The organism is Burkholderia sp. B10 (genome assembly GCF_004368385.1).
In the GTDB taxonomy this organism is placed as follows: Bacteria; Pseudomonadota; Gammaproteobacteria; order Burkholderiales; family Burkholderiaceae; genus Burkholderia; species Burkholderia vietnamiensis.
Window position 1 is genome coordinate 1 of the sequence record NZ_PQMX01000019.1, and the last position, 56,841, is coordinate 56,841.

Consider the following 56,841-nt stretch of genomic DNA (forward strand, 5'->3'; position numbering starts at 1 on the left):
CGCGCCCACCCTGCGGCCGCCCGGCGCGCAACCGTCCACGCTCGACGCGCCGAACTCGCAATCGCCCGGCGCCCAGCTCCCCGGCGATACGCCGCAGCGCTCGCAAGGCCCCGACGTCGAGGCGCCGAACGCGCAGGCGCCGAACCTGCGAACCGCCGACGTCGCCACCGTGCGCAACGACGTATTCGGCCTCGCGGCGAGCGGCGGCGCGGTCAAGGCGCTCGAGGAAGCGAAGGCACGGCCCGACGCATTCTCGGCGGTCGACGTCGCGCAGCTGGAGGAACTGTCGATACGCCAGCAGGTACGCGGCGGCCGCGACAAGTCGCGCTCGATGACGAGCGCCGACCGCTTCGACGGGATCGACGACGCGCTGCGCGCCGCCGACGATCTCGACCAGCGGATGCCGCCGACCCCCGAGTATTCGCCGGTCCGCACCGCGCTCGCCGGCGACCGCACGATCGCGCATGCGGCACGCGGCGACATGAAAACGGCCGTCGCGACGTTCGAGACGATCCCGTCCAACGCGGAGATCTCGATCGACGCGCTCGCGGCCGTCGGCGATGCCTACCTGTACCTGAGCGAACCGGCCAAGGCGCACGCCGTATACGAGCGTGCGCTGAAACAGGCCACCGCATCGCCGACGGACCGCGCGACCCGCGGCTTCCAGTACGGCGCCCGCACGCGCGCGATCGAACTGCGCGAAGGGCTGTTCTGGTCGTACGTCGACCAGGGCCGCGCGGCCGACGCCGGAAAAGTGCTCGACGACATGCGCACGTCGCTGCCGCCCGCGAAGGAGGTACGCAACTACGGCCCGGAAGAAAGCGATTATTTGCGCTACTACCGGCTGCGCGCGCAATACCTGATCGTCACGGGGCACGTCGACGAAGGGATCGCCGCGCTCGAACAGCTCGAGAAGGAGGTGCCGTTCAATGCGGAAATCCGCGCGGCGCACGCCGACGCGGTGTCGGGCCAGTCGCATCCGCGCCAGGCGATCTCGATGTACCGCGCCTCGCTGACCGATCATCCGGACAGCGTCGAGATGCTCGCCGGTCTCGGCCGCGCGGCGCTCGCGGCCGACGACTACGCGAGCGCGAAATACGCCGATCAGACGCTCGGCAACACGTTCCCCGACAGCGGCGCCGTGCGCAGCTTCAAGCGCGACTACAACGCCTATCGCAGCCCCGTGTTCACGACGGAACTGAGCTACGAACACGGCAACAGCGCACTGGCCGACAACAGCTTCACGTCGGACAGCTATCTGTACTCACAGCCGTTCGGCGACAACTGGCGCGTGTTCTCGCATACGTTCTTCGGCTACGCGCAGACCGATGCCGGCAGGATCAGCCGCACGCGCACCGGCGTCGGCGGCGACTACCGGCACGGGCCGCTGACCGTGCAGGCGGAAGCCACGCGCTCGCTCGGCACCGATGGCCGAACCGGCGGCCGCGGCACGATCGCCTACGCGCTGAACGACTACTGGACCGTGAGCGGCGCGCTCGACAGCAACGACAACTCGCTCCCGTGGAAGGCCTATGCGGCGCACATCTGGGGCCGCTCCGCGAACGTCGCGGTCGTGTATCGCCAGAACGATCGCCGCGAGGTCCGGCTCAGCTACGGCGTGAACCGCTACAGCGACTCGAACCTGCATCAGGAGATCGCGGCGAGCGCGACGCAGCGCGTGTACACGTCGGCCAACCAGCTCGTCAACGTGTCGCTAGATCTCGGCACCGACAGCAACACGCGCCAGGACGCACCGTACTTCAGCCCAGGCCGCGACTATGCGGCTGCCGTCACCGTGATGCACCAGCTGATGCTGTGGAAGAAGGGCGACATGGGATTGCAGCAGCGCGTGTCGGTGTCGGGCGGCATGTACAACGAGCGCGGTTTCGGCACGAGCGCGCTGTGGAGTGCGCGCATCGAACACGCGTGGACCTTCAAGCGCGACATCACGCTCAGCTACGGCATCGAGGTGAGCAGCCACGCGTACGACGGCCAGCGCGAGCGCTCCGAAACCGGCTTCCTGTCGGTCAACCTGCCGTTCTAGCAAGGAGATCGGACAATGCAATCGAGACGGACCTTCATGTGCGGATGCGTCGGCACGTTTGCTGCCTGTTCGTTGTTCCCGGGCGTGACGGGGGCCAAGATGATCGACCTGCTGCCGCCGTCCGATCCGGCCGACGGCAAGACGTTTCGCGTGATCTGCCTGCATGACGTGCGCGACAACCTGATGGCGTCGTTCTCGTCCGCGTCGGCGATGGTCGACCCGTTCGCGGTCGACACCGGCACGCTGACGGCGATCTTCTCGTGGCTGCAGACCAACAACTATCACACCATCACGGTCCGCCAGATCGAGGAGTCGCGGCGCGGCGGCAAGCCGCTGCCGCCGCGTGCGGTGCTGCTCACGTTCGACGACGGCTACCGCAGCCACTACACCAAGGTGCTGCCGCTGCTCGAGCGCTTCCAATATCCGGCCGTGATGGGCATCGTCACCGCGTGGATCGACGCGCCGCCCGATCTGCCGATCCGCATCAGCGACAAGGTCCAGGTGCCGCGCGACTACTTCATGTCGTGGGACGAGGTGAAGCAGATCGGCCAGTCGCACCTCGTCGAGCTGGGCTGCCACACCCACAACCTTCATCACGGCGCGGTCGCGAACCCGCAAGGCAACGAGCTGCCGGCGACCACGTCGCATCTGTATCTCAAAGACGAGAAGCGCTATGAAACCGACGCCGAGTTCGAAGCACGCGTGCACGACGACCTGCAAACCTGCGTGCGGCAGATCCGCGAGCGCACCGGCATCGTCGCGCGCGCGATGGTGTGGCCGTACGGTGCGGAAAACCAGCCCGTGCGCAGGATTTCGACATCGCTCGGCATGGACATCCAGTTCAGCCTCGATGCCGGCCCGAACACGCCCGACGTGCCGTTGGACCGGCTGAGGCGGATCCTGATGATGTACGACGTCGACATCGGCGGGTTCGAGCGCTCGATGCGCGAGCCGGCGTCGAACCGCGGCGACGTCGACGTGCCCGAGCGCATCGTGCAGGTCGATCTCGATCAGGTCTACGATCCGGACCCGGCGCGCCAGGAAGCCAATCTCGGCAAGCTGATCGAGCGCATCTACCGGATGCAGCCGAAGTCGGTCTACCTGCAGGCCTATGCGGACCCGAAGGGCACGGGCGTCGCCGAAGCCGTGTATTTCCCGAACCGCCATCTGCCGATGCGCGCCGACCTGTTCTCGCGCGCCGCGTGGCAGCTCAACACGCGCTCGAACGTGCAGGTGTACGCGTGGATGCCGGTGATCGCGTTCCGGCCGCCGCCCGACAAGCTGCGCGGGCTCGCGGCCGTCACCGCATACGGCGGCGCGCCGGCGCGCGAGAACGGCACGCGCGTGTTCCGGCTGAGCCCGTTCGATCCGGATGCGCGACTGATGATCGAGCAGATCTACGAGGATCTCAGCAAGCACGCGTCGTTCAGCGGCATCCTGTTCAGCGACGACGCCGTGCTCGACGATTACGAGGACGCAGGCCGGCATGCGCTGCACACCTATTCGCTGTGGGGACTGCCGGCCGATGTCGGCAAGATCCGCGAGAGCCCCGACCTGATGAAGCGCTGGACCCGCCAGAAATCGCGCTACCTGATCGACCTGACGCGGCAGCTCGAACAGATCGTGCTGGCTTATCAGAACGTCGGCGACGTGCTGACCGCGCGCAACCTGTTCGCGCTGCCGGTGATCAAGCCCGAGTCCGAGGCGTGGTACGCGCAGAACTACGACGACTTCCTCGCGACCTACGACTACGTCGCGTTGATGGCGATGCCGTACATGGAGCAGGCGAGCGACCCGGAGCGCTGGCTGGACCAGCTCGTGCGCACGGTGCGCGCGAAGCAGCGCGGGCTGCAGCGCACCGTATTCGAACTGCAGTCGTACGACTGGCATGCGCGCAAGGAAGTGTCGGCCGGCACGCTGCTCGCGCAGATGCGCCGCTTGCGCAGCGAGGGCGCGGTGAACTTCGGCTACTACCCCGACAACTTCCTCAACGGCCAACCCGAGCTCGACGCAATGCGCGACGTGATGTCGCTGAAGTCGCGCCTCGACCCGACATCGATCAACGCGCTGATGCAGATGCAGAACGCGCAGGGGACCCGGACGCCATGACCAGCCACAGCCTCATCCAGCGCGTGCAGGACTTCGTGTTCTACTACCCTTTCTTCATGTCGTATCTGTGGATGATCGGCGGCGTCGTTCACTACTTCCTGCTCGAGGAAGGCCGCACGCTCGGCACGCGCGCGATCGCGGCGAGCGGCATTCCGAAGGTCTCGATCGTCGTGCCCTGCTTCAACGAGGCCGCGAACGCGCGCAGCGTGATCCGCCACCTCGATGCGATGGATTATCCGAACTACGACGTCATCGCGGTCAACGACGGCAGCAAGGACCGCACCGGCGAGATCCTCAACGAACTGGCCGTCGAGATTCCGCGCCTGCTCGTGATTCACCACGCGCGCAACGAAGGCAAGGCGGTCGGACTCACCACCGCCGCAGCGGTATCGAACGCCGAGTATCTGCTGTGCATCGACGGCGACGCGCTGCTCGCGCACGACGCGATCGGCTGGATGCTCGAGCATTTCGTGACCGATCCGGGCGTCGGCGCGGTCACCGGCAACCCGCGCATCCGCACGCGCACGTCGCTGCTCGGCCGCATGCAGGTCGGCGAATTCTCGTCGATCGTCGGGCTGATCAAGCGCACGCAGCAGGTGTACGGCCGCATCTTCACAGTGTCGGGCGTGATCACGATGTTCCGCAAGACCGCGCTCGCCGACGTCGGCTACTGGAGCTCGGACATGCTGACCGAGGACATCGACATCAGCTGGAAGCTGCAGTGCCGCGACTGGCGCGTGGTCTACGAGCCGCATGCGCTCAGCTGGATCCTGATGCCCGAGACGCTGAAAGGACTGTACCGACAGCGGCTGCGCTGGGCGAAGGGCGGCATCCAGGTGCTGCTCAAGTACGCGGGCACGCTCGCGCGGCCGACCCAGATGATGATGTGGCCGCTGTTCGCGGAGTATCTGATCGGCATCGCATGGGCGTACGCGATGTCGTTCATCCTGCTGCTCGCGCTGATCGACGTGGTGTACCCGCTCCCGGCGAACTGGCATGTGTCCGTGGTGCCGCACTGGCACGGGATGCTGCTGGTCGCAACCTGCATCCTGCAGCTGATCATCGGCAGCATGATCGATCGTCGTTACGACGAAAAACTCCTGATGTACTTCCTTGACACCATCTGGTACCCCGTGGCGTTCTGGCTGATCAGCATGATCACCACCGTCGTCGCGTTGCCCGCCGTCGTACTGCGGGGCCGCGGCAAGCGCGCCGTGTGGGTCAGTCCCGACCGAGGCATTCAACATGAAGAACGCGCCGATTATTGACCTTTCCCTGCGTGCGCCGCACGAGATGATCGCGGAGCGCGGCACGCTCGTCGGCCCCGTGCTGGTCGCATGGTTCCGCCTCGTGCGGCCCGCGCTGGTGGGCGGGGTCTGGGCATCGATCTGCATCTATACGTACCGCTATCTGCTGCCGTTCAACGAGGCCGAGATGCCGATCGAGCAGATCGTGTTCTATGTGACGAGCATCGCGCTGATCGCCGGCACCATCGTCACGTGGCTGATCGCAGGGCGCGTCGTGCACCCGCTCGCGTACCGGCTGCGCGTGTCGAAGATGCTGCGGCGCTCGGCCAGCGTGCAGGCGCGCGCGGTGCCCGCGCACGCGCTGGCCGGCGCACGCCGCTACGGCGCGCGGCGCACGACGCGCATTCTGGTCGCGTCGCACGACGCGAACGGCTCGATCGCCGGCATCGAATGGATCGCGCACGCGGGGCCGCAGCCCCGCGAGTAGGTCGGCGTGCGCGTCCGTCCGCGCGCGGCGCATCGTTCGCTTTGCGCCGCGCGCCGGGCGGCAACTTCCCGTTCTGTAGACGAGGTGAATCATGTGCGGAATCGTCGGAGCAAGCGGCCTGAACAATCAGGTGCCGCAACTGGTCAAGGCGCTGAGCCGGCTCGAGTATCGCGGCTACGATTCGTGCGGCATCGCCGTGCTGCGCGACGGCCGCCTGTGCAGCGAACGCACGCTGCGGCGCGTGGCCGACCTGCAGGACCGCGTGCTGACGCTCGGCCTCGAAGGGCAGACCGGCATCGCGCACACGCGCTGGGCGACGCATGGCGCGCCGTCGGAAATGAACGCGCACCCGATCATGTCGGGCGACACGATCGCGGTCGTACACAACGGCATCATCGAGAACCACGACACGCTGCGCGCCGAGCTTCGGCAGCGCGGCTACATGTTCCGCGGCGAGACCGACACCGAGGTGATCGCGCATCTGATCCACAGCGTGTATCGCGACGATCTGCTCGACGCGGTGAGGCGCGCGGTCAAGCGGCTGCACGGCGCCTATGCGATCGCGGTGCTGAGCGCCTGCGAGCCGCAGCGGCTGGTGGCCGCGCGCGCCGGCTCGCCGCTCGTGATCGGCATCGGCGCGGACCAGAACTATCTGGCATCCGACTGCGCGGCGCTCGGCGAGCTGACCGACCGCTTCGTCTACCTCGAAGACGGCGACGTCGCGCTGATCACGCCCGAGCGCATCGCCGTGGTCGATTCGATCGGCAGCGACGCGCAGCGTCCGCTGTGCGTGGTCCGGGCGCGCGACCACGACGCAGCGCTCGGACCGTATCGTCACTTCATGCAGAAGGAGATCTTCGAGCAGCCGAAGGCGATCGCCGCCACGCTCGACGGCGTCGACACCGTGTCGCCCGCGCTGTTCGGCGACGACGAAACCGCGCGCGCGCTGCTGTCGAAAACGCGCAGCGTGCTGCTGCTCGGCTGCGGCACGAGCTACTACGCGGGCCTCACCGCGAAGTACTGGCTGGAGAGCATCGCGGGCATCCGCGCGCAGGTCGAGATCGCCAGCGAGTACCGTTATCGCGAGACCGTGCCCGATCCGCACACGCTGGTCGTGGGCATTTCGCAGTCGGGCGAAACGGCAGACACGATCGGCGCGATCGAGTATGCACGCGCGATGGGCCAGCATCTGTCGATGGCGATCTGCAACGTCGCGACCAGCTCGATCGCGCGCACCGCCCCGCTCTGCTTCCTCACGCGCGCGGGCATCGAGCTCGGCGTCGCGTCGACCAAGGCGTTCACGACGCAACTCGTCGCGCTGTTCCTGCTGACGCTGACGCTCGCGCGGCAACGCGGCCGGCTCGACGACGCGCAGGTCGCGCTGCACCTGAACGGGCTGCGCGCGCTGCCGGCGCGCATCGGCCACGCGCTCGCGCTCGAAACGCAGATCATGGGCTGGGCCGCGAAGTTCGCGCGCGCCGACCACGCGCTGTTCCTCGGGCGCGGCATGCACTATCCGATCGCGCTCGAAGGCGCGCTGAAGCTGAAGGAGGTGTCGTACGTCCACGCTGAAGGCTATCCGGCCGGCGAGCTGAAGCACGGGCCGCTCGCCCTGGTGACGAGTGCGATGCCGGTCGTCACGATCGCGCCGGACGACCGCCTGTTCCAGAAGCTGAAATCGAACATGGCGGAGGTGCGCGCACGCGGCGGCCGGTTGTACGTGCTCGCCGGCCAGCATCTGGGGATCGACGCCGACCGCGACACGCACGTGATCCGCGTGCGCGAATCGGGCGATGCGCTGTCGCCGATCGTCAACGTGATCGCGCTGCAGCTGCTCGCGTACCACGTCGGCTGCGCGCGCGGCGCCGACGTCGACAAGCCGCGCAATCTCGCGAAATCGGTGACCGTCGAATGATGGGGCGGCTGGCCGTCGTCGCGCATGCGGGCCGGCGCGGCGCTCGCGCGCGGCTCGGGGCGGCGCTGTGCGGCGTCTGCTGGGCTGCCGTGGTCCCGTCGCTCGCGTGCGCTGGTACCTCGGCCATGCATACCGTCACCGTGCAGGAACGCGCCGCGCCGCAGGACGACGGCGACCCGCGGCGCTTCATGCACGGGATCGGCGTAGCCGACGCCGGCGGCGGGCGACGCTGGGTGTTCTTCAGCAGCTCGGGCATCGCGCCGCGCGGCGCACTGCGCAGCGGCAACTGGCCGCACGACGTGTACGTCGGCGAATGGCTTCCCGGCAAGCCGCGCATGCTGCGCGTCCATACGTTCATCAGCCGGCCGGAGGCGCAGGAGCCCGTGTCGATCGCGCAGAACCCGCGCGGCGACATCTTCGTCACGTTCGAGGACGGCTGGAATACGCCGCAGGTGGTCAGCCAGCGATACGGCATCTATCGGCGCGACCTGAAACCGGTCAAGCCCTATCCGAACGACGTCGAGTCGGGCGGACATTCGGGCCATGTCGCCGCGGTCGGCGAACGCTTCGTCGTGTTCTATTCCACCGATTGGATCGACGGCGGCGGCGTCGACAACCTCGGCACCGGCAACGGCGTCTATGTGAAAACCTACGATGCCGAAGGACGCGTGCTGAACCACGTGCCGGTCGCGCCGCATCGCCGCGAATGGTGGCCGCTGGTCGCGGGCTCGCCGCGCCGCGCGCTGCTGGTCTGGCAGAAGTACATCGCCGGCAGCACCGACGCGACGCTCGAATACGCGATGTTCGATCCGGTCACCGCGAAGCTCGACAAGCTCGGCACGCTGAGCGACGCGATCCAGTACTACGTGTACTCGTCGGCCTACGTGCCGGCGATCGACCGCTTCGTCGTCGTGACGACGACGGCCGACGAGCGCGGCGTCGCGATGCTGATCGATCCGGACGGGCGCCGCGTCGCGACGCTCGACTGTCTGCCGGCGTCGGTGCGGGAGTCGGGGATCGGCATCGACGGCGCACACGCGTACGTGCCGACCCGCGACGGCCGGCTGCTGACATTGGCGCTGTCGCCGACCGGCATGACCGTAAGCGGCGTGCAGCGCTCGCCGGTGCCGTGGGGGGCGACCGGCATCGTCGGATTCCCGGCGCGCGCCGCCGCGATGCATTTCGTGTCGCTGACACCGACCGGCGTACGCGAAGCCGACTTCGACACGGCGCGCGAGACGCCATTGCCGGACGCGGACGCGCAGTGTGCGCGCCGCTGACCATCAAGGTGCGGCGAGCGCCCGCGCGCACATCGTGGCTGCGCGTTCAGCGCTCGTTGCTCGTCACGGTTTCGAACTGCGAGCGATAGACGCCTTCGCGAACGATGCGCTCGAGCGTTGAGACGCCGTCCAGCAGCGTGTCCGGATGGAAATTCGGCATGACGGGAAATTCCGGGCCGACGCCAGTTGGCTGGCCACGATCGTCGGATATGGGCAAAGCGTACGGTCTGCGACAGTGTCCATGCCGATGGTCCGGTAGCGTCGGCGCGACCGACTGTATCGCGATGTCCGCGATGCCGTGAAGGAGGCAGCGCACCGCACCGCGCATGTTTCGGTACCCGATGCTATATCGCGCGCACGCTGCACGCCGCGCGTTCCGAAGTCGCCAACGCCGCGCGCACCGGCTAGACTGTCGCCCGATCCCATTCACCGGCCAGCGCCCCTGCAGTTTTCTCGCGGCCGGAACACCCTCGTACGGAGAACGAATGCTGAAGCGCCGGTGGTTTTCGCTGTTGTTGCTGCTCGCGTGCGCGCTCGCCACGCACGCATCCGCACAGTCCGCGCTCGAACTCGACACCGGCGGCGCGCCGCGCGTGCTGACGCGCGACGCCTTGCTCACACGCGCCGATGCGACCGAGCTGCACGTGCCGCACGACATCGCGTACGGGCGGCCGATGACGTTCCGTGCGGTGCCGTTCGCAGCGCTGCTGGGCGATGCGCCGCTGCCGGCGGACGGCGTGCTCGAAACGCGCGCGGCGGACGGCTTCGCCGCTCAGCTGCCGCTCGATCTGGTGCGCCGTCGTGCGCCGGCCGGCGCCGTTGCATGGCTCGCGATCGAGGACCCGGCGCGGCCGTGGCCGAAGCTGCCCGGCAAGCCGGTCAGCGCCGGCCCGTTCTATCTGGTGTGGTCGGGGCCGGACGCGGCGTCGGTGCGCGGCGAGCAGTGGCCGTATCAGATCGTGCGCATCACGATCCAGTCGTCGCCGCTCGCGCGCTGGCCGTCGCTCGCGGTCGATCCCGCATTGCCGGCGAACGCGCCGGCCCGCGCCGGGCAGCGGCTGTTCGTCACGCTGTGCCTCGCCTGCCACCGCATCGACGGCGCCGGCAGCAGCCAGGCCGGCCCCGATCTGAACACGCCGATGAATCCGGTCGACTACTTCCAGCCGGCCGCGCTGCGCCGCTACATCCGCGATCCGGCCTCGGTGCGCGACTGGCCGGGCCGCGTGATGCCGGCGTTCCCGCCCGAGCAGCTGAGCGACCGGGAACTCGACCAGATCGTCGCGTACCTGACGTACGTCGCGCGGCGCAAGCCCGGCAAATAAGCCGCGGCGCTCACGGGCGCTTCGCGGCACCGCTTGCAGCAGCACGTTGGCGCCGGCCGTCGACCATTCCGGCGTGATCGCGTCGGCCTCGTTGTGGCCGAGACCGTCGACGCACGGCACGCGCGGCATGGCACGCGTCGTGGCCCGCGCCCGACACGATGTCCAGGTGCGACAAGCCGAACGCCTGCGCCGCGTCGCGCACCGCGCCGATGTGGCGCGCATACGACATCGGGGCCTTCAGCACACGCAGATGTTGTCGTAGCGGCCGCGCGTCGGCGATGCCCCAGCTTGCGGACGTCACTCGATGTATATATGATACGCATATCATATATCGGAGAATGCCATGAGCCGCATCCTGATCGATCTGTCGAATGGCCAGCTCGACGAGCTGGCCGCCATCGTCGACACTGAGCAACGCCCTCGCGCCGCGATCATTCGCGATGCAATCGATGCGTATATCGCACAACACAAGCGATCGCATGCCGATATCGTGTTCGGCCTGTGGAAGGACCGCGCCGTCGACGGGCTCACCTATCAGGAGGCACTGCGTTCAGAATGGTAAAAGCGATCATCGACACCCGTTACGTCACCGCATGCCGGAGCCGCCGGCTTGCGGCCAACGCTCGTCCCGCACGGCTTCGGCCGCCGCATGCCGGCACCGTGTTCGGTCTCTGGAAAACGCGCGCGCTCGACGGGCTCGCGTATCAACAGGCGTTGCGCGCGGAATGGTGAATGCCCTCTTCGACACCAACATCCTGATCGACTATCTCGGCGGCGTGGAAGCCGCGCGCGAGGAACTCGCCCGCTACGAGTCGCGCGCGATCAGCGTGGTGACCTGGATGGAAGTCCTGGTCGGCGCAACGGCAAGCGACGACGCAGCGATCCGCACGTGGCTGTCGTCGTTCGACATCATTCCGCTCGACGGCGCGGTGGCGAATCGCGCGGTCGCGATTCGCCAGGCGCGCCGCATTCGGTTGCCCGATGCGATCGTGTGGGCTTCCGCGCAAGTGAACGGCCTGCTGCTCGTATCGCGCAACACGAAGGATTTTCCCGCCACCGAACCGGGCATCCGGGCGCCCTATCAGTTGTAGCGCAGGCGGCGGCGGGGCGAATGTCTGCCCCGTCCTGCCCTGCCAGTCGCTGCCCCCTGACGGCAGCCGCGCGACCGTATAGGCCAAGCGTCGCACGCCGGTCCGTGCGTGCCGACGTTCGACGTACTCGATACGCTTCATGCGCTCGACGACGCCCCGACACGCACAACACGCTCGAACTGACCGCCGCATCGCGCAACCGCGCCACCGCCCAACGGCACATGCAAAGCACCCGGCATTTCCATACATCACGTGGCCGCGGTGCCGATATCGCACCGGCCTCGTGCCCAGCGACCATCGACCGACCGCAGCGCCCCAGGCGATGCATCGAGCTTCCTCGCGTTCGGCCACGGCGCACGCGCCGCACGCAATGCCGCCCCTCCGAGCCTCACTCCGCCTCACGGATCCAAAGCCCCGCCCACGCCCGTTCGAAACCGCGCCGCAACCAGATAGAAATTCCCGATGCAGCGGATTAAAACAAGCAATTTCACAAGGCAAGGGTGAACCCCGATACTGAGCACACTTCATCAACACCACCGCAAAGGAACGCTCAAGATGCCGATCATCAACACCCAAATCAAACCGTTCAAGGCAACCGCATACCACAACGGCGATTTCGTGCCCGTGACCGAAGAGAACTTCAAGGGCAAGTGGTCCGTCGTCGTGTTCTACCCGGCCGACTTCACGTTCGTGTGCCCGACCGAACTGGGCGATCTGGCCGACCGCTACGCCGAATTCCAGAAACTGGGTGTCGAAATCTACGGCGTGTCGACCGATACGCACTTCACGCACAAGGCATGGCACGACACGTCGGAGACGATCGGCAAGATCAAGTACCCGATGATCGGCGACCCGACGCTCACGCTGTCGCGCAACTTCGACGTGCTGATCGAGGAAGAAGGGATGGCGCTGCGCGGCACGTTCGTGATCAACCCGGAAGGCGAGATCAAGCTGTGCGAAATCCATGACAACGGCATCGGCCGCGACGCCGGCGAACTGCTGCGCAAGGTGCAGGCCGCGCAATACATCGCCGCACATCCGGGCGAAGTGTGCCCGGCAAAGTGGACGCCGGGCGCGGAAACGCTGACCCCGTCGCTGGACCTGATCGGCAAGATCTGACGATCGCCCCGCGCGCGCCGCACGGCGCGCGCCACGCCACCGCGGGCCGGCCCTCGCCGCCCGCCCTCCTCCGGCACCCCGTGCCCGAGCAGCCACATCAATACGGAATTCAGAACGCCATGCTCGACGCCAATCTCAAGAATCAACTGAAAGCGTACCTCGAAAAGATCACCCGCCCGATCGAACTCGTCGCCTCGCTCGACGACGGTGCGAAATCTCAGGAACTGCTTGCGCTGCTGAACGAGATTGCGTCGCTGACGTCGCGCGTGACCGTCATCGAGCGCCGCGACGATGCCGAGCGCAAGCCGTCGTTCTCGATCGGCGAACCCGGCAAGCCGGCCGGCATCCGCTTCGCCGGCATTCCGATGGGCCACGAATTCACGTCGCTCGTCCTCGCGCTGCTGCAGACCGGCGGCCATCCGATCAAGCTCGACGACGACGTGATCGAACAGATTCGCGCGCTCGACGGCGACTTCGCGTTCGAAACGTATTTCTCGCTGTCATGCCAGAACTGCCCGGAAGTCGTGCAGGCGCTGAACGTGATGGCACTGATCAACCCGCGCATCCGCCACGTCGCGATCGACGGCGCGCTGTTCCAGGATGAAGTCGACGCACGCCAGATCATGGCCGTCCCGACGATGTTCCTGAACGGCGCAACGTTCGGCCAGGGCCGCAGCAGCGTGAAGGAAATCCTCGCGAAGCTCGACACCGGCGCGAGCGCACGCGCCGCGAAGTCGCTCGAAAACAAGCCGGTGTTCGATACGCTGATCGTCGGCGGCGGCCCGGCCGGCGCGGCCGCGGCGATCTACTCGGCGCGCAAGGGCATCGCGACGGGCGTCGTCGCCGAGCGCTTCGGCGGCCAGGTGCTCGACACGATGGCCATCGAAAACTTCGTGTCGGTGCAGGAAACCGAAGGGCCGAAGTTTGCGGCCGCACTCGAGCAGCACGTGAAGCAGTACGACGTCGACATCATGGACGTGCAGCGCGCCGAGGCGCTGATCCCCGGCGACGTGCATCAGATCCGCCTCGCGAACGGCGCCGTGCTGAAGGCGAAGACGATCGTTCTCGCGACCGGTGCGCGCTGGCGCGAAATCAACGTGCCGGGCGAGCGCGAGTACCGCAACCGCGGCGTCGCCTACTGCCCTCACTGCGACGGCCCGCTGTTCAAGGGCAAGCGTGTCGCGGTGGTCGGCGGCGGCAACTCCGGCGTCGAGGCGGCGATCGACCTCGCCGGCATCGTGAAGGAAGTCACGCTGCTCGAATACGGCGCACAACTGCGCGCCGACGAGGTGCTGCAGCGCAAGCTGCGCAGCCTGCCGAACGTCACGATCGTCACGCAAGCGCAGACGACCGAGCTGACCGGCGACGGCAACAAGCTGAACGCGCTCGTCTACAAGGATCTGCAGTCGGGCGAAACTAAACGTATCGCGCTCGAAGGCGTGTTCGTGCAGATCGGCCTCGTGCCGAACACCGAATGGCTGAAAGGGACGGTCGAGCTGTCGAAGCACGGCGAGATCGTCGTCGACGCCCGCGGGGGGACGTCGGTGCCCGGCGTGTTCGCCGCCGGCGACGTGACGACGGTTCCGTTCAAGCAGATCGTGATCGCAGTCGGCGAAGGTGCGAAGGCATCGCTCGGCGCGTTCGATCACCTGATTCGGCAGGACGCGACGCCGGTCACGACCGCCGCGCCGCAGCCCGCCGAAGCACTCGCCGCGTAACGCGTAACGCGCGACGCGCGCACCGATTCGTCTCTCTTGGCCCCGCATGCTCTGGTCGGCGTGCGGGCCCTTTTTTATCCGGCGTCGCGCCGCGCGAGCGCGCTGCCGCTCGTCACGGGGCGACAGGCGCGCCGTTCGTCGACGCGGGCGTCGTCCTGATGGTGCTCGATTGCCGCACCAACTGCTCGGTCATCGCGGCGGCAACCGGGTTCGAGCCGGCGGCCGCATGCGGTTGCGCGAGGCCCGGCGTCGCCACGTATTGCGGCGGCGGCAACGACGGATCGAGCTTGGCGGACTCGCGCACCAGCGCGGCGGTTTCAGGTGTTTCGGCGCGCTGCGCCGGCTGCGCCGTTGCCGCGTGGCGCTCGAGGCCGTCGCGGGTGCGTGCGGCATGGCGGGTCGGCTGCTTGCCGGACCGAGGCGCTTGCGCCGTGTCAACCGGTGCAGCGGGTTGCGCCGCGCGGGTCGGCTGAGCCGGTTGAATCGTCTGCGGCGCTGCCGGCGGCAACTGCGCGGGTTTCGCATTCGTGGGGGTCGAATCGGCCGGCTCGACCGCGACCACGTGGACGGCGGGCGGCGGTGCGGCCGGCTTCGGCGCGGGCACGGCAGCGACGGGCGCGGCCGGCGCAACTTGCGCGACCGCCGCGGACGCCGGCACCGAACGGTCACGTGCGGCCGCTTGTTGCGGCAGCGCCTCATCTACATGCGGGGAAGGAGCGGCATCGGGCGCGGGCGGCGCGATCGCGCCCTGCACGGTGCGGCCGTCGGCTGGGGCCGTAGCAGCCGGTGCGGCTGCGTCGCCGATGCCGGCCTCTGCGATCGCGCGGTGGTCCGCACGCAGCAGCATTACGTAGCCGGCGCCCGCGGCCGCGACCAGCAGCCCACCGGCGATCCACAATGTCTTTCGGGTACTCGTCATGCTTGCTCACCGATCGTGTCGACGTGAACAAGCCATGATACCCGCGCGTCGACGCGCGATCCCGTGCGAATACATTTGGTTGCATTGACGCGCAGCCGGCCCACCATGCAGCGCAGCCTCGCGATCGTCAGCCCGCCCGAACCGCCCCGCTGCCGCCCGTCATGCGATCAGACCCAGAATATCGCGACCGCGATCCCGCCGAACAGCGCCCACTTCACGATGTAGTACACGGTCCGGTTCCACGCCTTCAGCCGCTTGCCCAGGCGCCGAATCGCATACAGATACTTGAACGCGTGATTGAGGCCGCCGGTGCGGTCGCCGGTTTCGTTCGGCGACGCCGCCGCGCGCATCAGCAGCTGCCCGAACGCGTCGTTGACGCGCTGCGCCCAGCGGTATTTCATCGGCCGGTCGATGTCGCAGAACAGGATCACGCGATCGTGCTCGGTGCGGTTCTCGGCCCAATGCAGATAGGTTTCGTCGAACATCACGGCCTCGCCGTCGCGCCATGCATACGACTCGCCGTCGACGACGATCCGGCACGCCGCGTCGTTCGGCGTGTCGAGCCCGAGGTGATAGCGCAGCGACCCCGCATACGGATCGCGATGCAGGCCGAGCTTCCCGCCCGGCGGCAACTGCGCGAACATCGCGGCCTTGATCGACGGAATCCGCGACAGGATCTCGACCGTGCGCGGACACAACGCCTGCGCGGACGGATGCGGCGCGTCGTACCACTTCAGGTAGAAGCGTTTCCAGCCGTTGCGAAAGAACGAATTGAAGCCGATGTCGTTGTACTCGGCCGACGCCTTGATCCGGCTCGAATCGCGCAGCGCGAGCGCTTCGTCGCGGAAGGTGCGCCATTCGCGCTGCAGCACCGCGAGTTCAGGAAAGTGGCCGATGTCGATGAACGGCGTGGTCGGCACCGACGAGAACGCATACGAAAAGCAGTTCAGCGGCGCGGTGAAGGTCGAGTGATCGGATAGTTGCCTGAACAACCGATGCCGAACCTTGCCGCGCCGATGCGTATGGACCACACACGCAATGAACACGATCAACAGGACCCAGCGCATCGATATTTCCCCCGTAAATTCTTTGCAGAAATTTTAGGGAAGGGGAAAAATTCATGCACTGAAGCGCACGCGAAACGACGCGCGCAATCGACGCGCGAGCACGATGCCGGCCGCCCGCCCGCACATCGCCGAAAAGCCCGTGCCGACGGGCTTTTCGGCGCCATCGCAACGCATGCGCGCGATGCCGGCCGCACCGGCGCACGCGGCGATTATTCCGAAAACGGCAAATCAGTTTGTCCGTCTGCGCGCATACCGAACGTGTTGAGCGTCATCGCGACCAGCGCGTAATAGCCGAGCAGCGCGACCAGATTGACGACCGTCTCGTGGCCGAAGCGCGCGCGTGCGCGCGCGAACGTCGCGTCGCTCACGCGCTGCGTGTCGTAGAGCTCGGTCGCGAACGCATGGATCAGCGCATCGTCGTCCGATTCGAACGCCGGCTTCACGCCGCGCCGGATCGCGTCGGCCGTTGCGGCCGGCACGCCGGCTTCGAGCGCGATCGGATGATGGATGTGCCACTCGGCTTGCGAGCGCCAGCGCGCGGCGGTCACGAGGATCGCCAGCTCCGACAGCCGCAGCGGCAAGCCGGTGCGATAGCGGCAGAACGCGCCGAGCCGCTGCGCATGCTGCGCCAGCTCGGGGCTCGCGATCCAGCCGACGAACGGGCCGTTCAGGTTGCCGCGCGGACCGCTGAGGATTTCGGCCAGCACGGCCTTCTGCTCGTCGCTCGCCGATGCCGGATCGAACGGAGGCAATCTGTCTGTCATCGCAACCTCTCCAGGGGTTCGGGATTCACGCGCCGGCCGACGCGAGCGCCGCACCGATCGCGCCGGACAGCCGTTCGACGATCGTGTCGATCTGCTGCGCGGTGCAGATGAACGGCGGCGCGACGAGAATGTGATCGCCGTGCACGCCATCGATCGTACCGCCCATCGGATACACCATCAGCCCGCGCTGCATCGCCTCGCGCTTGACCGCCGCATGCAGCTTCAGCTTGGGATCGAACGGTGCCTTGCTGTCTCGATCGCGCACCAGCTCGACGCCGACGAACAGCCCGCGCCCGCGCACGTCGCCGACGTGCGGATGCGCAGCGTAGTGCTCGCGCAGCGACGCGCGCAGCTGCTCGCCGCGCGCCTTCACGTTGTCGAGCAGCTTCTCGTCGGCAATCACGCGCTGCACTTCGAGCGCGGCCGCGCACGCGGTGGCATGGCCGAGATACGTGTGACCGTGCTGGAAGAAGCCGGAGCCGTCGACGATCGTCCGATAGATGCGATCGCTCACCAGCGTCGCACCGATCGGCTGGTAGCCGGCGCCGAGCCCTTTCGCGATCGTCAGCAGGTCGGGCGCGACATCGTCTTCGTCGCACGCGAACAGGTAGCCGGTGCGGCCCATCCCCGACATGATTTCGTCGAGGATCAGCAGCACGCCGTACTTGTCGCAGACCGCGCGAATCTTCTTCAGGTAAGTGCGTACCGGCGGCACCGCGCCGGCGGTCGCGCCGACCACCGTTTCGGCAACGAACGCCGCGACGTTCTCCGCGCCGAGTGCGACGATCTTCTGCTCGAGCTCGTCGGCGAGGCGCTGCGCATACGCTTCGTCGGTCTCGCCCGCCGCCTGGTCGCGATACGCATAGCACGGGCTCACGTGATGCGCTTCGATCAACAGCGGCAGGAACGGCTCGCGCCGCCATGCGTTGCCGCCGATCGCGAGCGCGCCGAGCGTGTTGCCGTGATAGCTCTGGCGGCGCGCGATGAAGTGGCGGCGCTGCGGCTCGCCCTTCTCGACGAAATACTGGCGCGCGAGCTTCAGCGCGGCCTCGATCGCCTCGGAGCCGCCCGACACGAAATACACGTGCTCGAGCCCTGCCGGTGCGGCCTCGACGAGCCGGTCGGCCAGCTCCTCGGCCACGTCGGTCGTGAAGAACGACGTATGCGCGTACGGCAGCTGCTGCACCTGCCGCTTGATCGCGTCGATCACGCGCTGGTTGCTGTGGCCGAGACACGATACGGCCGCGCCGCCGCAGGCGTCGATATAGCGTTTGCCGGTCGAATCGATGATCTCGATGCCGTCGCCTGCGACGGCGACGGGCAAGGTGGCGCGCGGAGCGCGATGGAAAACGGTCGTCATGCGTTGCCTCATGGATCAGGACGCGCGGGGCGCGTGCCCGGACGGCACGATGCGCGTCGCGAAGCGCTGCGTGCCGTGTCGATGGATCGTGAAGTCGATCGCGGTGTCGCGGATCTCGAACACCGCGGTCGCCAGCGTGTTTTCGTCGTCCGGGTCGGCCGGATCGTCGCGATAGATCGGCAGCCCTTCCGGTGCGCGGTCGCCGAGCACACGCAGCAGCGCGGCTTCGTCAGGCACGTCGATGCCCGGCAGCAGCGCATCGACGCGCCGCCGACGGTCGCCGGACGATCTCGTGCGTGACGACGATCATCGTCATCCCTTCGGTCGCGAGATCCTGCATCGCCTTCAGCACTTCATGGCGCAATTCCGGATCGAGCACTGACGTCGGCTCGTCGAACCGCATCAGCCGCTGCCGCGGCCGGATCGCCAGCGCCCGCGCGATCGCGACGCGCTGCTGCTGGCCGCCCGACAGCTCCGACGGATAGTGATTCGCGCGCGATGCGCCGCGCACCTGGATCGGCCCGAACATCACGTTCTCGAGCGCGGTCATTTGCGGAAACAGGTTGAACTGCTGGAACACCATGCCGCCTTCGAGCCGGATGTCGCGGATCGTCGTCGCGTTGCCGCGCACGCTCTGGCCGTCGACCAGCAGCTCGCCGCCGGTGATCTTCTCGAGCGCGTTGATACAGCGCAGCATCGTCGACTTGCCGGAGCCCGACGGGCCGACCACGACGACCACCTCGCCTGCGTCGATCTTCAGGTCGATGTTCTTCAGCACCGGCACGTGGCCGAAGCTCTTCGACACGTTCTGGAATTCGATCATGCTCATAAGATTTTCATCCGCTTTTCGACGAGCCGAAGCGCCAGCGTCATCACGCCGGTCAGTATCAGATAGATGACGGCCACCGCGAGCCCCGCTTCGGTCAACCCCTTCGGGATCGACAGCAGCGCGCCTCGCACCACTTCCGCGAGATACGCGCCCGAATTCACCGTGATCGCGGCCGTCAGGCCGTCGATGCGGATATGCGCGAGCAGCGGCAACGCGAAGTACAGGAACATCACCTGTACGACGATCGGCGTGCCGCGGATCAGTTCAATATCAATCTGGGCGAGCATGTTCATCGCCTTCGGTCCGTATGCGCGGAACATGCTCGCAATCATCCCGACGACGAAACCGCCCACCAGCCCCACCAGTGCGATGAACACCGTCAACCGGACCCCGTCCATCAGGTCCGGCAGCGCCGCCCAGATCGCCGGCCAATCGAAATTCACGTGTCGCTCCCCGTTCGATTCAAGACCGGCGCGGCCACCCCGGCCGCGCCATCGTGTGGCGTCACGCTCACATCTTCGGCGGCTCGGCGCCGAACCACTTCTTGTAGATCTGCGCGTAGCGGCCGTCGGCCTTGATCTTCACGAGCGACGCGTTGACCTTCGGCACCAGCGCGCTGCCCTTCGGGAAGCCGATCCCGTACTGGTCGCCGCTGACGGGCTGGCCCGCGACCTTCACTTTGCCCTTGCCTTCGTTGTTCACGAAGAACAGCACGTTCGGCGTGTCGTGCATCGCCGCGTCGACGCGGCCTGCCTCGAGCGCGAGGTACGCCTGGTCGATGTTCGGGAACTGGCGGATTTCCTTCGGCTTCAGGTGTGCCTCGATCCAGTCGATCGTCGCGGTGCCCGTTTTCGCGGCGATCACCTTGCCGTTCAGGTCGTCGATCGACTTGATCGACGTATTGCCGGTCTGCACCATCGCCGCGAGCCCGCTGTCGTAGTACGGCGCGGAGAAGTCGATCGCCTTCTTGCGCTCCTCCTTGATGGTCATCCCCGACAGCGCGACGTCGATGTTCTGCGTCTGCAGCGCCGGAATCAGGCCCGCGAAATCCATCGGCTGGATCGTGTACTTCCAGCCCGGGTCCTTCGCGATCTCGGCCCACAGGTCGAGATCGAAGCCGACGTACTTGTCGCCCTGCTTGAACTCGAACGGCATGAACGACGTATCGGTACCGACGACGAGCGTCTTGGTGTCCGCGCGGGCGATGCTGGCGCCGAGCGCGGCAGCGACCGCACGGCTTTCAGGAAGGAACGGCGACTCATGACTTTTCTTCGCATGGTTGAGCGAGGTAACCGGCCGGCTGGCCGGGGAATGACGACATCAAGCCGCACCGCAACATGCGATGTTGAATTATACATTAGAGCAACATGTGTTGTCAGTGTGGATACTACGACAACAAAAAAACGCGCAACGGAAAAATGTATCGAGACAAACCCGAGCCGGGGCAAGCGGGTTTGATCTGAGGAAAGGGGCGTCAGGGGTGCGGGGCGGGAGCGACCGGTCGGTCGGTGGCAATGGCGCGCCGTTGCGGAGCGTGGAAGTGCGAAAGTGCCGACGAGGCGATGTGGGCGAGCGCCGTTGCGGCGAACTCGTGTGTTGCCGTGGCGATCCGGGAATGGAGTGGACGACTGCGCATCCCGCGGAAGGAGCGAGCGAGGGACGCTGCCGCGGGCAGCGGGGCCGGACGCTTGGTGCGAAGCATCCCCTCTCACGCTGGGCCGGCGCGCGCCGGTCGCCGTCGACCGCGTTCGTGCCCAGCGAAGCCGGCGCGCCGCCGCTCAAGCGCGCGAAGGCCGTAGCGCCCGCATCCACAACGCATCCCATGACGCTCACGCGCGCGGCGCGGGTGGTGCCAGGCGAGCCCACGCACACAGCGGCGCGGGCATCGCCGGCTCGTTACCTCATCGTCGTCACGGCGCGGCGAAGAACAGCGCGACGACGCAGGCCATCCCGGCGAACCACACGAGCGAGCGCAGCGCCGCCCAGTCCAGCACGTACATCAGCGCATACACGATGCGGATCGCGACGAACGCGATCGCGAGCTGGTCGACGTGATGCGCATTCGCGCCGTTGTGCCACGCGACGACGAGCCCGGCCGTAAACAGCGCGAGCGCTTCCCACGCGTTCTGGTGCGCGGCCTGCGCCCGCGCGCGCCAGCCTTCGAGCCGCGCGAGATACGCGCGCGGCGCATGGTTGTCGTAGCCCTTGCGGGCCTTCGCGAGAAAAGTCATGGGGAACGGCAACAGCGCCACGATGAACAGGCACAGCTGGGACGTCGTCATCAAAGTCTCCTCCTTTATGATTACATCGATCAATGACACGGTCTCGCAGAGCTTAGCATCGCGACACCCCGTTCGCGCACCGGTTTTCTAGACGGCGGACTCGGCAAGGCCGGCTGCGCGAAGTCGCGACGACCCGCCCGCGAGATCGAACATTCCACCAAATCAACGCTAAATACGTTAATTAAAACTGGTCCAACATACATAAGATAGCGATCGAAACTGGCTTGGCACGTCGCCACGCCACCCTGCCGACCCCGCGCTGCACCGTCGTGCGCGCGCCGAACGACCTTCGATCCGAACCGACCATGCCCCGTCCCATCGTCGCCCATATCCGTCCCGACGCCGTCCGCCACAACCTCGACTTCATCCGCCGCACCGCCGCGCGCTCGCGCGTGTGGGCCGTGATCAAGGCCAATGCATATGGTCACGGGATCGAGCGGATCTATCCGGGCCTCGCGGCCGCCGACGGCATCGCGCTGCTCGATCTCGACGAAGCCGTGCGCGTGCGCGAGCTCGGCTGGGACAAGCCGGTGCTGCTGCTCGAAGGGATCTTCGAGCCGGTCGACGTCGAACTCGCCGACCGCCACCGGCTCACGGTGGCCGTGCACTGCGACGAGCAGCTCGATCTGCTGATCGCCGCGCAGCCGCAACGACCGATCGACATCCAGCTGAAGATGAACTCGGGGATGAACCGGCTCGGCTACCGTCCGCACCTGTTCCGCGCCGCGTGGGAACGCGCGGCGGCTGCACCGTCGATCGGCAACATCACGCTGATGATGCACTTCGCGAACGCCGACGAAGGCGAAGTCGCCTGGCAGCTCGACCAGTTCGATGCAGCCACGGCCGGGATCCCGGGCGAGCGTTCGACGTCGAATTCGGCCGCCGTGCTGTGGCATCCGCAGGCGCATCGCGACTGGGTGCGGCCCGGCACGATCCTGTACGGCGCATCGCCGACCGGCGCGTCGCGGCACATCGCCGATACGCCGCTGATGGCGGCGATGACGCTCACCAGCAAGATCATCGGCGTACAGACGCTCGCGCCGCAGGAAACGGTCGGCTACGGCCGCCGCTTCACGGCCGAGCAGCCGATGCGGATCGGCGTCGTCGCATGCGGCTATGCGGACGGCTATCCGCGCCACGCCCCGACCGGCACGCCGATCGCCGTCGACGGCGTGATGACGCGCGTGATCGGCCGCGTATCGATGGACATGCTGACCGTCGATCTGACGCCGTGCCCGAACGCCGGCATCGGCTCGAGCGTCGAGCTGTGGGGCGATCAGGTGAAGGTGGACGACGTCGCGGAAGCGAGCGGCACGATCGGCTACGAGCTGATGTGCGCACTCGCACGCCGCGTGCCGGTGGTGGTCGTGCCGCCCGGCGCGTCGGCAGCGGAGCCGGCGCTGCGCACCGGCAGCTACGGACGTTGACGAGCGCGGCGGCGGCGCGTTGCAGGTGCCGTCAGCGCGCCGCATACGGTTGCGGGCCGCATTGCACGCGGCGCGTGCGCGCAGCCGCCGCGTAGAGGCGCCGCGCATCGGCGAAGGCAACGCTGGCCCCGCACCGCGCCGCTCCCCTGCCCGCTACGAACGCCAGATCGGCTCGCGCTTCTCCAGGAACGCGTCGATTCCCTCGCCCGCATCTTCTTCCATCATGTTGCGGGCCATCACGTCGCCCGCATACGCGTATGCATCGTCGAGCGGCAGCTCGCGCTGCCGGTAGAACATCTGCTTGCCGTAGCGCACCGCCGCCGGGCTCTTCGCGACGATCTCCGCGACCTTGCGCGCGACGGCCGCGTCGAGCGCATCCTCCGGCACGGCCTCGTTGACGAGCCCCCACGCGGCGGCCGTCGCCGCATCGACGAAGCGGCCGGTGACCAGCATGTCGAACGCGCGCTTGGCGCCCACGTTGCGGCTCAGCGCGACGGCCGGCGTCGAACAGAACAGCCCGACGTTGATCCCCGACACCGCGAAACGCGCGGTATCGGCCGCGATCGCGAGATCGCATGCGGCAACCAGCTGGCAGCCGGCCGCCGTCGCGATCCCCTGCACGCGCGCGATCACCGGCACCGGCAACGCGCGCATCGCGAGCATCACGCGGCTGCATTGCGCGAACAGCGCACGGTAGTAATCGAGTTCCGGCTTGCCGCGCATCTGCCGCAGGTCGTGGCCCGCGCAGAATGCGCGGCCTTCGGCGGCGAGCACCACGCAGCGCGCCTGCGGGTCGGCGGCGATCGAATCGAATGCCGCCTGCAGGCTCGCGAGCAGTTCCTCGGACAACGCGTTGAACTGCTGCGGACGGTTCAGCCGCAGCGTGACGACGCCGTCACGCACGTCGTGCAACAGGATGGGTGCTGCCGAAGCGCAATTCGTATCCATGACGTCCCCGGTTGAAATGATGTCGATGCGATCACGCATCAATATAGTCCAACGGGGAAGCCCACGCCGCGCGGTCAGCCCGCGAGTTTCTTCAGCGCGTCGAGCACCGCGTCGCCCTTGAACGGCTTGACGATCCAGCCCTTCACGCCGGCAGCCTTGCCGCGCTCCTTCATCGCCGGGCTGCTTTCGGTCGTCAGCATCACGACGTTGACCGACGTGTTCGCCAGTTCGCCGCGGATTTTCTCGACCATCGTCAGGCCGTCCATGTTCGGCATGTTGACGTCGCTGATCACGAGGCGCACGCCGGGCGTCGCCTTGAGCTTCGCGAGCCCGTCCTTGCCGTCCACTGCCGTCGCGACGTCGAGCCCGTGATTGCGCAGGAAGCCCGCGACTTCGTCGCGCACCGTGCCCGAATCGTCGACCACCAGAATCTTTGCCATGCTTTCTTCCCCTTTTGCGTCGTTGCCGACTTCAATGTTCAAAACAGTTCGAGCTCGCCCGACTCGACCATCGGCCCGACGTCGTGCACCGTTTCGCGGAAATCCTCCGGCGACCAGCTCAAGCTGAACACGAAGCGCTGATCGAGCTGCACCGCGCGGCCCGACGCGCGATCGGTCACGCGATACTTGAAGCAGAGCTGCGGGCAGTCGCCGCCGAACGAGATGAACTTCTGCTTGTGATTGACGACGAGCGGCACCTGCACCGGATGGCGCGCGAGCGCGTCGGCGTCGCCGAGATAGCGGTCCTTGAACGCGCCCCACACGAGATTCGTCAATTCGCCGAGCACGCTGTTGACGTCGCGAAAATCGGGTGCGCGGCCGTCGTCGCGCGTGCCGCCGATCATGTCGAGCAGCGGCTGCTCGCTCGTCTGCAGCAGCATGTAGCCGCGGCACCACGCGCTTTCGAGCGCGATCAGGCTGAACACTTCGCCGAAGATGATCTGGTCGCGCACGATGCACGGCGTGTCGCATTCGATCGCCATCCCCGGAAACAGGCCGTCGAGGCGCGCCTCGGTGATCTCCGCGATGCCGCGCACGAGCGCGTTCGGGTAATCGCGGCCGAACAGGTATTCGTCGACGGCGCGCTTGAGCGGCGTCAGGTCATCGGCGACGTAGGCCGCGCACGCGACGCGCGCGAGCGCATCGGGCAGCCCGTCGCGCGACGCATCCGCCGCGCGGCGCAGGATGATCGGCAACTCGGGGCGCAGCGCGTCGATCTGCGTCGCGACGATCGCGCTCTCGGCCGGCGAGCCGCCGTAGTCTTCGGCGAGCAGGATCGCGCCGAGATCGATGTTCGAGCGCAGCACCTGCAACAGGCGGTTGCGGCGCACGGTCAGGCCCACGAGGTTGTGCTCGTCGCAAAAGCGCTTGATCGTCGCGGCATGCGCGCGGCTGTCGTCCAGCACGAGCACCTTGCTGACGGGTTGGTCCACGGTCATCTCGGATAATCCTCGGATTCGGTCAAAACAGTTCGAGCTCGCCGCCCGTGTCCACCGCAGCCGCTTCCGGCACGTGGAAATCCACCGGCGCGTTCGCGCACACGCAGAGCGTCGCGCCGATCCGCACGTCGCCGTCGAGCGTCACGTCGTACGCGGCCGTGTGAGCGGGATGCAGCGCGGCCAGGTAATCGACGCTCTCGCCGCTCAGCAGATAAGGCGTCGACATCCCGAGATCGGGAAATGGCGCGGTGAGCGCCTGGTTGATCGCGCCGCAGCACAGGTTCGCGACTTCCATGAACGCTTCGGCCAGCGGCCGCTGCGTGCTCGCTCCGGGCGTCGTCGCGGCGAAATGACGTTGCGTCGGCGCATCGTCGCGAAAGCGCAGCGCGAGCAGCAGACGGAAATGCAAGGCCGAGATCGTCAGCACGACGACCTGCTCGCGCGCATCGGGCTTGGCGCGCCGCTGGGTGCGCGACGGATCGTCCGGTGCGCGCCCGGCATCGTGCGCGACCGGCCGGATCTCGCATGGGCCGCCGCCCGCGAGCCGCGTGCGCGCCGCATCGAAGAAGATCCGCTCGAAGCCGGCACGCGCCTGCGCACTGATCACGCCGCCGCTCCTTCGAGCCGCGCGTGCAGTTGCGCCGCGAGCGTCTCGACGGTTGCCAGCGCGGCGGTGATCATCTTGCCGCCGGCCTGGATGTCCTGGAACGTCGCGGCCGTCACGAGGTCGTTGCGGTTCAGGCTGTCGCGATAGCTGTTCGACAATTGCTGCGAGCGCGCCGCCAGCCCGCGCACCTCGCTCGCGACGATCGAGAAGCCGCGCCCGGCCGCGCCGGCGCGCGCCGCTTCGATCGACGCGTTCAACGACACGATCGACACGTGCGCGACGATCGCCGACAGCTCCTGGTTCTTCGCGCGCATGTCCTGGTTCTGCGTGGTGAGCGAGATCATCTGCTCGTGCCAGCGCTCGAACGTGCCGGCCAGCCCGCGCAGCCGCGCGGCTTCGTCGGCGAGCTTCGTCGCGTGCTGCGACAGCGCCGCGCGCTCGGCCGCGAGCGCCTGCAGCGCGTCGCGCCGCTCGTCGGCGCCGGCCGTCTCGCGCGCCAGCGCCTGTTCGAGCTCCGCTTCCCGCTGCGTCCAGGCCTGCGCCGCCTGCGCATGCGCGGCGACGGCCGCGTCGGCACGCGCGTCGGCGGCGTTCAGCGCGTCGCGCAATGCGTGCGTTTCGCTCGCGATCGCGGCTGCGGAACGCGCGCGCAACACCCGCGCGACGATGAAGGCGATCAACGCGGCCGCCACGCCGCCGCTCAGAGCGGCGCCGACCGGAATCATCCACGCCTGCACGTTCACTCCGCTGCGTCGACGTTCGCGATGCCGGCGCGCGCGTGCGCCTCGACGTCCCGGCCGTCGCCCTCGGCCGCGAAACGCGCCGGCAGCGACACGATCGTCTCGAACGCGCGATACGACGCGCCGGCGCGATCGTCGGTGAAGCGCAGCGCGATGTCGCCGCCGTCGCGTTTCAGGAAATTGCGCACCGCGTCCATCCCGACGCCGCGCCCCGACACTTCGGTCACCGCGCGCGCGGTCGAGAAGCCCGGCCGGAAGATCAGCTCGGCCACGGCTTCATCGGTCATCGCCGCTTCGTTGCCGGCGTCGATCCAGCCGCGCTCGCGCGCGATCGCGCGGATGCGGGCGAGCGCAAGACCGCGGCCGTCGTCGCGCAGCACGAAGCGCAGCGCGTCGCCGTCGGCGGCAACCGCGATGTCGATGGTGCCGGCCACCGGCTTGCCGGCCGCGCGCCGCTCGTCGGACGTTTCGATCCCGTGGTCGAGCGCGTTGCGCAGCAGATGCATGAACACGTTCTTCAGCGTCGCGCCGATCTCGCTGCGCACGCGCTGCCCGTTGCTGTCGATATGCACGACCGGCGCGGGCTTGCCGAGCTCGGCCGCGAGCGACGGCAGCGATTCGATCACGCCGGCCAGCGCATCGCCGATCCGCTGCGTGCCGAACTGGCTCAGCAGGCGGCGCACCGAATCGCGCGCGGCGAGCCAGTCGCTCGCGTTCGCGGGATCGGCGCCGTCGAGCATGCGCAGGCTCTCGCTGATATGCGCGCGCTCAACCATCAGGTAGTCGGCGCCGTCACGCGGCACCGGCTCGCCGTCGCGGCCGAGCGTCACCGCGTTGATCGTCGCGTAATGGTCGACCGCGTCGCGCACGCGGGCCAGGTCTTCCATCAACGCATCGCGGTTCCATTCGGGGCCGCCGTCCGCGCGGCGCAGCGATTCGTACGCCTGCTCCGCCTCGTGCACGATGTTGGTCAGGTGCTGCAGGCTGTACGTGCGCGCATTGCCCTTGATCGTGTGCATGTTGCGGAACAGCGCGGCGACGATCGAATGATCGGCGCGCTCGTGCTGGCGGATCATCCGCTCGTTTTCGCTGAGGAAGCCCTTCGCGCTGTGCACGAAGTCGTGGAACTTGTCCTGGCTGATCGACAGGATCTCGCCGATCATCTCGAGCCGGCGCTGTTGTTCGCCCGCTTGCGCGGTCAGCTCGCGAATCTCGGTCACGTCACGCACGCACAGCATCAGCCGCACGACCGTGTCGGTGTCGTCGGTGATCGCCGACCAGCTCAGGTCGAGCCATTTCTCGCGGCCGTCCGGCATCCGCTTCGCGACTTCGTTGACGAGCAGGTGCTCGTTGAACGCGAAGTTCATGCTGTCCTCGCCGAGACACGCGTGCACGGCCGCTTCGACCTGCGAGCGCGCGTCGGCGCCGATGCTCGAATCGTCGAACACGAGCGCCATCAGGTCGCGGCCCGCGATGTCGTCGGTCTCGAAGATGGTTTCCAGATACGCCGAATACTCGCCGTGCACGCGCGCGCCTTCGACGACGGTCAGGATCCCCTGCTGCATGTTCTGCAGCATCGCCTGGATGTCGGCCGTCTTCTGCTTCAGCTGCGCGGCGTTCTGCTGGATCTTCTCGATCATCCCGTTGAACGCGACGATCGAGTGACCGATCTCGTCCATCCGGCCGACCGGCACGCGCCGCGTGAAGTCCTGGCTCGTCGCGATCTCGCTCATCATGGTCTGCATCCGGCTCAGCGGGCGCGTGATCTGGCGGTACAGCACGAAGCCGAGCGCCGTCAGCAGCACGACGACCGTGCCCGCGACGCCCGCGATCGCGGTCGCCGTGGTCGCCAGCATGCCGTTCAGCGCGCTGATCGCGTCGTCCTTCTGGCGGTTCTTCTCGATGCGCAGCGTGTCGACGATCCCTTCGAGTTCGTCGCGATACTGCGCGACGTTCGCGAACAGGTACGCCTGCGCCATCTCCGCCTTGCCGTCGGCCTTCATCTTGACGGTGTCGTCGATCGCGGCGAAGTAGTTCGCGGCGCTGTCGCGCGCTTGCGCGACGAGCCCTTGCTGCGCCTGGCCGACCGCCGACTTCGCCTGTGCGTCGAGCGCGGCGCGCAGCGCCGCCTGCTTCGCCTTCAGCTCGTCGCGCGCCTGCGAGGCGGTTTGCGGGTCCGGTGCGTACACCAGCGTCATCGTCGCGATCTGGATGTTCTTCACGTCGGCGACGAGATCCGCCGACGCGAGCGCGCTCGGCACGATTCCCTGGGTAACCTGACGGACCTCGGCGGCGCTCTTGCGCGTCTGGTACACGGCGTACGCGCCGATCGAGGACAGCGCGATGAACGTCAGGACGACTAGCAGCGTAATGCGATGACGAATGGTCATGAGTACAGCTCCCCGCAGCGATCCGGCTTCAATCGCCCTCTGGTCTATTGAAAGAATATGAGCGGCGAATTATCGGGGATGGTGTATGACGGTCCGATGACCGGAAATCAATGGATCGTTGATGAAATTGCAATGATTAATTGCGCAGCCGAATTCCTAAAGTTCCGACGGAATCGGCCGTTAATCGTTGTCCGGCAAGGGTTCGCCATCTCCTTTCAGCGCGGCGACGGACGAATTCGGATATGCGCTTTCCATTCGTAATCCGGCGATTGAAATGGTGTCGATTCCGGCAGAACGCCTGCAAATCGTCGAGGTCGGCTGGCTGCCGGCCGGACATTTGGCGGCAGTTTTCCGGTGGCTGATTCGCAATACGCGCGACGCAGCGCCGGCCGCGATGCCGGACGGCATTCATTCCTGTCGGGAAAGGATCAATCACCATCCGGCGGTTCACTCTGCCGGCTGCGCGGCATAGACTGTCGGATCGTTTCGCTACCGGACCCACGCGATGACCGACGTTGCCCAGCTGACCACCGACCCCGAATCGGGCCTCCACTACCGGCTGCGCGCGGCCGTCGGCCGCCCGGCGGGCCGCCTGTTGCTGCTGCACGGCGTCGGCGGCAACGAAACCAATCTGCTGAACCTGGCCGATACGATCGACCCGCGCATCGAAATCGCGTTCCTGCGCGCGCCGCTGGCGTTCGGGCCAGGCCAGCATGCATGGTTTCCGGTGCGCTTCGGCCCGAACGGCCCGGAAATCGACGCGGCCCGCGCCGATGCGAGCCGCCTGAAGCTGATCGCGCTGCTGCGCGCGCTACGCGCGCGCGACGCCGCGCAGCAAGCCGCCGCGTTGCCCGTCGCGATCGCCGGCTTCAGCCAGGGCGGCATCATGAGCGCGAGCGTCGCGCTCACGTCGCCGGCCGACGTCGCCGCGTTCGCGGTGCTGTGCGGGCGCATCCTGCCGGAAATCGATCCGCTGATCGCACCGCGCGACGCGTTGAAGCCGCTGCACGCGCTGGTGATGCACGGCCGCTTCGACGACAAGCTGCCGCTCGCATGGGCCGACACGGCCGACGCGAAGCTGACGGCGCTCGGCGTCGCGCACGACACGTGGCGCTACGACGCCGGCCACGAACTCACCGCGCAGATGGCGGCCGATTTCAGCCAATGGATCGGTGCGCGGTTCGGCTTGAACTGAGCGCGGTGGGCCGGCCGGGCGCCGGCGCGCGCGGCCGGCATCGTCAGACGCTGCCCGCGGGATCGGCGGCGATCGGCGAGGCAGCCTGGGCCGCGGCCGCAGCAGCGGCATCGCGCGCCGCGCCGCGCTTCGCGAGCTTCCAGCCGACCACCAGCGCGAGTACGACGACCGGAATCATCGCGACGGTCCACGTGCCGCCGGGATAGTCGAACGCCATCAGCACCAGCACGCTGACCAGGAATCCGAGCGTGAGCCACGACGTGAACGGCGCGCCGGGCATCCGGAACGACACCGGGCTCAGCTCGCCGCGATCGACCGCGCGGCGGAACAGGATCTGGCACATCACGATGAAGCCCCAGGTCGTGATGATGCCGAGCGACGCCATGTTCAGCACGATCTCGAACGCCTGCGCCGGCACGATGTAGTTCAGCGGCACGCCGAGCGCGTTGACCGCGACCGTGACGAGGATGCCGCCGTACGGCACGCCGCGCGCATTCATCCGCGACACGAAACGCGGCGCCGAGCCGCCCATCGCGAGCGAGCGCAGCACGCGCCCGGTCGAATACAGGCCCGAGTTCAGGCTCGACAGCGCGGCGGTGAGCACGACCACGTTCATCACCGTGCCGACGTACGGCACGCCGAGCTTGCTGAAGAACGTCACGAACGGGCTTTCGTGGGCGCTGTACGCGGTCCACGGCAGCAGCATCGTCAGCAGCACGACGGAGCCGACGTAGAACAGCGCGATGCGCCACATCACGCTGTTGATCGCCTTCGGCAGCACCTTGCGCGCGTCGGCGGTCTCGCCCGCGGCGACGCCGACGAGCTCGATGCTCGCATACGCGAACACGACGCCCTGCACGATCAGCACGGCCGGCAGGATGCCGTGCGGAAAGATCCCGCCGTGATCGGCGACCAGATGCAGGCCCGGCATCTGCCCGGCGACCGGATGGCCGCTCGCGAGAAACACCGCGCCGACCGCGAGGAACAGCGCGAGCGTCCCGACCTTGACGATCGAGAACCAGAATTCCATTTCGCCGAACACCTTCACGCCGATCATGTTCATCACCGACACGATGCCCAGCGCGCCGAGCGCGAACACCCATTGCGGCACGTCGGTGAACACCGCCCAGTACTTCATGTAGATCGCGACGGCGGTGATGTCGACGATGCCGGTGGTCGCCCAGTTCAGGTAGTACATCCAGCCCGCGACGAACGACGCGCGCTCGCCCATGAACTCGCGCGCGTACGACACGAACGAGCCGCTGGTCGGCCGGTGCATCACGAGCTCGCCGAGCGCGCGCATGATCAGGAACGCGAACGCGCCGCACACCAGGTAGACGAGCGCGAGCGCGGGCCCCGCGCTCTGCAGGCGCCCGCCCGCGCCGAGAAAGAGGCCGGTGCCGATCGCACCGCCCATCGCGATCATCTGCACGTGGCGCGGCTTGAGCTTCTGTTCATAGCCGGCCTCGTGCGACGCGAACATCGCGTCGCGCTCGGCATCGCGGGGTTGCGCGCCGCCGGTCTTGGCCGGCGCGCGCTCGCTGACGTGCTTCATGGTGTGTCTCCGTTTCTTGATGTGTCGCGCCGCCGACGCGGCGCCGCGGGAACGGCGCGCGGGCGGCCGGCGGCAGGCGCCGGCGCCGCGTGGCCGAAATCAGTAAGCGCGCGGGCGGATCAGCGCTTCGGGTTGCAGCGCGTCGTCGAGTTGCGCATCGGTCATCAGCCGGTGTTCCAGCACGACCTCGCGAATCGACTTGCCGCTCTCGTGCGCCTCCTTGGCGACGGCAGTGGCGCGCTTGTAGCCGATGTACGGGTTCAGCGCGGTGGCGAGCGCGACCGAGCGCTCCATCGTGTCGCGCAGCCGCTCGGGGTTCGCGGTGATGCCGCTCACGCAGCGATCGGCGAGCGTCGTGCAGGCCGCGCTCAGATGGCCGAAGCTGCGGAACAGCGCGCTGGCGATCACCGGCTCGAACGCGTTGAGCTGCAGCTGGCCGGCCTCGGCGGCGAACGTCACGGTCAGGTCGTTGCCGAACACCTCGAATGCGACCTGGTTCACGACCTCCGGAATCACCGGGTTCACCTTGCCCGGCATGATCGACGAGCCGGCCTGCACCGGCGGCAGATTGATCTCGCCGAAGCCGGCGCGCGGGCCGCTCGACAGCAGCCGCAGGTCGTTGCAGATCTTCGACAGCTTGACGGCGATCCGCTTCAGCACGCCCGACATCTGCACGAACGCGCCGCAATCCTGCGTCGCCTCGATCAGGTTCGGCGCGGTGCTCAGGTCGAGGCCGGTGATGCGCCGCAGTGCGGCCAGCGCCTTCGCCGCATAGTCGGGATGCGCGGTGATGCCGGTGCCGATCGCGGTCGCGCCGAGGTTGATCTCGCGCATCAGCCAGCCGGCCTCCTGCAGGCGCGCGATGTCTTCGCTCACCATCACCGCATAGGTCGAGAACTCCTGGCCGAGCGTCATCGGCACCGCGTCCTGCAACTGCGTGCGGCCGAGCTTGAGCAGATCGGCGAATGCGTCGGCCTTCTGCGCGAACGCGTCGCGCAGGTGCGCCATCGCCTCGAGCAGTTGCTCGACCGCGAAGCAGGTCGCGATGCGGATCGCGGTCGGGTAGACGTCGTTGGTGCTCTGTGCGAGGTTGACGTGCTCGTTCGGATGCAGATGTTCGTACTGGCCGCGTGCATGCCCCATGATTTCGAGCGCGCGGTTGCAGATCACCTCGTTCGCGTTCATGTTGGTCGACGTGCCCGCCCCGCCCTGGATGACGTCGACCACGAACTGGTCGTGCAGGCGGCCGTCGCGGATTTCGGCGCAGGCGGCGGCGATCGCGTCGCGATACGCACGCGGCAGCAGCCCGAGCTCGCAGTTGGCGTCGGCGGCCGCTTCCTTGACCGCCGCCAGCGCGACGACGAGGTACGGCAGCGACGCGATCGTGCGCCCGGAGATGTCGAAGTTCTCCTGCGCGCGCAGCGTATGGACGCCGTAGTACGCCGAGTCGGGCACGTTTCGCTGCCCTAATAGATCCGCTTCGACGCGAAAGCCGCGTTCCGTCATGGTGTCCCTCCTGTTGTCTCGTTGCGCTGCCGAAAACGGCGGCGTGCACCGCTGTCCGACGCGCGGGATCGCATTCTATGCCTTTGCAGAGTGATGCTCGTTTCTGTATTATCGAAAGCGGTTTTGCGTGGAACGCAACAGCAGGAGACGGATGAACACCATGGCGAGAGACACCGGCATCGATCACCTCGGCGCGATGCGCGCGTTCGTGCGGGTCGTCGAAATGGGGAGCTTTTCCGCGGTGGCAAAGGAGATGCGCGTGTCGACGTCGACGGTCGCGCGCAAGATCACCGCGATCGAGGACGCGCTCGGCGTCGCGCTGCTGCATCGTTCGACGCACAGCGTGACGCTGACCGAGGCCGGCCACATCTACCTGGAGCGCGCGGTCACGCTGATCGCCGATCTCGACGACACGCTGCGCGTCGTCGCCGAGCTGAACGCGCAGCCGAGCGGGCCGCTGAAGCTCACCGCGCCGGTCGCGTTCGGCCGCCGCCATCTCGCGCCGCTGATCGCGCCGTTTCTCGCGCGCTACCCGACGATCCAGCTCGACGTGCGGCTCACCGACAACCACAACGATCTGGTCGCCGGCGGCTTCGATCTCGACATCCACGAGGGCGAGAACTATCTGGACAATCTCGTCGTCCACCGGCTGTCGCGCAACGACAGCGTGCTGTGCGCGACGCCCGGCTATCTCGACCGTTGCGGGCGACCGGCGACGCCGCAGGATCTGCAGCAGCACAATTGCCTGCGCTACGTGCATCCGGACGGCGATCCGCGCTGGGAACTGGTGCGCGGCGACGAGCGGCACAGCGTGCTGCCGGCCGGCAACCTCGTCACCGATCACTCGGAGCTGCTGCTCGACGCGACCTGCGCGGGGCTCGGCATCGCCGAGTTCGAGATCTGGCTGGTGCGCGACCTGCTCGCGAGCGGCCGGCTCGAGGCCGTGCTGCCGCGCTACCGGCTGCACAACAAGCTGACCGGCGACTACATCTACATCGCGTATCTCGCGAACCGGCGCAGCTCGGCGAAGCTGCGCGTGCTGAAGGACTTTCTGGCCGAACATCTCGCGCACATCGGCGAGCTGTCGGAGGTCGAGCTGATGAAGATTCGCGACGCGCTCGCGTAACCGGCGCGGCGGCGGCCGTGCAATCGCATGGCCGGCGTCGCGCCGGGCATGCGCGCGTCAGGGTCAGCGGCAGCGACATCGCCATGGTCCGTTCGGATACCGGGCTCCACGGCGTGTGCAGCGGCCGAGCGCTTTCCGCGCCCGGCGCGGCGGTTCGCGTCAGGCCGGTTGCAGCTCGAACGGGAAGCGCGCGTGCCCGATCTCGACACCCTGCGTGTTCAGCATGCGCGGCCGATGGAACGCGGCGAGCTGCGCACGCTGCGCGTCGGTGCCGATCCCCAGCCGCTCGAGCAACTCGCTGACGACCATGTACAGCACGTCGATGTTGCCGTCGCCGATCTTGACCGAGATGCCGAGCGCGCCCTGCGCGCCGAGTTCGCGCGTGCGTGCGCAGGCGCGCACGCCGATCCCGTAGCATGCATCGGCGCCGAGCTTGCCGACCACCTGCCCTTCGAACGCGTTCATCAGCACCGTGCAGTAGCGGCCATCTCCGGCGACCAGCTCCGGATGCGCCGTCATCGCCCGATGGATGCGCGCGAGCGCGCGCACGCGATCGGTGGTCGCGACGCTGCCGGCTTCGACCGCATCCGCGCTGTCGGCGAGCGACGCGTAGAGACGCGCGAGCCGGTCGAGCGGGAATGCCGGGGTCGGCAGATTGCAGCCGTCGATCGCCCAGTCGACCTCGTCTTCGCGCAGCCCGCACGCGTCGGCGAGCACCTGCTTGACGCGCAGCTGCATCGGATGCTCGGGCAGATGGTAGTCGGCGATCGCGGCGCCGAGCACGCGCGCGCCGGCCAGCATGCCGACGTGCTTGCCCGAACAGTTGCTGCACACGCCGGTGGGCGTGTAGTCGCGCTTGATCCACGAGCGGTACACCTCATCCGACAGCGGCGCATGGCCGCCGCAGCGCAGGTCCGACTCGTGCGCATCGACCTTCGCCAGCATCGCGCGCGTGCGCGCGATGTGCCGCTCCTCGCTGCTGTGCGATGCGCACATCAGCGCGATGTCGGCGTCGTCGAAACCGAAGCGCTCGGGCGCGCCCGTCTCGATCACGGACAACGCCTGCGCCGGCTTCGCCGCCGAACGCGCGAGCGTCACCCGGAACGGATCGCCGAACCGGAACAACAACTTGCCGTGCGCATCCACCACCGCGATATCGGCGACGTGCGTGTTCTCGATCGCATTGCCGCGGTACGTGACGACCGCTGCGCGTTGGGTGTCCATCTTCTACTGTCTCCTTCGTCGGGGCCTGATTCGCCGGGGCCCGTGCAACCGGTACGGCAGTGTATCGACTCGCCGTTCGAGCGCAGCGCCCACCGATGGAAAGCGGCTTTGCGCGATGCGCAAAGCCGTCGCCGCGCTCCGCGCCGTGAGTATGACGATTTCGTTGCGGAACAATACGATTGTTTACATATTTCCTACCGCTCCGTACAATCGCAATCGCTAATGCGAATCATACGCATTTGTATTGACGTTTTCCGACACGACGGCCGCGGCCGGCCGTGTCGCGACGACGCGTCCGATTCACGCTACTTTCGCTGCCTTTCGCCATGTCCGTCCCGTTCAAGACGCGGCCTCGTGCCGTCGTGTCCGCACTCGCCTGCTCCGTGTTCCTGACGCCGCTGCTCGCGCGCGCGGAAACCGCCGCCGCTTCGGCTCCGTCCACTGCTTCGACCGATTCCTCCGGTTCCGCAGCGCCCGCGCCGTCGGCGACGCTGCCGGCCATCGCGGTGCAGTCGTCCGCGCTGTCGGACATGCAGGTGAAGCGTTCGCCGTCGTACAAGTTCACCGCGCCGCTGCTCGACACGCCGCGCTCGGTCACGGTGATTCCCGAGCAGCTGATCAAGGAGAAGAACGTCACCTCGTTCGCGGACGCGCTGCGCTCGGTGCCGGGCATCACGTTCCTCGGCGGCGACGCGGCCGCGAACCCGTCGGCCGACCGTCCGGTGATCCGCGGCTTCGAATCGCGCAACTCGATCTTCGTCGACGGGATGCGCGATTCGGGCGTGCAGAACCGCGAGACGTTCGCGGTCGAGCAGATCAGCGTGATCAAGGGTCCGGACTCCGTGTACGCGGGCCGCGGCTCGGTGGGCGGCAGCATCGACATCGTCACGAAGACGCCGCAGAACGACAACTTCGTCAACGGCAGCATCGGCTTCGGCACCGACGGCTACAAGCGGGCGACGCTCGACGCGAACCGCAAGATCGGCGACACGACGGCCGTGCGGCTGAACGTGATGGGCCACGACGCGAACCAGCCCGGCCGCAACGACGTGTACAACAAGCGCTGGGGCGTCGCGCCGTCGGTCGTGTTCGGGCTGAACACGCCGACTACCGTCACGGTCAGCTACTACCACATGAACTCGTACGACATGCCCGACTTCAGCGTGCCGTTCCGCGCGTCGGGTGGCACGCCGGTGCCGACCGATCGCGGCCGGTTCTTCGGGCTGAACACGCGCGACTACCGCTACGGCCAGACCGACACCGGCGAAGTGCGCGTCGAGCACCGCCTCAACGACGCGTGGAAGCTGAAGAACACGACGATGTTCGGGCGCTCGACGCTCGACTACGTCGCGACGAACCCGCAGATCCTCGCGTCGAACCCGAACCTGATCGCGTTGCAGGCGAAGAGCGGCAAGTACGCGCTGAACAGCATCGCGAACCAGACCGAAGTGACCGGCAGCGCGCAACTGTTCGGAATGAAGCACACGATGACGGCCGGCGTCGAGTTCAGCCATGAGCAGTCGCGCTACGAGGGCTATCTGGTGTCCGATGCCGCCGGCCACAACATCCGCACCGGCGGCCCGTGCTCGGTGGCCGGCAACTGCACGCCGCTCGCGGGCGGCTGGAACCCGAACATGCCGTGGACCGGCAGCATCGTGCTGAACGGCGACAAGGGCTTCCCCGGCGCGACGACGAACACGCGCACCGACACCGTGTCGGCGTACATCTTCGATACGGTCAGGCTGTCCGAGCGCTGGCAGTTCAACACCGGGCTGCGCTTCGACCGCTACGACACGACCGGCAAGCAGGCCGGCGTCGCCGACCTGTCGAATACGTCGAACCTGTTCAGCTACCAGTTCGGCCTCGTGTTCAAGCCGGTGACGAACGTGAGCCTGTACGCGTCGTACGGCACGTCGTCGAACCCGCCGGGCTCGAACGCGGGCCTCGGCGGCGGCTCGGACCAGATCACCGCGACGAACCAGGATCTCGCACCCGAGCGCTCGCGCAACATCGAGGTCGGCGCGAAGTGGGACGTGCTGCAGGATCAGCTGTCGCTGACGTCGGCGCTGTTTCAGACCGACAAGACCAATGCGCGCGTGAGCGACGGGCTCGGCCATACGGTCAACGCGGGCAGCCAGCGCGTGCGCGGCGTCGAGCTCGGCTTCGCGGGCAATCTGACGCGCAAGTGGCGCGTGTTCGGCGGCTACTCGTACCTGAACGCGATCACGACCGATGCGGGCCCCGGCAGCCCCGGCGCGTCGGGCCTGCCGATGGTGATGGTGCCGAAGCACAACTTCACGCTGTGGACGAGCTACGACGTGCTGCCGCAGCTGACGCTCGGCGCCGGCGCGACGGTGATGAGCAAGACCTACGCCTCGGTATCGTCGGCCGTGAAGAAGTGGACGCCCGGCTACGCGCGCTTCGACGCCGCGGCAACGTGGCGCGTGAACAAGACGATGGATGTGCAGCTGAACGTGCAGAACCTGTTCGACAAGCAGTATTACGCGAGCGCGTATCCGATCTACGCGACGTGGGCGCCGGGCCGCTCGGCAATGGTCACGCTCAACTTCTATCAGTAAGCGCGAGCGGCGGGCGATGGCGCGGGGCGGCTTGCGGGCCGCCCTGCTCACCGCTCACCGCGATGGAGATTACGCTTCGATCGCGAGCAACGCGAACGTCGCGAGCCAATGTTCGCCCATGTAGTCACCGGCCACGTGCGCGAGCGCGCTGGACAGATGGCGCTCCGCCGCATCGAGCAGTTTCGCGCGCCGCACGTCGTGTTCCGGCAGCGCGCGCGCCAGTGACCGCTGGCACCACGCGCGGCTCAGGTTCAAGCCGTCCAGATGCGCGATCTTGCCGTCGCTGCGGTCGCTGACCGTCGCCGGCACGAACAGCGTCGCCGGTTCGCCGCGCGCGAGATCCGGCAGGAAGCGTGCGAACCAGCCGTCGAAGTCGGCGGCCGGCAGCACGCGCCGCATCAGCTCCGCCTCCATCAGCGCGGGCGACAGGAACTCGTCGCCCGAGGGCTCCCACGCCTGGCACGCGACGTCGTTCAGATGCCAGCGCTTCGCGGTATCGGCGATCAGCGCGGCGAGCCCGTCGCGCCGCGTGGCGCGCGCGAAATCATGCGCGAGCGCGAGCGCGAACGCGGTGTTGAAGTGCGTGCCGACGCGCAGCGGATAGGTCGCTTTCGGCAGGAACGTCTCGAAGCGCGACACGAACAAGTCGGCGAGCGGCGCCATCGTCTTCGCCCAGCGCGCCGCCTGCGGCACCGCGCCGCTCAGCGCGAGCCGCTCCAGTTGTCCGGACAGCGCGAGCAGCCACGCCCAACCATAGGGCCGCTCGAAACCTCTGTTGTGCGGCAGCGCGAGATACGCGCGTTCGCCGGCGACGTTCGCGTCGGTGAAATGCGCATCGACGACGGCGACGATCTGCGCGGCCTGCGGCAGCGCCGGATAGCGCTCGAGCACGCGCAGCACGAGCCAGTAGCCGTGCACGCAGGAATGCCAGTCGTAGCTGCCGTAGAAGATCGGGTGCAGCGCACGCGGCCCCTGCACGTCGTGCGGGCCGGCGAGCTCGTGCGTGAGCTTGTTCGGATATTCGCGGGTCAGGTGCGCGAGCGCGAGCGACGCGAATTTCGCGGCCAGCTCGGCAGTCAGTCGGTCGGTCATGGGGTCTCGTCAGTAGCGGAATACGAACGCGTACATCAGCAGCGTATTGACGGCCAGCAGCAGCACGGCGGTCGGCCACTGCGCCTTGATCACGCCGTTCTTGTCCTTCAGTTCCAGCAGCGCGGCCGGCACGATGTTGAAGTTCGCGGCCATCGGCGTCATCAGCGTACCGCAGAAGCCGCTCAGCATCCCGATCGCCCCGAGGATCGCCGGGTTGCCGTGAAATTGATGGACGATCAGCGGCAGGCCGATGCCGGCCGTCATCACCGGGAACGCCGCGAACCCGTTGCCCATGATCATCGTGAACAGCGCCATCCCGACCGTGTATGCGGCAACGACCGCGAACGGCGAATCGACCGGCACCCAGTCGCGCACGAGCCCCGACACCACGCCGCCGACGCCCGCGAGCGCGAACAGCGCGCCGAGCGCCGCGAGCATCTGCGGCAGGATCGCGGCCCAGCCGACGGCGTCCATCGTGTGACGCGCCTCTTTCAGCGCATGAACGGGCGAATCGCGCAGCATCGCGAGCGCGACGGCGAACGCGACGAGCGTGCCGAGCACGAGCGAAATCAGCGTCACGCTCTTCGGTTCGACGAACGGCACGAGCCTGAGCACGAACGTGCCGATCAGCGTGACGACGGGAATCAGCAGCGCGGGCAGGAACAGCCGGTTGCCGAAGCGCAGCGCGTTCGCCGCGCGCCGCGCGGCCGCCGCCTCGCCGGCTTCGTCGGACTTGCCGCGGCCGAGCTTGCCCGAGCCGGCGATCAGCGCCAGCGCGATCGCGAGACAGCCCGTCACGAAGTGCGGCAGCAGCGCGCCGAACAGGAACGTCAGCGCATAGATGGCCCAGAACGCGAAATTGACGACGCGGCGCGGGTTCGTGCGATCCATCAGGTTGAAGCACGCGAACGCGGCGAACATCGCGCCGGCCACCGAGTACAGCGGTTCGAGACCGATCATCCCGCGCCCTCCCGCGCGAACGCGCCGAAGCCGCGCGACAGCCGCCGGTCGAGCAGCGCGAGCCGCGCGCAATGGATCAGCAGCGCGGCGAGCGCGGTCGGAATCGCCCACACCGACAGCTGCAGCGGCTCGATCGAGATGCCGTTCTGTTCGAGAAAGCCCTTGATCAGCAGGATCGACTGGATCGCGATGAAGATGTCTTCGCCGAAGAACACGGCGACGTTGTCGGCCGCCGAGGCGTGCGCGCGGATCTGCTGGCGCACCGACTCCGGCAGCTCGCCGTGGCGGCCGACCGCCGCGGCCTCGGCCATCGGCGCGATCAGCGGCCGCACCATCTGCGCGTGGCCGCCGAGCGACGTGAGGCCGAGCGCGGCGCTCACCTGGCGCAGCACGAAGTACAGCATCAGCACGCGCCCGGTCGTCGCCGCGTGCACGCGCGAGATCATCCGCTTCGCCTGCTCCTTCAGTCCGTTGCGCTCGAGCAGCGCGATCACCGGCAGCGTCAGCCAGATGAGGCCCATGTAGCGGTTCTCGGCGAACGCCTTGCCGAACGCGCTCACGATGCCGACGATGTCCATCCCGCCCGCCAGCCCCGTCGCGAGCCCGGCGATCGTCACGACCAGCAGCGCGTTGAAGCGCAGCGCGAAACCGATCACGACGATCGGCACCCCAATCAGCACCAGCATTGCCGCTCCTTCCGTTGGATGCGCGGCGCCGTCCCGGCACGCCGCAGGCCCGGTTTCGACCGGGTTCAGGCGGCAAAATCTAACACGAGAATTTATCGATAAAAAGTCGATGATTTGCGGCTTCGGGTAAACGTTGAAGCGTGCCGGCACGCGGCGGCGGCGCGCCGTCGGCAGGCTGCGGCGGCCGCATGGCGCCGGTGCGCGGCGCGTCGCGCCGGCACGGGCGCACGCCGGGCCGCGTGGCGCGGCACCGGTGCGGCGACCAGGGCATGTTCACGCTGATAACGGGCTTGCGAACGAGCCTTTGCGCCCGCCGGGCAAAAAGAGAGGGCGCGATAGCCGTAGTAGCTATTGCAACGACGAACGACGACGCCCTGCGCGCGCAAAGGCTCGTTCCCTGTTTGGAAAAGTTCGTTCGTGGGGCTGGCCCGTTATTAGCGCGAACATGCCCTAGACTGGAAAGCATACGCAACGTATGGGAGAGCCGCCATGATCGACGTATTTCAGACCATCGGCAGCCGCGCGTTCTCCGCTCATCTGGCGAAGGACGGGATGGTGACGTTGATGGAGCAGCGCCACGAGGTCGACCGCGTGACGCTCGCCACCGCGTACGCCGCGCTCGTCGAGGCATCCGAGCAGGAGGCCGATCTGCGCGACGCGACCGTCGAAGGGATGATGCGCGCGCTGATCCAGGGGTACGCGCGCAGCCATTGACCCGAGCCGCGCCGCCGAGGCGGCGCGTCGGCCGGCAACCCCGACCCGCGTGCGACATCGCGTCGTGCCTGCGCGGGCATCCGGCACGTTCCCGCATCCGGCGCGATAATGGCGCGCTGCGCGGCCCGCCTGCCGCTGCGTTCGGCGGTCTCGCGCGCAACCGTTGGCGCGCCGCGCCGGCATGCAGGCGCGAGCGCCGGCCGACCGGCCGCGTTCGCGCGGATCCGATCCCGATGAAACGCCGCCACACTCCCTCAGCCATCGCGCAATCCGGCATCGATCATGACCAGTGACTTCACCCGCCCGCCCGGCGGCTCGCATGCGGCGCTCGACAGCGCGCGCGGGCCGCGCACGCCGACCGCCGACACCCCGGCGATGGTTCTGCTGGTCGACGACCAGACGATCGTCGCCGAGGCGATCCGGCGCGCACTCGTCGACGAGGAAGGGATCGACTTCCACTACTGCCCGCGCTCGGACGACGCACTGGCCGTCGCGATCGACACGCGCCCGACGGTGATCCTGCAGGATCTCGTGATGCCCGGCGCGGACGGGCTGAGCCTCGTGAGCGCGTACCGCGCGAACCCGGCGACGCGCGACGTGCCGATCATCGTGCTGTCGACCCAGGAAGACCCGGCGATCAAGAGCACGGCGTTCGCGTGCGGCGCGAACGACTACCTCGTCAAACTGCCGGACCGCATCGAGCTGGTCGCGCGGATCCGCTATCACTCGCGCTCGTACATGAACCTGCTGCAGCGCGACGAGGCCTATCGCGCGTTGCGGCAGTCGCAGCAGCAACTGCTCGAGGCCAATCTGGAACTGCGGCGCCTCACGCACTCGGACGGCCTCACCGGGCTGTCGAACCGCCGCTACCTCGACGAATATCTGGCCGCCGAATGGCGCCGCGGCGCGCGCGAGCGCAGCGAGCTGTCGCTGCTGATGATCGACGTCGACAACTTCAAGCTGTACAACGACACGTACGGGCACGTGTCGGGCGACGGCGTGCTCAGGCAGGTAGCCGCGACGATCGAGCGCTGTCTCGCGCAGTCGGGCGATTTCGCCGCGCGTTTCGGCGGCGAGGAGTTCGCGGTCGTGATGCCGGCCACGACGCCGGGCGCCGCGCGGCTGCTCGGCGAGAAGATCCGCCTCGCGGTGGAGGCGCTGCGGCTTGAGCACACGCATTCGTCGACGGGACGCTACGTGACGATCAGCATCGGCGGCGCGAGCATCGTGCCCGCGCCGGGCGTGCCGGCCACCTTGCTGATCGAAGCGGCCGATCGCGCGCTGTATCGCGCGAAGCACGGCGGCAAGAATCGCGTCGACGTGGATGCGCAACCCACGCCGGCGCCGCCGGCGCCGCGGGCGCCGTCGGCGCCCGGCAGCGATCCCGACCGCTCGCCTACGCGGTGACGAGGCGGCGCGCGTAGTCGGCCGCTTCGAGCGGCCGGTCGAACAGGTAGCCCTGTTGCATGTCGCAACCGATCTGCTGCAGGAACCGCGACTGCGCTTGCGTCTCGACGCCTTCCGCGGTCACCTTCATGCCGAGCGAGTGCGCCATCGCGACGACGGCCTGCGTGATCGCCACCGAGTCGCGATGATCGGGCACGCCCGACACGAACGAACGGTCGACCTTCAGGTTGTGCAGCGGGAAGCGCTTCAGGTAAGCGAGCGATGAATAGCCGGTGCCGAAGTCGTCGACGGAGATCCGCACGTTCAGGTCCGCGAGCGCTTCGAGCATCGGCAGCACGGTTTCCGTGTCGTTCATCAGCACGCCCTCGGTGATTTCGAGCTGGAGCGCGCGCGGGTCGAGCTTCGTCAGCGCGAGACAGCGGTAGACCGATTCGACGAGGCCCTCGTGGAACTGCCGCGGCGACAGGTTGACGGACAGCATCATGTCGGGCGCGATCGTGCGGCGCCATTCGGCGGCCTGCCGGCAGGCCGTTTCGAGCACCCATTGGCCGATCGCGACGATCAGGCCCGTGTCTTCCGCGACCGGGATGAACTCCGCCGGCGACAGCGGCCCGAGCTCCGGACTGGTCCAGCGCAACAGCGCCTCCGCGCCGACCGTGCGGCCGCTGCGCGCGTCGACGACCGGTTGATACGCGAGCCGCAGCGCATCCGACGAGATCGCGCGGCGCAGCGACTGCTCGATCGCGAAGCGGCGCTGCAGCCGCAGGTTCAGCTGCGCGGTGAAGAACGTGAAGTGGTTGCGACCGCGCTGCTTCGCGTCGTACATCGCGGAATCGGCGTTGCGCATCAGCGTGGCCGCGTCGTCGCCGTCGCGCGGCGCGACGCTGATGCCGATCGACACGCCGAGCCAGTACTCGTTGTTCGCGATCTCGAACGGCTTCGCGATCGCGTCGATCACCTCGCGCGCGAGCGCGGCCAGCGCGTCGGGATCGTCGCAGTCCTCGACGAGGATCACGAACTCGTCGCCGCCGACGCGCGTGAGCGCATGGCGGCCGCTGCCGCATACGACGAGCCGCGCCGCGACGCTGCGCAGCAGCGCGTCGCCGGCGTCGTGGCCGGCCGTATCGTTGACCTTCTTGAAGCCGTCCAGATCGATGAACAGGACCGCGACGCGCGCGGGTCCGGCAACCGGGTCGCGCTTGCCGAACAGCTCGCGCATCCGCTCGGACAGCCAGCGCCGGTTGTACAGACCGGTCAGCGCATCGCGCGTCGCCAGATAGCGCAGCTGCTGCTGCGCCTCGCGCACGGGTCCGATGTCGTGGAACGACAACAGCACCGATTCCGGCTGCGTGGCGCCCGGCTTGACGATCGGCACCGCGTTGCCGCGCACCCAGATGATGTCGCCGTCCGCGAGCCCGAAGCCCGCCGCATAGTCGAGCTGCGAGGCGCCCGTGACGAGCGCGCGTCGGCTCGGCCAGTCGTCCGGCGCGATCGACGTGCCGTCCTCGTGCACCTTGTAGAGAATCACCGTCGACAGCCGGCGCCCGACCAGATCGCCCTTCACGCGCATCATCCGGTGCGCGCTCGGATTGCACGCGGTCACCACGCCGTCGCGCGACACGACCAGGATGCCTTCGTTCAAGCTGTTGACCACCAGCCGATGATGTTCCTCGCTGCGCACCAGTTGCCGAGCGATCGAATCCTGGTGCACCGCGAGGCCGACGCTATTGCCGATATCGCGCAGCAGGTCGGTTTCGGTGTCGGTCGGACACCGCGGCTCGTGATGGTAGACGGCGAACGCGCCGAGCACGGTGCCCGCGTCGTCGAGAAACGGCACCGACCAGCACGCGCGCAGGCCGAACGACAGCGCGAGCGCACGATAGTCGGCCCAGAGCGGATCGGTTTCGATGTCCTCGACGGCGACCATCCGGCGTTCGTGCATCGCCGTGCCGCACGAACCGACGGCCGGCCCGATCGGCAGGCCTTCGATCGCGGCGCTGTACTGTTCAGGCAGCGACGGCGCCGCGCCGACGTGCATGTGGATGCGATCCGCATCGAGCAGCAGGATCGAGCAGGCCGCCCCGTCGCCGAGCAACGCCTCGGCACGCCGGCATACCTCGAGGAGCAACTCGGGCAGCGGCGTGTTGCGCGTGATCAGCCGCAGCACACTCTGCTCGGACGCGAGTACTTCCGCTGCGAGCCCGGCGCTGTAGCGAGAACTTTGCGGTTCGGTATTCAATATGAATGCTGCCGTCAGTTCGACCGGGCTATTGCGCCCGATTCGTTGGTTTTATGTGCACTCTTTATCGCCCCGCGTCGACAGGCCCCGCGGTGCGTCCCCTTTCGTGCCCGCCCCGAGCGCGCACGCCCTTACATTTAACACCAATCCATACAAAACAGTACTCTCGCTCGCATCGGGGCTTACGCTCAGTCAATCCACGCGGCCCCAACGGCGCCCCGATTTATCCGACGATTCACGCGCGCGCACGCCCATGGCGCCTGCCTGTGGAACCGTTTCCCGACGCTGCGCCGTCGCGCGCGGGCATGCGCCGCGCCGGCCGCCCGGCACCGCGTCACGGCGGATCGCCGACGAAGCGCAACTGCGCCGACTCCCCCATCAGCAACGCGCGATTGAGCTCGGCGGCCGCGCGCAGGTAATCCCACAAGGCGGTTACGCGCCGCAGCTTGCGCAGATCTTCGCGACAGGTCAGCCAGAAACAGCGCGTGACCACCACGTCGTGCGGCAACACCGGCACCAGCGCCGGCTGCGTGGCGGCCATGAAGCACGGCAGGATCGCGAGCGCGCCGCCCTGCAGCGCCGCGAACACCTGTGCGATCACGCTCGTGGTGCGCAGCCCGGCCGTCGCGCCCGGCACCGCGCGCTCCAGGTACAGCAATTCGCTGCTGAACGCGAGATCGTCGACGTAGCTGATGAACGCATGCTGCGCGAGGTCGTCGGTGCTCGCGATCGGCGGATGGCTCGCGAGATAGTCGCGCGTCGCATAGAGCCGCAGCTGATAGTCACATAGCTTCGTGACGACGTAAGGGCCGCGCTCCGGCCGCTCGAGCGTGATCGCCAGATCGGCTTCGCGCTTGGGCAGGTTGACGAAGTGCGGGACGGGCAGCAGATCGACCGTCACGTGCGGATGCGCGACGCGGAACTGCGCAAGCTGCGGCGCGAGGAAAAAGCAGCCGAATCCTTCGGTCGAGCCGATCCGCACATGGCCCGACAGCGCGTGGCCGGTATTGGCGAGCTGATCGCAGGCGGATTGCACGGTCGTCTCCATCGCGTCCGCATACGCGACGAGCCGCAGCCCCTCGGCCGTCAGCGTGAAGCCGCCCGAGCGCGACTTGTCGAACAGCAGCGTGCCCATCGCGGTTTCGAGCGCGCGAATGCGGCGCGCCACGGTCGTGTAGTCGACGCCCAGCCGCTTGGCCGCCCCGCTCGCGCGCTGCGTGCGCGCGACTTCGAGGAAAAAGCGCAGGTCGTCCCAGTTCAGGCTGCCGGAAGCCGGCTCGGTGGATGGTCGCATCGGTGCGAAAGGCAGGGAAAGGCGGGTGTCTCCGGGCCGGCCGTCGATATGCAGAAATGCATAACCAACCGGATTTCTTGTCGGTACATCATGGATCTGCGCATAACTATACTCGACCGTGACCTGCGGACCATGAGCCGCGGGCAACAAAATCAGGAGACACCATGCAGACCCGATCCACCCTCGATGAGCACGCGGCCGTCGCGGCGCCGGCGCCCGCCCGCACCGCGAAGCACTATCTGCTGGCCGGTTGGGCCAGCATGGCCGGCACCACGATCGAGTGGTACGACTTCTTCCTGTACGGCACCGCCGCCGCGCTCGTGTTCAACCGCATCTTCTTCCCGTCGCTCGATCCGGTCGTCGGCACGCTCGCCGCATTCGGCACGTTCGCGGTCGGCTTCATCGGCCGGCCGATGGGAGGCATCGTGTTCGGCCACTTCGGCGATCGCATCGGCCGCAAGTCGATGCTGATGATCACGCTGCTGCTGATGGGCGTGCCGAGCATGATCATCGGGCTGATCCCGTCGTACGAGCACATCGGCTACTGGGCCGCCGCGCTGCTGATCGCCATGCGCTTCCTGCAAGGGATGGCCGTCGGCGGCGAATGGGGTGGCGCGGTGCTGATGGCCGTCGAGCACGCACCGAAGGGCCGCAAGGGGCTGTTCGGCAGCCTGCCGCAGACCGGCGTCGGGCTCGGACTGATCCTGTCGTCTGTCGCGATGGCCGCGGTAGCCGCGCTGCCCGAAGCCGACATGCTGTCGTGGGGCTGGCGCGTGCCGTTCCTCGCGAGCATCGCGCTGGTCGGCCTCGGCTGGTTCATCCGTGCGAAGGTGCCGGAGTCGCCCGACTTCGAGAACGTGCGGCGTCAGGGCAAGGCCGAGAAGTCGCCGGTGACGGCCGCGCTGCGCCGCCATCCGCGCGAGGTGCTGACGATCGTCGGCGCGCGTGCGGCCGAAAACACGTGGTTCTACATGGTCGTCACGTTCTCGCTCGCCTATGCGACGCAGCAGCTGCACCTGCCGAAGGCCGAGATGCTGCACGCGATCACGGCAGGCGCCGCGCTGTCGCTCGTCACGATGCCGTTGTGCGGCCATCTCGGCGACCGCATCGGCCAGCGCCGGATGTTCGCGCTCGGCCTCGTGCTGATGTGCGCGTTCGCCGCGCCGTTCTTCATGCTGCTCGGCACGCAGCAGACCTCGTATGCGTGGTGGGCGATCGTGCTCGGCCTCGGCGTCGTGTTCCCGATTCTGTATGCGCCCGAGTCGCTGCTGTTCGCGCAGCAGTTTCCCGCGGAAATCCGCTACAGCGGCATTTCGCTGTCGGTGCAGCTGGCCGGCGTGATCGGCGGCGGCTTCGCGCCGATGATCGCGACGTCGCTGCTCAAGGCCGGCGGCGGCCAGCCGCACTACGTGATCGCGTATCTCGTCGGCTTCGGCGCGTTCGCGCTGCTGTGCACCGCGCTCATGCGTCCGGCCCGGGCGTAAGCCGCGCCGCCCAACGCTGCACCGCAATCCCTTTTTCCGTTCGACCTCACGTTCGCCGCCGCTGCATGCGCGGCGGACGCGGGGCGACCATTTTTCCCGCACCCACACCGTTTCTCCGGAGAGTGACATGAACGCAGCAGTTCCCCAGACCACCCTCGCGCTGCCCACCGCCAAGCTGCTGATCGACGGCGCCTTCGTCGAATCGCGCAGCGCCGAATGGGGCGACATCGTGAACCCCGCCACGCAGCAAACGATCGGCCGCGTGCCGTACGCGACGCCCGACGAGGTCGATGCCGCGATCGCCGCCGCGCAGCGCGCGTTTCAGACGTGGAAGACGACGTCGATCGGCACGCGCCTGCGCATCATGCTGAAGTTCCAGGAGCTCGTGCGCCGCAATCTCGAGCGGATCGCGCACACGCTGACCGCCGAGCAGGGCAAGACGCTGCCCGACGCGCAAGGCGACATCTTCCGCGGCCTCGAAGTGGTCGAGCATGCCTGCTCGATCGGCACGCTGCAGCTCGGCGAATTCGCCGAGAACGTCGCCGGCGGCGTCGATACCTATACGCTGCGTCAGCCGATCGGCGTCTGCGCCGGCATCACGCCGTTCAACTTCCCGGCGATGATCCCGCTGTGGATGTTCCCGATGGCGATCGTGTGCGGCAACACGTTCGTGCTGAAGCCGTCCGAACAGGACCCGCTGTCGACGATGGAACTGGTCGAGCTGGCGATCGAGGCCGGCGTGCCGAAGGGCGTGCTCAACGTCGTGCACGGCGGCAAGGACGTGGTCGACCGGCTCTGCACGCATCCCGACATCAAGGCGATCTCGTTCGTCGGCTCGACGCGCGTCGGCACGCACGTGTACAACCTCGGCAGCCAGCACGGCAAACGTGTGCAGTCGATGATGGGCGCGAAGAACCACGCAGTCGTGCTGCCCGATGCGCATCGCGAGCAAACGATCAACGCGCTGGTCGGCGCGGGCTTCGGCGCGGCCGGCCAGCGCTGCATGGCGACGTCGGTGGTCGTGCTGGTCGGCAGCGCGCGCGACTGGCTGCCCGAGCTGGTGGAAAAGGCGAAGACGCTGAAGGTCAACGCGGGCTCGGAGGCAGGCACCGACGTCGGACCGGTGGTGTCGCGCAGCGCGAAGGCGCGCATCCTGTCGCTGATCGACGCGGGCGTCAAGGAAGGCGCGAAGCTCGAGCTCGACGGCCGCGACGTGACGGTGCGCGGCTACGAGCAGGGCAACTTCGTCGGCCCGACGTTGTTCTCGGGCGTAACGACCGACATGACGATCTACCGCGAAGAAATCTTCGGCCCGGTGGTGGTCGTGATGGAAGTCGACACGCTCGACGAAGCCATCGCGCTCGTCAACGCGAACCCGATGGGCAACGGCGTGGGCCTCTTCACGCAAAGCGGCGCGGCCGCGCGCAAGTTCCAGAGCGAGATCGACGTCGGCCAGGTCGGCATCAACATCCCGATCCCGGTGCCGGTGCCCTACTTCAGCTTCACCGGCTCGCGCGGCTCGAAGCTCGGCGATCTCGGCCCGTACGGCAAGCAGGTCGTGCAGTTCTACACGCAGACCAAGACGGTCACCGCGCGCTGGTTCGACGACGACGCGACGGCCGGCGGCGTGAACACCACGATCGCATTGCGCTGAACGGGAGCATGACCATGGATATCGCATTCATCGGGCTCGGCAACATGGGCGGCCCGATGGCCGCCAACCTGCTCGCCGCCGGCCATGCGCTGACGGTGTTCGACCTGGACGCGCACGCGCTCGACGCGGCAGTGCGCGCCGGCGCGACGGTGGCCGGGTCGCCGCGCGACGCGGCCGCGCGCGCGTCGCTGGTCGTCACGATGCTGCCGGCCGCGCAGCATGTGCGCGCCGTCTATCTCGGCGATGACGGCGTGCTGGCCGGCGCTCGCGCCGGCGCGACCTTCGTCGACTGCAGCACGATCGACCCGGACACCGTGCGCGCCATCGCCGACGCGGCCGCGCAGCGCAACTTCGCGTTCGCCGATGCGCCGGTATCGGGCGGCACGGGCGGCGCGCAGGCCGGCACGCTGACCTTCATGGTCGGCGCGGAGGCGGCGCTGTTCGCGCGTATTCGTCCGTTGCTGCTCGACATGGGCAAGAACGTCGTGCATTGCGGCGGCACGGGCACCGGCCAGATCGCGAAGATCTGCAACAACCTGCTGCTCGGAATCTCGATGATGGGCGTGTCGGAAGCGATGGCGCTCGGCGCAGCGCTCGGCATCGATCCGGTCGTGCTGGCCGGCATCATCAACACGTCGACCGGCCGCTGCTGGAGTTCGGAAACCTGCAACCCCTACCCCGGCGTGAACGACGCGGCGCCCGCCGCGCGCGGCTATGCGGGCGGCTTTGCCGCGAACCTGATGCTCAAGGACCTCGGCCTCGCGACCGAAGCCGCGCGCCATGCGCGCCAGCCGGTGTGGATGGGCGCGCTCGCGCAGCAGCTGTATCAGTCGATGAGCCAGCACGGGCTCGGCACGCTCGACTTCTCCGCTTGCGTGAAGCTGTACGACGCGCAGCCGGCGTGACGCGCCAGATGCGCGCGACACGGCCCGCGCCGCCGGTAGACGGCGGCGCGGGCCGGTAGCGCGGATTGCACGGCGGATCGCCGCAGTCGTGCGGGTGACGCGATGCTCAGCTGCGCGGGTTCGACGCCGTCTCGAAGGTCGGATGACACTCGAACGCCAGCTCCGAGCGCGCGTCGACGCGGCGGCCGCCGGTCAGCGACTCCTGCTTCAGGCTCGCGCGCATACCGCGCTGCGTGCAGTAGCTGGTCGCTTCGCTGACGGCTTTTTCATGGGCGTCGGCCCACGTCGTCGACACGCCGAGCGTGCGCGTCGTCACGGTGAAGACGTTCGGGTTCGACGTCGTGGTCACGTCGGAGGCGGTCGAGCACGCGGCGAGCAAGCATGCAGCCGCCGCGATGGTCAACCATCGCAGGGATGGAAACAGTACTGGGATGGACATGAGGACAAGCGCGCGTCGATTCGACGGCATCGGACAACATGGGCGACAGTATGCCTGCATGATCGCCGAAGATCATGCCCTTTTCAGTGAACAGATTGTTTCGGCTGGTTAAACGATCGCTGGGCGCTCGGCGGGTGGCGCCGCCCGGGACGCGCTGTGTCGTTGCCGTGGCGCGTGGTGTTTGTGCGAGTCGACGGTTGCTTGCGGAGTCGTCGGCGCGCGGCGCATGGCGACCTGAAACTGTGCGCGCTGCTCGATGCACTGCCGATCGCTCGGCAGGACATGCATAGGTTCATGCATGGAGCACGATGCTCCGATGCGCGGGTATTCGGTCGGAGGTGCAGCGCCCCGAGCGTGTTCAGCATGTCGAGCGCCGCTGAGGTCGCCCGCATGTCACGCGTGCGTCGGCGGATGCGCATCGAACTCCCGTGTCCAGCGGACTGCTCATCATCAATGGTTTGCTCCAATCAGATCGATGCGCACGCAACCAACAAGAAGTAGCCATCGACTACGTCCACGCGCATTGCTCTCATGAATCGCGTTGCGTTTTAAACGCTTTTCCTGCATGTGCGGATCCGGCAGCGATGCGAGCCTCATCTCGTGGCGCGCCCAATCGCTCCTTTTTACAAACGTGTGCCGCGAATCGCGCGCTCGCGCATCACGCGCATCGCGCGTCGTGCGCAACGCTCCCACCGTCGGCGCGATCGCGCGCATCTCGCCGTGCGGGCACGCGCGTTGCGGCATCCATGCGCCGCCGCTCTGGCGGACAGCAATCATTCTTCAATCCAGGCGCTGCGTCCCGCGCGATGCTCCGCGCGGCGACACCGCATCGCCAGCAGGTAACTCCTGAACGAGAGGACGACATGAAATCCATTCGAACGATAGTGGCGCTGTGCTCGGTCATCACCATGCTCACGGCATGCGGTGGAGACGGCAACGACGTCGGCACCGTGCTCGGCATCTCGAAGCCGCAGGCACGCTTCATCAACGCGGTGCCGGCCGGCCCGAACCTCGACTACTACCTGAACGCGAAAGTCGATGCGTCCGGCGTCGCGTACAAGGGCGTGACCCGTTATCACGACATCGACTCGGGCACGCAGAACGCCAGTTACGACATTTCGGGCACCAACGCCACCGTCGCGTCGCAATCGTTCAGCGCGGCCAACGGCCACCACTACACGACCGTCGCGCTGCCCAGCACGTCGTCGCCGATCTCGGTGATCGACGATCCGTATGACAAGGGCCTGCTGTCGGACAAGGCGCGCGTACGCGCCTTCAATGCGTCGCCGAACGCGCAGAACGTCGACGTCTACGTCGTGCCGCCGGGGACGGACATCAACACGCAGAGCCCGACGCTCTCCGGCGCGGCGTACCAGAACGCGGCGCCTGCCACGGGCCAGGACTCGATCTATCTGAACGGAGGCAGCTATCAGGTGATCGTCACGACTGCCGGCAGCAAATCGCCGATCCTGACGACTCCGCCGGTGACGATCCACAACAACGCCGACTGGCTGCTCGTGACGATCCCGTCGGGCGGTATCGGTGACGTAACGCCGAACGACATCCACGTGCTCGTCGCCCAGGGCAACGATGCGGACACGTCGGCGCAGGAACTCGGCCCGCAGTAAATGATGGCGGCGGATCGCCGTTCGGCGATCCGCCGCGTGACGGGCGCGCCGTCAGTTGCTGGTGCGCTCGAAACGAATCACATGCTCGACGCGTGCGCCGGCGCCATGCTCGGTCACGACGTCGACGTCGCCGACGTACGTGACCTGCCAGCCGGGCCGCGCGGCGATCAGCGGCATGTTGCCGCCCGGACGGCTTTCGAAGCCGCCGAGGCCGTCGGCCGGCGTGTTCACCGCGTTGTCGAGCGACGCGTTCGAATAGATCACGTTGTCGTGCCATTCATCGGCGCCGGTGCGCGCCTCCATGCCCTTGCCGTCGACGTCGACCGTGTTGTCGGTGGCCGCCATGTTCGCGTTGTCGATCGTCACGATCCGGCTGGCCGCGCGGCGCACCGGGTCGCCGCTGTCGACCGCATGCGCGTCGACGTCGATGTCCGGCAGGCCGGTCGGCGTTTTGCCCGCGACCGATTCGGGCGTTTGCGGCCGTTTGGCCACTTCGGCAGCCTGGGTCGCCGCATCCGGCATGTCGCCACCGGCCGCGGGCGTCTTCACCGGGCTCTGCTTGATCTGTTCCCGCTGCTGTTGCGGGGTTGGGTTCGATTCCGCGTTCTGCATCGCACCTCCTTGTTCGGGACCTTGCAGCGCGGTCCGGACGGGCCGCCGCCGTCGTCAGCCGGCGGCTGCGATCGGCCGCGTGACGAGCGCCATCGGCGCCGGGAATCGCTACAACGGTCCTTGCAAATCTTTCACACACGCGTAGCGCGGCCGCGCGCCCGAGAGCGCGCGTGCCGCCTGGCTCCGCCATTGCGGCGGCGCAGCGCGGGCGGTGCTGCACGTGCCGCCCGGCGCCGCCCCGCGAGGCGCGATCAGCCGCCGCTCGCGCCCGTCGTCCCCGACGCCGCGCCCGGCATGCTGGCCGCGCCGCCGGTGGTGCCGGCCGTGCCGCTGTCGGCGCCCGCCGCGCCGCTGCTCGGCGTGCCCGACGGTGCGGTCGATGGCGCGGGCGACATGCCGCCCACGGCGCTCGCGTCCGAAGTGGCGCCGGCGCCCGTGTCGGTTTCGCTCTTCTTCTGACAGCCTGCCCCCGCCGCCAGGCCGGCGATCAGGATGCCGGCGAAGACGGCCCGCGATACGTGACGAATGGAATATCGCTGCATGACACCTCCGCTTGATGTCGATGAATGGATGGAACTCACCCGTTCGCAATTCGCGTGCCGTCACCGCTGCGCGCCATTCGTTTTTTGAATGGCGGCCTGCCGAATATTTAATTTCCCATCGCGGCGACGGCCGCCCATACTCGCGGACGAATGGGACATATGACGTCCACGGCGGTCCGCCCGCGCTGCATGCACGGCGCACGCCGCGGCCATGGAAGGAGACAACGCGTGCGACCGCAAACCCGCGTCGAAGCGATCGAACGCCGCGCCAGGCTTGCGGCGACGCGCGAACATGCGCATGCGGTTTGCCGCGGCGGACCCGCCTCGTGCATGCGCAGAAAAACCGACGCCGACAGCGAACCGGCCGCCGAATGGCCGAACGCAGATGCGGGGCGGATCGCTACTACCACTGCGCGAGCGGCCGTGAATCGCGGCGTGCCGCAGCCACGCATCGATGTCGCGCGGACGGCCTGTCGGCTGCCGGTGCATCTTCGACGGCTGGCGCACCTTCGAACGCCGACGCACCGCGTGAACGGATAGCGACATGGATAGCGACATGCGCAACCCACCGGCAAAGCACGGCGCTATCGCCGACACCCGCGACGCAGGCGGCGCGCTCGACCTGCTCGACGCGCGGCTGATGCGCATCCTGCTCGTGCTGCTCACCGAGCGCACCGTGTCGCGTGCGGCGGTGCGGCTGAACATGTCGCAGCCCGCGACGAGCGCCGCGCTCAAGCGCCTGCGCACGCTGCTCGGCGATCCGCTGCTGGTGCGCAGTCGCTACGGGATGGTGCCGACGGAGTTCGGCGCGCAGCTGATCGATCCGCTGCGCAACGCGCTGCGGGTGATCGACTTCATTCGGAACCAGCAGCCGCGCTTCGCCGCACGCACGTCGGTGCGAACCTATCGGATCGGTTGTCCGGACTATCTGAACGTGCTGTTCGTACCGAAGCTCGTCACGCTGTTCCGCGAACGCGCGCCCGACGCGCAGCTCGTGTTTCACCCGCTCGGCGACGGCTTCGATGCGCAGCGCGCACTCGCCGACGGCGCGCTGGACGTCGTGATCGACAACCGCCCGGCGCACCCGGCGCGGCTCCGGCACGACGCGTTGTTCGACGACCGCATCGTCTGCGTGATGCGCGCGACGCATCCGCTCGCGCGCCGCGGCGCGATGACCGCGGAGGAATTCGCGCAGGCGCCGCAGTTGTGTCCGACGCCGTCGTGGCTGGAGGCGTCCGGCGCGATCGATCGTCAGCTGCAACGCGTCGGGCTGCGACGGCGGATCGTCGTCACGCTGCCGCATTTCGAACTCGCCGCCCATGCGCTGGTGCGCTCCGATCTGGTCCTGACCACGACCTACCGGCTCGCGAGCCACTACGCGAAGCTGTTGCCGCTGGGCATCGTTGCGCTGCCGGCTCAACCACCCGACATCACGTACCGGCTCGCCTGGGACGAAACCGGCGCCTGCGCGGACGCGGTACGCTGGCTGCGCGGGCTGATCGTCGAAGCGACGCGCGCATGGCTCGACGCAGAATCCGCGCTGCCGGCCGTCACGGCCGTCGCCGCGCGTGCGCCGACGTCCATCGCCGCACCGCTCGCCGGCGCGGCGGCCGAATCCGCGCGGCGCGGTCGACGCAGGCAACCGACGCAGTGCGACGCGACACCGCAGCCGAGCGCCGCACGCGCGACGCGCGCCCATCGGATCGCGATGAAGGCGCGCTGAGGCCGGTGTGCCGACGCGCGTGCGTGGCGTCGCGTGCGGCAGCGGTCGAACGCTCGGTAAAGACTGACATCGCCACGAACGCGACTGCGATGTCCGCGCGGCGCGGCGCCATCACCGATGCAAATGCTGCGCCGTACGATGACGGAGGCGTCGTGCATCGGCGCATCGAACGAGTTCACGAGCAGCCCGCTCGAACATGAAACGCAACCGCGGCTGCCGCACGCACCGTACCGCCACGTCACCCCGCCACATCACCCAGCCAGAACCGCCCCATCACACACCCACATCGCGCATCGGTTGCACGAGCAACCAATAGGCGACCGCAGCGCCAACCAGCGCGAGCACACCGCTCACCGTCAGTGCCGTCGAAAACCCGGCCGCGAACGCCGCCGGCGCGACGTCGTGCAGCACGCGCGCGGCCGTCGGCGGCAGGCGTGCGAGCGCCTGCGTGAGATCGCCTGCCAGCAGGCTCGACATGAACCGCGCATCGACGAACGCGCGTACGTCCGGCATCGCGGACAGCCGTCGCACGAGCTGCGCGTGCGTACTCGCTGCCAGCACCGCGCCGAGCACGCCCACCGCCGTCACGATCGCCGAGAAGCGCGTGGTCGTGCTGATGCCGGATGCCATGCCCGTGCGGTTCGGCGGCACGCACGCGATGATCGCCTTCTGCGTGTCGCCGTTCATGATGCCCGCGCCGCAGCCCGTCACGCAGATGCCGAGCGCAACGAGCCGGTAGTCGGCGCCGGCCGTCAGCAGCGCGGTCGCGAGATTGCCGACGCCGATCAGCGCGAGGCCGCCCGCCAGCACGCCGCCGGACGACATGCGCGCGGCCAGCTTCGCGCCGAGCGACGGCCCGACGATCATCGCCAGCGCGAACGGCAGCATGCCGAGCCCCGCGTCGATCGCCGACATCCCGAACGCGTTCTGCAGATACAGCGGCAGGAACGTCATCATCACTTGCGCGCACGCCGCATAGCCGAACATCGCGACGACCGCGCCGACGAAGCGCGGCTGCCCGAACAGCGCGAGGTCGACCATCGGCCGCGCGTGGCGGCGCTCGACGGCGACGAACGCGGTCGACAGCGCGGCGGCGAGCCCGAGGCGGCCGAGCGTCGCGCCCGTCAGCCAGCCGTGCGACGGCGCGCCGATCAGCGCCGCGATCGCGCACGCG

At 68.1% G+C, this 56,841-nt stretch carries 50 protein-coding genes and 4 pseudogenes (1 of these 54 only partly in view); 23 read left to right on the forward strand and 31 right to left on the reverse strand.

What is annotated here, in order from left to right:
- The 6 genes from pgaA to C3Y15_RS12210 form a co-directional block, all read left to right on the forward strand.
- Nucleotides 1–2,044: poly-beta-1,6 N-acetyl-D-glucosamine export porin PgaA (gene pgaA / locus C3Y15_RS12185; protein ID WP_134206833.1), on the forward strand; the 2,044-nt coding region annotated here is incomplete at its 5' end.
- Between the two features lie 15 nt (nt 2,045–2,059).
- Nucleotides 2,060–4,153: a poly-beta-1,6-N-acetyl-D-glucosamine N-deacetylase PgaB gene (pgaB, locus tag C3Y15_RS12190; protein ID WP_011881952.1), complete on the forward strand. Its 2,094-nt coding sequence runs from the start codon at nt 2,060–2,062 to the stop codon at nt 4,151–4,153.
- Nucleotides 4,150–5,421 carry a poly-beta-1,6-N-acetyl-D-glucosamine synthase gene (pgaC, locus tag C3Y15_RS12195; RefSeq protein WP_011881951.1) on the forward strand — a complete coding sequence of 424 codons (1,272 nt, stop codon included), beginning with the start codon at nt 4,150–4,152 and terminating at the stop codon, nt 5,419–5,421. Before pgaB ends, pgaC begins: the two co-directional genes overlap by 4 nt.
- A complete protein-coding gene (locus C3Y15_RS12200) occupies nt 5,399–5,887 on the forward strand; it encodes a hypothetical protein (RefSeq protein WP_059734812.1) in 489 nt (162 codons plus the stop codon). Before pgaC ends, C3Y15_RS12200 begins: the two co-directional genes overlap by 23 nt.
- 91 nt (nt 5,888–5,978) lie before the next feature.
- A complete protein-coding gene (glmS, locus tag C3Y15_RS12205) occupies nt 5,979–7,802 on the forward strand; it encodes a glutamine--fructose-6-phosphate transaminase (isomerizing) (protein WP_069246518.1) in 1,824 nt (607 codons plus the stop codon).
- Nucleotides 7,799–9,082, forward strand: coding sequence for a hypothetical protein (locus C3Y15_RS12210; RefSeq protein ID WP_060121065.1), 1,284 nt, complete (start codon nt 7,799–7,801; stop codon nt 9,080–9,082). The genes glmS and C3Y15_RS12210 overlap by 4 nt, the downstream gene beginning before the upstream one ends.
- Nucleotides 9,083–9,128: 46 nt before the next feature.
- Here the strand turns inward: C3Y15_RS12210 and C3Y15_RS32235 are convergent, their stop codons facing one another.
- Nucleotides 9,129–9,242 (reverse strand): DUF3626 domain-containing protein, encoded by a 114-nt coding sequence (locus C3Y15_RS32235; RefSeq protein ID WP_224056435.1) that lies wholly within the window; start codon nt 9,240–9,242, stop codon nt 9,129–9,131.
- A 325-nt stretch (nt 9,243–9,567) separates the two neighbouring features.
- Between C3Y15_RS32235 and C3Y15_RS12220 the strand changes: the two genes are divergently transcribed.
- Nucleotides 9,568–10,404: a cytochrome c gene (locus C3Y15_RS12220; protein ID WP_011881947.1), complete on the forward strand. Its 837-nt coding sequence runs from the start codon at nt 9,568–9,570 to the stop codon at nt 10,402–10,404.
- A 9-nt stretch (nt 10,405–10,413) separates the two neighbouring features.
- Here the strand turns inward: C3Y15_RS12220 and C3Y15_RS32240 are convergent.
- Nucleotides 10,414–10,621, reverse strand: a pseudogene (locus tag C3Y15_RS32240) (Zn-dependent hydrolase); the annotation flags it as partial.
- Nucleotides 10,622–10,747: 126 nt separating this feature from the next.
- Here C3Y15_RS32240 and C3Y15_RS12230 point away from each other — a divergent pair.
- From C3Y15_RS12230 to ahpF, 4 genes are all read left to right on the forward strand, one after another.
- On the forward strand, nt 10,748–10,966 hold the full coding sequence (locus C3Y15_RS12230; protein WP_011881946.1) for a hypothetical protein: 219 nt from the start codon (nt 10,748–10,750) through the stop codon (nt 10,964–10,966).
- A 163-nt stretch (nt 10,967–11,129) separates the two neighbouring features.
- On the forward strand, nt 11,130–11,495 hold the full coding sequence (locus tag C3Y15_RS12235; RefSeq protein ID WP_011881945.1) for a type II toxin-antitoxin system VapC family toxin: 366 nt from the start codon (nt 11,130–11,132) through the stop codon (nt 11,493–11,495).
- 555 nt (nt 11,496–12,050) lie between these two features.
- A complete protein-coding gene (ahpC, locus tag C3Y15_RS12240) occupies nt 12,051–12,614 on the forward strand; it encodes an alkyl hydroperoxide reductase subunit C (RefSeq protein WP_011881944.1) in 564 nt (187 codons plus the stop codon).
- A gap of 119 nt (nt 12,615–12,733) precedes the next feature.
- A complete protein-coding gene (gene ahpF, locus C3Y15_RS12245) occupies nt 12,734–14,332 on the forward strand; it encodes an alkyl hydroperoxide reductase subunit F (RefSeq protein ID WP_011881943.1) in 1,599 nt (532 codons plus the stop codon).
- Between the two features lie 112 nt (nt 14,333–14,444).
- Here ahpF and C3Y15_RS12250 read toward each other — a convergent pair whose 3' ends face one another.
- The 9 genes and pseudogenes from C3Y15_RS12250 to C3Y15_RS12290 form a co-directional block, all read right to left on the reverse strand.
- Complete coding sequence (locus tag C3Y15_RS12250; RefSeq protein WP_069240098.1) at nt 14,445–15,251, reverse strand: extensin; 807 nt, start codon at nt 15,249–15,251, stop codon at nt 14,445–14,447.
- Nucleotides 15,252–15,418: 167 nt separating this feature from the next.
- The gene (gene lpxO / locus C3Y15_RS12255; protein WP_059461133.1) at nt 15,419–16,318 is read right to left on the reverse strand and encodes a lipid A hydroxylase LpxO; all 900 of its coding nucleotides are present in this window, start codon (nt 16,316–16,318) and stop codon (nt 15,419–15,421) included.
- 209 nt (nt 16,319–16,527) lie between these two features.
- On the reverse strand, nt 16,528–17,082 hold the full coding sequence (locus tag C3Y15_RS12260; protein WP_059455256.1) for a carboxymuconolactone decarboxylase family protein: 555 nt from the start codon (nt 17,080–17,082) through the stop codon (nt 16,528–16,530).
- A gap of 25 nt (nt 17,083–17,107) precedes the next feature.
- Complete coding sequence (locus C3Y15_RS12265; protein ID WP_059459889.1) at nt 17,108–18,442, reverse strand: aspartate aminotransferase family protein; 1,335 nt, start codon at nt 18,440–18,442, stop codon at nt 17,108–17,110.
- Nucleotides 18,443–18,457: 15 nt separating this feature from the next.
- Nucleotides 18,458–18,736 (reverse strand): annotated as a pseudogene (locus C3Y15_RS12270) (carcinine hydrolase/isopenicillin-N N-acyltransferase family protein); the annotation flags it as partial.
- Nucleotides 18,729–19,271, reverse strand: a pseudogene (locus C3Y15_RS12275) (ATP-binding cassette domain-containing protein); the annotation flags it as partial. The pseudogenes C3Y15_RS12275 and C3Y15_RS12270, both read right to left, overlap by 8 nt.
- Entirely contained in the window at nt 19,268–19,714 is a 447-nt protein-coding gene (locus C3Y15_RS12280; RefSeq protein ID WP_069246519.1) for an ABC transporter permease subunit, read from the reverse strand. The gene C3Y15_RS12280 and the pseudogene C3Y15_RS12275, both read right to left, overlap by 4 nt.
- A gap of 67 nt (nt 19,715–19,781) precedes the next feature.
- Nucleotides 19,782–20,533: pseudogene (glnH, locus tag C3Y15_RS12285) on the reverse strand (glutamine ABC transporter substrate-binding protein GlnH).
- Nucleotides 20,534–21,181: 648 nt separating this feature from the next.
- Entirely contained in the window at nt 21,182–21,553 is a 372-nt protein-coding gene (locus C3Y15_RS12290; RefSeq protein ID WP_011881935.1) for an MAPEG family protein, read from the reverse strand.
- Nucleotides 21,554–21,858: 305 nt separating this feature from the next.
- Between C3Y15_RS12290 and alr the strand changes: the two genes are divergently transcribed.
- The gene (gene alr, locus C3Y15_RS12295; RefSeq protein ID WP_014725112.1) at nt 21,859–22,980 is read left to right on the forward strand and encodes an alanine racemase; all 1,122 of its coding nucleotides are present in this window, start codon (nt 21,859–21,861) and stop codon (nt 22,978–22,980) included.
- Nucleotides 22,981–23,133: 153 nt separating this feature from the next.
- Here the strand turns inward: alr and C3Y15_RS12300 are convergent, their stop codons facing one another.
- The 6 genes from C3Y15_RS12300 to C3Y15_RS12325 form a co-directional block, all read right to left on the reverse strand.
- Entirely contained in the window at nt 23,134–23,928 is a 795-nt protein-coding gene (locus tag C3Y15_RS12300; RefSeq protein WP_085954508.1) for an enoyl-CoA hydratase, read from the reverse strand.
- Between the two features lie 74 nt (nt 23,929–24,002).
- Nucleotides 24,003–24,368: a response regulator gene (locus tag C3Y15_RS12305; protein ID WP_006765703.1), complete on the reverse strand. Its 366-nt coding sequence runs from the start codon at nt 24,366–24,368 to the stop codon at nt 24,003–24,005.
- A gap of 38 nt (nt 24,369–24,406) precedes the next feature.
- Nucleotides 24,407–25,366 carry a chemotaxis protein CheX gene (locus C3Y15_RS12310; RefSeq protein ID WP_014725114.1) on the reverse strand — a complete coding sequence of 320 codons (960 nt, stop codon included), beginning with the start codon at nt 25,364–25,366 and terminating at the stop codon, nt 24,407–24,409.
- Between the two features lie 22 nt (nt 25,367–25,388).
- Complete coding sequence (locus C3Y15_RS12315) at nt 25,389–25,973, reverse strand: hypothetical protein (RefSeq protein WP_011881930.1); 585 nt, start codon at nt 25,971–25,973, stop codon at nt 25,389–25,391.
- Entirely contained in the window at nt 25,970–26,710 is a 741-nt protein-coding gene (locus C3Y15_RS12320) for a methyl-accepting chemotaxis protein (protein ID WP_011881929.1), read from the reverse strand. Before C3Y15_RS12320 ends, C3Y15_RS12315 begins: the two co-directional genes overlap by 4 nt.
- Before the next feature lie 2 nt (nt 26,711–26,712).
- Entirely contained in the window at nt 26,713–29,103 is a 2,391-nt protein-coding gene (locus C3Y15_RS12325; protein WP_069246521.1) for an MCP four helix bundle domain-containing protein, read from the reverse strand.
- A 187-nt stretch (nt 29,104–29,290) separates the two neighbouring features.
- On the opposite strand from C3Y15_RS12325, the gene C3Y15_RS12330 reads away from it, so the two are divergent.
- Both C3Y15_RS12330 and C3Y15_RS12335 read left to right on the forward strand, forming a co-directional pair.
- Nucleotides 29,291–29,575 (forward strand): hypothetical protein, encoded by a 285-nt coding sequence (locus C3Y15_RS12330; RefSeq protein ID WP_124259929.1) that lies wholly within the window; start codon nt 29,291–29,293, stop codon nt 29,573–29,575.
- Between the two features lie 33 nt (nt 29,576–29,608).
- Nucleotides 29,609–30,298: a phospholipase gene (locus tag C3Y15_RS12335; protein ID WP_046427308.1), complete on the forward strand. Its 690-nt coding sequence runs from the start codon at nt 29,609–29,611 to the stop codon at nt 30,296–30,298.
- Between the two features lie 43 nt (nt 30,299–30,341).
- Here the strand turns inward: C3Y15_RS12335 and C3Y15_RS12340 are convergent, their stop codons facing one another.
- Together C3Y15_RS12340 and aspA are read right to left on the reverse strand one after the other, a co-directional pair.
- Entirely contained in the window at nt 30,342–31,853 is a 1,512-nt protein-coding gene (locus tag C3Y15_RS12340) for an amino acid permease (protein WP_034193810.1), read from the reverse strand.
- 99 nt (nt 31,854–31,952) lie between these two features.
- Nucleotides 31,953–33,359 carry an aspartate ammonia-lyase gene (gene aspA / locus C3Y15_RS12345; protein ID WP_011881925.1) on the reverse strand — a complete coding sequence of 469 codons (1,407 nt, stop codon included), beginning with the start codon at nt 33,357–33,359 and terminating at the stop codon, nt 31,953–31,955.
- Between the two features lie 151 nt (nt 33,360–33,510).
- On the opposite strand from aspA, the gene C3Y15_RS12350 reads away from it, so the two are divergent.
- The gene (locus C3Y15_RS12350; protein WP_011881924.1) at nt 33,511–34,485 is read left to right on the forward strand and encodes a LysR family transcriptional regulator; all 975 of its coding nucleotides are present in this window, start codon (nt 33,511–33,513) and stop codon (nt 34,483–34,485) included.
- Nucleotides 34,486–34,644: 159 nt separating this feature from the next.
- Here C3Y15_RS12350 and C3Y15_RS12355 read toward each other — a convergent pair whose 3' ends face one another.
- Nucleotides 34,645–35,709: an asparaginase gene (locus C3Y15_RS12355; RefSeq protein ID WP_069246522.1), complete on the reverse strand. Its 1,065-nt coding sequence runs from the start codon at nt 35,707–35,709 to the stop codon at nt 34,645–34,647.
- A 326-nt stretch (nt 35,710–36,035) separates the two neighbouring features.
- Between C3Y15_RS12355 and C3Y15_RS12360 the strand changes: the two genes are divergently transcribed.
- Nucleotides 36,036–38,288 (forward strand): TonB-dependent receptor, encoded by a 2,253-nt coding sequence (locus tag C3Y15_RS12360; RefSeq protein WP_069246523.1) that lies wholly within the window; start codon nt 36,036–36,038, stop codon nt 38,286–38,288.
- Nucleotides 38,289–38,357: 69 nt separating this feature from the next.
- Here the strand turns inward: C3Y15_RS12360 and C3Y15_RS12365 are convergent, their stop codons facing one another.
- The 3 genes from C3Y15_RS12365 to C3Y15_RS12375 are packed head-to-tail and all read right to left on the reverse strand — an operon-like array spanning nt 38,358 to nt 41,026.
- Entirely contained in the window at nt 38,358–39,380 is a 1,023-nt protein-coding gene (locus tag C3Y15_RS12365) for a DUF2891 domain-containing protein (protein ID WP_060044418.1), read from the reverse strand.
- A 9-nt stretch (nt 39,381–39,389) separates the two neighbouring features.
- Nucleotides 39,390–40,340, reverse strand: coding sequence for a DUF979 domain-containing protein (locus tag C3Y15_RS12370; protein ID WP_059461140.1), 951 nt, complete (start codon nt 40,338–40,340; stop codon nt 39,390–39,392).
- Nucleotides 40,337–41,026: a DUF969 domain-containing protein gene (locus tag C3Y15_RS12375; protein ID WP_059461141.1), complete on the reverse strand. Its 690-nt coding sequence runs from the start codon at nt 41,024–41,026 to the stop codon at nt 40,337–40,339. Before C3Y15_RS12375 ends, C3Y15_RS12370 begins: the two co-directional genes overlap by 4 nt.
- Before the next feature lie 489 nt (nt 41,027–41,515).
- On the opposite strand from C3Y15_RS12375, the gene C3Y15_RS12380 reads away from it, so the two are divergent.
- Together C3Y15_RS12380 and C3Y15_RS12385 are read left to right on the forward strand one after the other, a co-directional pair.
- Entirely contained in the window at nt 41,516–41,740 is a 225-nt protein-coding gene (locus C3Y15_RS12380; RefSeq protein WP_006399758.1) for a hypothetical protein, read from the forward strand.
- A 282-nt stretch (nt 41,741–42,022) separates the two neighbouring features.
- The gene (locus tag C3Y15_RS12385) at nt 42,023–43,147 is read left to right on the forward strand and encodes a diguanylate cyclase (RefSeq protein WP_069246524.1); all 1,125 of its coding nucleotides are present in this window, start codon (nt 42,023–42,025) and stop codon (nt 43,145–43,147) included.
- Here the strand turns inward: C3Y15_RS12385 and C3Y15_RS12390 are convergent.
- Together C3Y15_RS12390 and C3Y15_RS12395 are read right to left on the reverse strand one after the other, a co-directional pair.
- Nucleotides 43,137–45,386 carry an EAL domain-containing protein gene (locus C3Y15_RS12390; RefSeq protein WP_011881917.1) on the reverse strand — a complete coding sequence of 750 codons (2,250 nt, stop codon included), beginning with the start codon at nt 45,384–45,386 and terminating at the stop codon, nt 43,137–43,139. The genes C3Y15_RS12385 and C3Y15_RS12390 overlap by 11 nt on opposite strands.
- 334 nt (nt 45,387–45,720) lie before the next feature.
- The gene (locus C3Y15_RS12395) at nt 45,721–46,680 is read right to left on the reverse strand and encodes a LysR family transcriptional regulator (RefSeq protein ID WP_069246525.1); all 960 of its coding nucleotides are present in this window, start codon (nt 46,678–46,680) and stop codon (nt 45,721–45,723) included.
- 164 nt (nt 46,681–46,844) lie between these two features.
- On the opposite strand from C3Y15_RS12395, the gene C3Y15_RS12400 reads away from it, so the two are divergent.
- The 3 genes from C3Y15_RS12400 to mmsB all read left to right on the forward strand — a co-directional run bounded on the left by C3Y15_RS12400 (nt 46,845) and on the right by mmsB (nt 50,723).
- Nucleotides 46,845–48,164 carry an MFS transporter gene (locus C3Y15_RS12400; RefSeq protein WP_045578133.1) on the forward strand — a complete coding sequence of 440 codons (1,320 nt, stop codon included), beginning with the start codon at nt 46,845–46,847 and terminating at the stop codon, nt 48,162–48,164.
- Between the two features lie 127 nt (nt 48,165–48,291).
- A complete protein-coding gene (locus tag C3Y15_RS12405) occupies nt 48,292–49,818 on the forward strand; it encodes a CoA-acylating methylmalonate-semialdehyde dehydrogenase (protein ID WP_059461145.1) in 1,527 nt (508 codons plus the stop codon).
- Between the two features lie 14 nt (nt 49,819–49,832).
- Nucleotides 49,833–50,723, forward strand: coding sequence for a 3-hydroxyisobutyrate dehydrogenase (mmsB, locus tag C3Y15_RS12410; RefSeq protein ID WP_059734786.1), 891 nt, complete (start codon nt 49,833–49,835; stop codon nt 50,721–50,723).
- Nucleotides 50,724–50,829: 106 nt separating this feature from the next.
- On the opposite strand, the gene C3Y15_RS12415 is transcribed toward mmsB, so the two are convergent.
- On the reverse strand, nt 50,830–51,162 hold the full coding sequence (locus tag C3Y15_RS12415; RefSeq protein ID WP_034193802.1) for a hypothetical protein: 333 nt from the start codon (nt 51,160–51,162) through the stop codon (nt 50,830–50,832).
- Nucleotides 51,163–51,612: 450 nt separating this feature from the next.
- Nucleotides 51,613–51,939 carry a hypothetical protein gene (locus tag C3Y15_RS12420; protein WP_124259930.1) on the reverse strand — a complete coding sequence of 109 codons (327 nt, stop codon included), beginning with the start codon at nt 51,937–51,939 and terminating at the stop codon, nt 51,613–51,615.
- Nucleotides 51,940–52,025: 86 nt separating this feature from the next.
- Between C3Y15_RS12420 and C3Y15_RS12425 the strand changes: the two genes are divergently transcribed.
- On the forward strand, nt 52,026–52,790 hold the full coding sequence (locus tag C3Y15_RS12425) for a DUF4397 domain-containing protein (RefSeq protein WP_124259931.1): 765 nt from the start codon (nt 52,026–52,028) through the stop codon (nt 52,788–52,790).
- A gap of 51 nt (nt 52,791–52,841) precedes the next feature.
- Here the strand turns inward: C3Y15_RS12425 and C3Y15_RS12430 are convergent, their stop codons facing one another.
- The 3 genes from C3Y15_RS12430 to C3Y15_RS32245 all read right to left on the reverse strand — a co-directional run bounded on the left by C3Y15_RS12430 (nt 52,842) and on the right by C3Y15_RS32245 (nt 54,502).
- Nucleotides 52,842–53,402 carry a DUF3005 domain-containing protein gene (locus C3Y15_RS12430; RefSeq protein WP_034193801.1) on the reverse strand — a complete coding sequence of 187 codons (561 nt, stop codon included), beginning with the start codon at nt 53,400–53,402 and terminating at the stop codon, nt 52,842–52,844.
- Nucleotides 53,403–53,653: 251 nt separating this feature from the next.
- Nucleotides 53,654–53,944: a hypothetical protein gene (locus C3Y15_RS31730; RefSeq protein ID WP_050781904.1), complete on the reverse strand. Its 291-nt coding sequence runs from the start codon at nt 53,942–53,944 to the stop codon at nt 53,654–53,656.
- Nucleotides 53,945–54,004: 60 nt separating this feature from the next.
- Nucleotides 54,005–54,502: a hypothetical protein gene (locus C3Y15_RS32245; protein WP_226111601.1), complete on the reverse strand. Its 498-nt coding sequence runs from the start codon at nt 54,500–54,502 to the stop codon at nt 54,005–54,007.
- Here C3Y15_RS32245 and C3Y15_RS12450 point away from each other — a divergent pair.
- Nucleotides 54,489–55,667, forward strand: a complete 1,179-nt coding sequence (locus tag C3Y15_RS12450) for a LysR family transcriptional regulator (protein WP_231129479.1) — start codon at nt 54,489–54,491, stop codon at nt 55,665–55,667. The two genes, C3Y15_RS32245 and C3Y15_RS12450, sit on opposite strands and share 14 nt — an antisense overlap.
- A 273-nt stretch (nt 55,668–55,940) precedes the next feature.
- Here C3Y15_RS12450 and C3Y15_RS12455 read toward each other — a convergent pair whose 3' ends face one another.
- Nucleotides 55,941–56,841, reverse strand: the 3' portion of a protein-coding gene (locus tag C3Y15_RS12455; RefSeq protein WP_059475237.1) for an MFS transporter. The gene runs 674 nt beyond the window's last position; the window shows 901 of its 1,575 coding nt (coding positions 675–1,575); the start codon falls outside the window, past its right edge; its stop codon occupies nt 55,941–55,943.

Coding starts and splice junctions, on each gene's coding strand:
- C3Y15_RS12305 (WP_006765703.1), bottom strand. CDS start 24,368: ATGGCAAAGATTCTGGTGGTCGACGATTCGGGCACGGTGCGCGACGAA.
- C3Y15_RS12335 (WP_046427308.1), top strand. CDS start 29,609: ATGACCGACGTTGCCCAGCTGACCACCGACCCCGAATCGGGCCTCCAC.
- C3Y15_RS12425 (WP_124259931.1), top strand. CDS start 52,026: ATGAAATCCATTCGAACGATAGTGGCGCTGTGCTCGGTCATCACCATG.
- C3Y15_RS12450 (WP_231129479.1), top strand. CDS start 54,489: ATGGATAGCGACATGCGCAACCCACCGGCAAAGCACGGCGCTATCGCC.
- C3Y15_RS12290 (WP_011881935.1), bottom strand. CDS start 21,553: ATGACGACGTCCCAGCTGTGCCTGTTCATCGTGGCGCTGTTGCCGTTC.
- C3Y15_RS12420 (WP_124259930.1), bottom strand. CDS start 51,939: ATGATTGCTGTCCGCCAGAGCGGCGGCGCATGGATGCCGCAACGCGCG.
- C3Y15_RS12200 (WP_059734812.1), top strand. CDS start 5,399: ATGAAGAACGCGCCGATTATTGACCTTTCCCTGCGTGCGCCGCACGAG.
- C3Y15_RS12340 (WP_034193810.1), bottom strand. CDS start 31,853: ATGAAGCACGTCAGCGAGCGCGCGCCGGCCAAGACCGGCGGCGCGCAA.
- C3Y15_RS12400 (WP_045578133.1), top strand. CDS start 46,845: ATGCAGACCCGATCCACCCTCGATGAGCACGCGGCCGTCGCGGCGCCG.
- lpxO (WP_059461133.1), bottom strand. CDS start 16,318: ATGCGCTGGGTCCTGTTGATCGTGTTCATTGCGTGTGTGGTCCATACG.
- C3Y15_RS12300 (WP_085954508.1), bottom strand. CDS start 23,928: ATGGATACGAATTGCGCTTCGGCAGCACCCATCCTGTTGCACGACGTG.
- C3Y15_RS12220 (WP_011881947.1), top strand. CDS start 9,568: ATGCTGAAGCGCCGGTGGTTTTCGCTGTTGTTGCTGCTCGCGTGCGCG.
- C3Y15_RS12365 (WP_060044418.1), bottom strand. CDS start 39,380: ATGACCGACCGACTGACTGCCGAGCTGGCCGCGAAATTCGCGTCGCTC.
- C3Y15_RS12325 (WP_069246521.1), bottom strand. CDS start 29,103: ATGACCATTCGTCATCGCATTACGCTGCTAGTCGTCCTGACGTTCATC.
- ahpF (WP_011881943.1), top strand. CDS start 12,734: ATGCTCGACGCCAATCTCAAGAATCAACTGAAAGCGTACCTCGAAAAG.
- C3Y15_RS12370 (WP_059461140.1), bottom strand. CDS start 40,340: ATGATCGGTCTCGAACCGCTGTACTCGGTGGCCGGCGCGATGTTCGCC.
- pgaB (WP_011881952.1), top strand. CDS start 2,060: ATGCAATCGAGACGGACCTTCATGTGCGGATGCGTCGGCACGTTTGCT.
- mmsB (WP_059734786.1), top strand. CDS start 49,833: ATGGATATCGCATTCATCGGGCTCGGCAACATGGGCGGCCCGATGGCC.
- C3Y15_RS32245 (WP_226111601.1), bottom strand. CDS start 54,502: ATGTCGCTATCCATGTCGCTATCCGTTCACGCGGTGCGTCGGCGTTCG.
- C3Y15_RS12235 (WP_011881945.1), top strand. CDS start 11,130: ATGGTGAATGCCCTCTTCGACACCAACATCCTGATCGACTATCTCGGC.
- ahpC (WP_011881944.1), top strand. CDS start 12,051: ATGCCGATCATCAACACCCAAATCAAACCGTTCAAGGCAACCGCATAC.
- C3Y15_RS12375 (WP_059461141.1), bottom strand. CDS start 41,026: ATGCTGGTGCTGATTGGGGTGCCGATCGTCGTGATCGGTTTCGCGCTG.
- glmS (WP_069246518.1), top strand. CDS start 5,979: ATGTGCGGAATCGTCGGAGCAAGCGGCCTGAACAATCAGGTGCCGCAA.
- C3Y15_RS12430 (WP_034193801.1), bottom strand. CDS start 53,402: ATGCAGAACGCGGAATCGAACCCAACCCCGCAACAGCAGCGGGAACAG.
- C3Y15_RS12260 (WP_059455256.1), bottom strand. CDS start 17,082: ATGACAGACAGATTGCCTCCGTTCGATCCGGCATCGGCGAGCGACGAG.
- C3Y15_RS12265 (WP_059459889.1), bottom strand. CDS start 18,442: ATGACGACCGTTTTCCATCGCGCTCCGCGCGCCACCTTGCCCGTCGCC.
- pgaC (WP_011881951.1), top strand. CDS start 4,150: ATGACCAGCCACAGCCTCATCCAGCGCGTGCAGGACTTCGTGTTCTAC.
- C3Y15_RS12405 (WP_059461145.1), top strand. CDS start 48,292: ATGAACGCAGCAGTTCCCCAGACCACCCTCGCGCTGCCCACCGCCAAG.
- alr (WP_014725112.1), top strand. CDS start 21,859: ATGCCCCGTCCCATCGTCGCCCATATCCGTCCCGACGCCGTCCGCCAC.
- C3Y15_RS12415 (WP_034193802.1), bottom strand. CDS start 51,162: ATGTCCATCCCAGTACTGTTTCCATCCCTGCGATGGTTGACCATCGCG.
- C3Y15_RS12210 (WP_060121065.1), top strand. CDS start 7,799: ATGATGGGGCGGCTGGCCGTCGTCGCGCATGCGGGCCGGCGCGGCGCT.
- C3Y15_RS12350 (WP_011881924.1), top strand. CDS start 33,511: ATGAACACCATGGCGAGAGACACCGGCATCGATCACCTCGGCGCGATG.
- aspA (WP_011881925.1), bottom strand. CDS start 33,359: ATGACGGAACGCGGCTTTCGCGTCGAAGCGGATCTATTAGGGCAGCGA.
- C3Y15_RS12250 (WP_069240098.1), bottom strand. CDS start 15,251: ATGACGAGTACCCGAAAGACATTGTGGATCGCCGGTGGGCTGCTGGTC.
- C3Y15_RS12230 (WP_011881946.1), top strand. CDS start 10,748: ATGAGCCGCATCCTGATCGATCTGTCGAATGGCCAGCTCGACGAGCTG.
- C3Y15_RS12355 (WP_069246522.1), bottom strand. CDS start 35,709: ATGGACACCCAACGCGCAGCGGTCGTCACGTACCGCGGCAATGCGATC.
- C3Y15_RS32235 (WP_224056435.1), bottom strand. CDS start 9,242: ATGCCGAATTTCCATCCGGACACGCTGCTGGACGGCGTCTCAACGCTC.
- C3Y15_RS12310 (WP_014725114.1), bottom strand. CDS start 25,366: ATGACCGTGGACCAACCCGTCAGCAAGGTGCTCGTGCTGGACGACAGC.
- C3Y15_RS12395 (WP_069246525.1), bottom strand. CDS start 46,680: ATGCGACCATCCACCGAGCCGGCTTCCGGCAGCCTGAACTGGGACGAC.
- C3Y15_RS12380 (WP_006399758.1), top strand. CDS start 41,516: ATGATCGACGTATTTCAGACCATCGGCAGCCGCGCGTTCTCCGCTCAT.
- C3Y15_RS12360 (WP_069246523.1), top strand. CDS start 36,036: ATGTCCGTCCCGTTCAAGACGCGGCCTCGTGCCGTCGTGTCCGCACTC.
- C3Y15_RS12385 (WP_069246524.1), top strand. CDS start 42,023: ATGACCAGTGACTTCACCCGCCCGCCCGGCGGCTCGCATGCGGCGCTC.
- C3Y15_RS31730 (WP_050781904.1), bottom strand. CDS start 53,944: ATGCAGCGATATTCCATTCGTCACGTATCGCGGGCCGTCTTCGCCGGC.